This is a genomic window from Streptococcus sp. HMSC068F04, assembly GCF_001837455.1.
GTDB classification, from domain to species: Bacteria; Bacillota; Bacilli; order Lactobacillales; family Streptococcaceae; genus Streptococcus; species Streptococcus salivarius_D.
The window spans coordinates 1-57,671 of record NZ_KV832483.1 but is presented as its reverse complement, the minus strand read 5'-3'; the positions used below and the strand labels follow the sequence as shown (position 1 = coordinate 57,671).

Annotated in this window: 53 protein-coding genes and 5 pseudogenes (1 of these 58 running past the window's edge); 47 read left to right on the top strand and 11 right to left on the bottom strand. The window is 40.0% G+C overall.

From position 1 onward, the window contains the following. From topA to trmFO, 8 genes are all read left to right on the top strand, one after another. Positions 1–1,831: the 3' portion of a type I DNA topoisomerase gene (gene topA, locus HMPREF2571_RS04950; RefSeq protein ID WP_070847317.1), read on the top strand. The gene continues 314 nt to the left of window position 1, outside the view; 1,831 of the gene's 2,145 nt are visible here — the last part of the coding sequence; its start codon lies off the left edge, out of view; the stop codon is at positions 1,829–1,831. Positions 1,832–2,014: 183 nt separating this feature from the next. Beyond that, the gene (locus HMPREF2571_RS04945; RefSeq protein WP_013990514.1) at positions 2,015–2,689 is read left to right on the top strand and encodes an ABC transporter ATP-binding protein; all 675 of its coding nucleotides are present in this window, start codon (positions 2,015–2,017) and stop codon (positions 2,687–2,689) included. A gap of 4 nt (positions 2,690–2,693) precedes the next feature. Further along, positions 2,694–3,422, top strand: a complete 729-nt coding sequence (locus tag HMPREF2571_RS04940) for a lantibiotic immunity ABC transporter MutE/EpiE family permease subunit (RefSeq protein WP_041817216.1) — start codon at positions 2,694–2,696, stop codon at positions 3,420–3,422. Beyond that, entirely contained in the window at positions 3,409–4,056 is a 648-nt protein-coding gene (locus tag HMPREF2571_RS04935) for an ABC-2 family transporter permease (protein ID WP_004182439.1), read from the top strand. The genes HMPREF2571_RS04940 and HMPREF2571_RS04935 overlap by 14 nt, the downstream gene beginning before the upstream one ends. A 133-nt stretch (positions 4,057–4,189) precedes the next feature. After that, positions 4,190–5,014 (top strand): TraX family protein, encoded by an 825-nt coding sequence (locus HMPREF2571_RS04930; RefSeq protein ID WP_004182440.1) that lies wholly within the window; start codon positions 4,190–4,192, stop codon positions 5,012–5,014. 34 nt (positions 5,015–5,048) lie between these two features. Next, positions 5,049–5,708: a response regulator transcription factor gene (locus tag HMPREF2571_RS04925; protein ID WP_004182441.1), complete on the top strand. Its 660-nt coding sequence runs from the start codon at positions 5,049–5,051 to the stop codon at positions 5,706–5,708. Continuing rightward, positions 5,699–7,075: a HAMP domain-containing sensor histidine kinase gene (locus HMPREF2571_RS04920; RefSeq protein ID WP_172633787.1), complete on the top strand. Its 1,377-nt coding sequence runs from the start codon at positions 5,699–5,701 to the stop codon at positions 7,073–7,075. Before HMPREF2571_RS04925 ends, HMPREF2571_RS04920 begins: the two co-directional genes overlap by 10 nt. Before the next feature lie 118 nt (positions 7,076–7,193). Further along, positions 7,194–8,537, top strand: coding sequence for a methylenetetrahydrofolate--tRNA-(uracil(54)-C(5))-methyltransferase (FADH(2)-oxidizing) TrmFO (trmFO, locus tag HMPREF2571_RS04915; protein WP_013990517.1), 1,344 nt, complete (start codon positions 7,194–7,196; stop codon positions 8,535–8,537). Positions 8,538–8,597: 60 nt separating this feature from the next. Here the strand turns inward: trmFO and HMPREF2571_RS04910 are convergent. Then, positions 8,598–9,743, bottom strand: a pseudogene (locus tag HMPREF2571_RS04910) (cobalamin-independent methionine synthase II family protein). Positions 9,744–9,970: 227 nt separating this feature from the next. Here HMPREF2571_RS04910 and HMPREF2571_RS04905 point away from each other — a divergent pair. From HMPREF2571_RS04905 to deoD, 9 genes are all read left to right on the top strand, one after another. Then, a complete protein-coding gene (locus HMPREF2571_RS04905) occupies positions 9,971–10,324 on the top strand; it encodes a nucleoside-diphosphate kinase (RefSeq protein WP_013990520.1) in 354 nt (117 codons plus the stop codon). 1,142 nt (positions 10,325–11,466) lie between these two features. Next, the gene (locus tag HMPREF2571_RS04900; RefSeq protein ID WP_070847315.1) at positions 11,467–14,502 is read left to right on the top strand and encodes an LPXTG cell wall anchor domain-containing protein; all 3,036 of its coding nucleotides are present in this window, start codon (positions 11,467–11,469) and stop codon (positions 14,500–14,502) included. A gap of 159 nt (positions 14,503–14,661) precedes the next feature. Then, positions 14,662–15,342, top strand: coding sequence for a ribose-5-phosphate isomerase RpiA (gene rpiA / locus HMPREF2571_RS04895; protein ID WP_013990522.1), 681 nt, complete (start codon positions 14,662–14,664; stop codon positions 15,340–15,342). 120 nt (positions 15,343–15,462) lie between these two features. Then, the gene (locus HMPREF2571_RS04890; protein ID WP_070847313.1) at positions 15,463–16,674 is read left to right on the top strand and encodes a phosphopentomutase; all 1,212 of its coding nucleotides are present in this window, start codon (positions 15,463–15,465) and stop codon (positions 16,672–16,674) included. 1 nt (position 16,675) lies between these two features. Next, positions 16,676–17,221: a DUF1697 domain-containing protein gene (locus tag HMPREF2571_RS04885; protein WP_045768663.1), complete on the top strand. Its 546-nt coding sequence runs from the start codon at positions 16,676–16,678 to the stop codon at positions 17,219–17,221. 18 nt (positions 17,222–17,239) lie between these two features. Next, entirely contained in the window at positions 17,240–18,049 is an 810-nt protein-coding gene (locus tag HMPREF2571_RS04880) for a purine-nucleoside phosphorylase (protein ID WP_014633078.1), read from the top strand. Positions 18,050–18,052: 3 nt separating this feature from the next. Continuing rightward, positions 18,053–19,300, top strand: coding sequence for a chloride channel protein (locus tag HMPREF2571_RS04875; protein ID WP_070847310.1), 1,248 nt, complete (start codon positions 18,053–18,055; stop codon positions 19,298–19,300). Further along, positions 19,297–20,010 carry a type 1 glutamine amidotransferase gene (locus tag HMPREF2571_RS04870; RefSeq protein ID WP_013990524.1) on the top strand — a complete coding sequence of 238 codons (714 nt, stop codon included), beginning with the start codon at positions 19,297–19,299 and terminating at the stop codon, positions 20,008–20,010. The genes HMPREF2571_RS04875 and HMPREF2571_RS04870 overlap by 4 nt, the downstream gene beginning before the upstream one ends. 367 nt (positions 20,011–20,377) lie before the next feature. Further along, entirely contained in the window at positions 20,378–21,088 is a 711-nt protein-coding gene (gene deoD / locus HMPREF2571_RS04865; protein ID WP_002884979.1) for a purine-nucleoside phosphorylase, read from the top strand. A 74-nt stretch (positions 21,089–21,162) separates the two neighbouring features. On the opposite strand, the pseudogene HMPREF2571_RS04860 reads toward deoD, so the two are convergent. Then, positions 21,163–21,348: pseudogene (locus tag HMPREF2571_RS04860) on the bottom strand (ISL3 family transposase); the annotation flags it as partial. A gap of 225 nt (positions 21,349–21,573) precedes the next feature. On the opposite strand from HMPREF2571_RS04860, the gene HMPREF2571_RS10660 reads away from it, so the two are divergent. The 15 genes from HMPREF2571_RS10660 to HMPREF2571_RS04795 all read left to right on the top strand — a co-directional run bounded on the left by HMPREF2571_RS10660 (position 21,574) and on the right by HMPREF2571_RS04795 (position 34,640). Then, positions 21,574–21,738, top strand: a complete 165-nt coding sequence (locus tag HMPREF2571_RS10660; protein ID WP_013990527.1) for a hypothetical protein — start codon at positions 21,574–21,576, stop codon at positions 21,736–21,738. A gap of 121 nt (positions 21,739–21,859) precedes the next feature. Beyond that, positions 21,860–23,692, top strand: a complete 1,833-nt coding sequence (gene lepA / locus HMPREF2571_RS04855) for a translation elongation factor 4 (protein WP_013990528.1) — start codon at positions 21,860–21,862, stop codon at positions 23,690–23,692. Positions 23,693–23,739: 47 nt separating this feature from the next. Beyond that, positions 23,740–24,606: a hypothetical protein gene (locus tag HMPREF2571_RS10825; protein WP_013990529.1), complete on the top strand. Its 867-nt coding sequence runs from the start codon at positions 23,740–23,742 to the stop codon at positions 24,604–24,606. A gap of 33 nt (positions 24,607–24,639) precedes the next feature. Continuing rightward, on the top strand, positions 24,640–25,116 hold the full coding sequence (locus HMPREF2571_RS10820) for a hypothetical protein (RefSeq protein ID WP_013990530.1): 477 nt from the start codon (positions 24,640–24,642) through the stop codon (positions 25,114–25,116). A gap of 98 nt (positions 25,117–25,214) precedes the next feature. Beyond that, positions 25,215–25,556: a hypothetical protein gene (locus tag HMPREF2571_RS04845; protein WP_013990531.1), complete on the top strand. Its 342-nt coding sequence runs from the start codon at positions 25,215–25,217 to the stop codon at positions 25,554–25,556. Positions 25,557–25,769: 213 nt separating this feature from the next. Next, positions 25,770–27,446, top strand: coding sequence for an acetolactate synthase AlsS (gene alsS / locus HMPREF2571_RS04840; RefSeq protein WP_004182457.1), 1,677 nt, complete (start codon positions 25,770–25,772; stop codon positions 27,444–27,446). A 15-nt stretch (positions 27,447–27,461) separates the two neighbouring features. Then, a complete protein-coding gene (gene budA, locus HMPREF2571_RS04835; protein WP_002883899.1) occupies positions 27,462–28,181 on the top strand; it encodes an acetolactate decarboxylase in 720 nt (239 codons plus the stop codon). Positions 28,182–28,358: 177 nt separating this feature from the next. Beyond that, on the top strand, positions 28,359–28,790 hold the full coding sequence (locus tag HMPREF2571_RS04830; protein ID WP_013990533.1) for a pyridoxamine 5'-phosphate oxidase family protein: 432 nt from the start codon (positions 28,359–28,361) through the stop codon (positions 28,788–28,790). A gap of 4 nt (positions 28,791–28,794) precedes the next feature. Further along, the gene (locus HMPREF2571_RS04825) at positions 28,795–29,628 is read left to right on the top strand and encodes an SIR2 family NAD-dependent protein deacylase (RefSeq protein ID WP_041817217.1); all 834 of its coding nucleotides are present in this window, start codon (positions 28,795–28,797) and stop codon (positions 29,626–29,628) included. Next, positions 29,613–30,377 (top strand): protein-ADP-ribose hydrolase, encoded by a 765-nt coding sequence (locus HMPREF2571_RS04820; RefSeq protein WP_070847308.1) that lies wholly within the window; start codon positions 29,613–29,615, stop codon positions 30,375–30,377. The genes HMPREF2571_RS04825 and HMPREF2571_RS04820 overlap by 16 nt, the downstream gene beginning before the upstream one ends. Positions 30,378–30,463: 86 nt before the next feature. After that, complete coding sequence (locus HMPREF2571_RS04815; RefSeq protein WP_002884904.1) at positions 30,464–30,913, top strand: MarR family winged helix-turn-helix transcriptional regulator; 450 nt, start codon at positions 30,464–30,466, stop codon at positions 30,911–30,913. Between the two features lie 18 nt (positions 30,914–30,931). Beyond that, positions 30,932–31,786, top strand: coding sequence for an SDR family oxidoreductase (locus tag HMPREF2571_RS04810; RefSeq protein WP_070847306.1), 855 nt, complete (start codon positions 30,932–30,934; stop codon positions 31,784–31,786). Further along, positions 31,779–32,507, top strand: a complete 729-nt coding sequence (locus HMPREF2571_RS04805; protein ID WP_045771618.1) for an ABC transporter ATP-binding protein — start codon at positions 31,779–31,781, stop codon at positions 32,505–32,507. Before HMPREF2571_RS04810 ends, HMPREF2571_RS04805 begins: the two co-directional genes overlap by 8 nt. Beyond that, entirely contained in the window at positions 32,500–34,020 is a 1,521-nt protein-coding gene (locus tag HMPREF2571_RS04800; protein ID WP_045771619.1) for an ABC transporter permease/substrate-binding protein, read from the top strand. The genes HMPREF2571_RS04805 and HMPREF2571_RS04800 overlap by 8 nt, the downstream gene beginning before the upstream one ends. After that, positions 34,017–34,640 carry an endonuclease III domain-containing protein gene (locus HMPREF2571_RS04795; protein WP_045771620.1) on the top strand — a complete coding sequence of 208 codons (624 nt, stop codon included), beginning with the start codon at positions 34,017–34,019 and terminating at the stop codon, positions 34,638–34,640. The genes HMPREF2571_RS04800 and HMPREF2571_RS04795 overlap by 4 nt, the downstream gene beginning before the upstream one ends. Before the next feature lie 77 nt (positions 34,641–34,717). On the opposite strand, the pseudogene HMPREF2571_RS10270 reads toward HMPREF2571_RS04795, so the two are convergent. The 3 genes and pseudogenes from HMPREF2571_RS10270 to HMPREF2571_RS04780 all read right to left on the bottom strand — a co-directional run. Further along, a pseudogene (locus HMPREF2571_RS10270) lies at positions 34,718–34,948 on the bottom strand (IS3 family transposase); the annotation flags it as partial. 214 nt (positions 34,949–35,162) lie between these two features. After that, positions 35,163–37,826 (bottom strand): FtsX-like permease family protein, encoded by a 2,664-nt coding sequence (locus HMPREF2571_RS04785; RefSeq protein ID WP_045771621.1) that lies wholly within the window; start codon positions 37,824–37,826, stop codon positions 35,163–35,165. Between the two features lie 12 nt (positions 37,827–37,838). Beyond that, on the bottom strand, positions 37,839–38,540 hold the full coding sequence (locus HMPREF2571_RS04780) for an ABC transporter ATP-binding protein (protein WP_013990551.1): 702 nt from the start codon (positions 38,538–38,540) through the stop codon (positions 37,839–37,841). A gap of 228 nt (positions 38,541–38,768) precedes the next feature. On the opposite strand from HMPREF2571_RS04780, the gene HMPREF2571_RS04775 reads away from it, so the two are divergent. From HMPREF2571_RS04775 to HMPREF2571_RS04750, 6 genes are all read left to right on the top strand, one after another. Beyond that, positions 38,769–39,314, top strand: coding sequence for a TetR/AcrR family transcriptional regulator (locus HMPREF2571_RS04775; RefSeq protein ID WP_013990552.1), 546 nt, complete (start codon positions 38,769–38,771; stop codon positions 39,312–39,314). Positions 39,315–39,413: 99 nt separating this feature from the next. Further along, a complete protein-coding gene (locus HMPREF2571_RS04770; protein WP_004182466.1) occupies positions 39,414–40,214 on the top strand; it encodes a PhzF family phenazine biosynthesis protein in 801 nt (266 codons plus the stop codon). Positions 40,215–40,532: 318 nt separating this feature from the next. Next, positions 40,533–41,135 (top strand): membrane protein, encoded by a 603-nt coding sequence (locus HMPREF2571_RS04765; protein ID WP_002884905.1) that lies wholly within the window; start codon positions 40,533–40,535, stop codon positions 41,133–41,135. Beyond that, a complete protein-coding gene (locus HMPREF2571_RS04760) occupies positions 41,135–41,926 on the top strand; it encodes an energy-coupling factor transporter transmembrane component T (RefSeq protein ID WP_004182467.1) in 792 nt (263 codons plus the stop codon). Before HMPREF2571_RS04765 ends, HMPREF2571_RS04760 begins: the two co-directional genes overlap by 1 nt. Beyond that, entirely contained in the window at positions 41,902–42,738 is an 837-nt protein-coding gene (locus HMPREF2571_RS04755; RefSeq protein ID WP_004182468.1) for an ABC transporter ATP-binding protein, read from the top strand. Before HMPREF2571_RS04760 ends, HMPREF2571_RS04755 begins: the two co-directional genes overlap by 25 nt. Further along, entirely contained in the window at positions 42,725–43,525 is an 801-nt protein-coding gene (locus tag HMPREF2571_RS04750) for an energy-coupling factor ABC transporter ATP-binding protein (RefSeq protein WP_004182469.1), read from the top strand. Before HMPREF2571_RS04755 ends, HMPREF2571_RS04750 begins: the two co-directional genes overlap by 14 nt. A gap of 121 nt (positions 43,526–43,646) precedes the next feature. Here HMPREF2571_RS04750 and HMPREF2571_RS10815 read toward each other — a convergent pair. Then, positions 43,647–43,994, bottom strand: a pseudogene (locus HMPREF2571_RS10815) (restriction endonuclease subunit S); the annotation flags it as partial. Positions 43,995–44,131: 137 nt separating this feature from the next. Between HMPREF2571_RS10815 and HMPREF2571_RS04740 the strand changes: the two are divergent. The 3 genes from HMPREF2571_RS04740 to HMPREF2571_RS04730 are packed head-to-tail and all read left to right on the top strand — an operon-like array spanning position 44,132 to position 47,397. Next, positions 44,132–45,142 (top strand): ADP-ribosylglycohydrolase family protein, encoded by a 1,011-nt coding sequence (locus tag HMPREF2571_RS04740; protein WP_013990559.1) that lies wholly within the window; start codon positions 44,132–44,134, stop codon positions 45,140–45,142. A gap of 5 nt (positions 45,143–45,147) precedes the next feature. Next, a complete protein-coding gene (locus HMPREF2571_RS04735) occupies positions 45,148–46,506 on the top strand; it encodes a purine-cytosine permease family protein (RefSeq protein WP_013990560.1) in 1,359 nt (452 codons plus the stop codon). After that, complete coding sequence (locus HMPREF2571_RS04730) at positions 46,507–47,397, top strand: PfkB family carbohydrate kinase (protein ID WP_013990561.1); 891 nt, start codon at positions 46,507–46,509, stop codon at positions 47,395–47,397. Between the two features lie 591 nt (positions 47,398–47,988). Here the strand turns inward: HMPREF2571_RS04730 and HMPREF2571_RS04725 are convergent. The 3 genes from HMPREF2571_RS04725 to HMPREF2571_RS04715 are packed head-to-tail and all read right to left on the bottom strand — an operon-like array spanning position 47,989 to position 49,413. After that, entirely contained in the window at positions 47,989–48,336 is a 348-nt protein-coding gene (locus HMPREF2571_RS04725) for a hypothetical protein (RefSeq protein ID WP_013990562.1), read from the bottom strand. Between the two features lie 35 nt (positions 48,337–48,371). Further along, positions 48,372–48,842, bottom strand: a complete 471-nt coding sequence (locus tag HMPREF2571_RS04720; protein ID WP_070847301.1) for an HXXEE domain-containing protein — start codon at positions 48,840–48,842, stop codon at positions 48,372–48,374. Between the two features lie 31 nt (positions 48,843–48,873). After that, positions 48,874–49,413, bottom strand: a complete 540-nt coding sequence (locus HMPREF2571_RS04715) for a TetR/AcrR family transcriptional regulator (protein ID WP_256314897.1) — start codon at positions 49,411–49,413, stop codon at positions 48,874–48,876. 132 nt (positions 49,414–49,545) lie between these two features. Between HMPREF2571_RS04715 and HMPREF2571_RS04710 the strand changes: the two genes are divergently transcribed. The 3 genes and pseudogenes from HMPREF2571_RS04710 to HMPREF2571_RS04700 all read left to right on the top strand — a co-directional run bounded on the left by HMPREF2571_RS04710 (position 49,546) and on the right by HMPREF2571_RS04700 (position 52,788). Next, positions 49,546–50,448 carry a cation diffusion facilitator family transporter gene (locus HMPREF2571_RS04710; RefSeq protein WP_004182475.1) on the top strand — a complete coding sequence of 301 codons (903 nt, stop codon included), beginning with the start codon at positions 49,546–49,548 and terminating at the stop codon, positions 50,446–50,448. Between the two features lie 112 nt (positions 50,449–50,560). Beyond that, positions 50,561–51,655, top strand: a complete 1,095-nt coding sequence (hemH, locus tag HMPREF2571_RS04705; RefSeq protein WP_045001710.1) for a ferrochelatase — start codon at positions 50,561–50,563, stop codon at positions 51,653–51,655. A gap of 96 nt (positions 51,656–51,751) precedes the next feature. Continuing rightward, positions 51,752–52,788: pseudogene (locus HMPREF2571_RS04700) on the top strand (zinc-binding dehydrogenase). A gap of 171 nt (positions 52,789–52,959) precedes the next feature. On the opposite strand, the gene HMPREF2571_RS04695 reads toward HMPREF2571_RS04700, so the two are convergent. Then, positions 52,960–53,823: a LysR family transcriptional regulator gene (locus HMPREF2571_RS04695; protein WP_070847297.1), complete on the bottom strand. Its 864-nt coding sequence runs from the start codon at positions 53,821–53,823 to the stop codon at positions 52,960–52,962. A gap of 114 nt (positions 53,824–53,937) precedes the next feature. Between HMPREF2571_RS04695 and HMPREF2571_RS04690 the strand changes: the two genes are divergently transcribed. From HMPREF2571_RS04690 to HMPREF2571_RS04680, 3 genes are all read left to right on the top strand, one after another. After that, positions 53,938–54,909: an alpha/beta hydrolase gene (locus HMPREF2571_RS04690; RefSeq protein WP_070847294.1), complete on the top strand. Its 972-nt coding sequence runs from the start codon at positions 53,938–53,940 to the stop codon at positions 54,907–54,909. 84 nt (positions 54,910–54,993) lie between these two features. Beyond that, a complete protein-coding gene (locus tag HMPREF2571_RS04685) occupies positions 54,994–55,854 on the top strand; it encodes an alpha/beta hydrolase (protein ID WP_013990568.1) in 861 nt (286 codons plus the stop codon). A gap of 230 nt (positions 55,855–56,084) precedes the next feature. Beyond that, positions 56,085–56,849: a nucleoside phosphorylase gene (locus HMPREF2571_RS04680; protein ID WP_013990569.1), complete on the top strand. Its 765-nt coding sequence runs from the start codon at positions 56,085–56,087 to the stop codon at positions 56,847–56,849. 62 nt (positions 56,850–56,911) lie between these two features. Here the strand turns inward: HMPREF2571_RS04680 and HMPREF2571_RS04675 are convergent, their stop codons facing one another. Further along, positions 56,912–57,547, bottom strand: coding sequence for an HAD hydrolase-like protein (locus HMPREF2571_RS04675; RefSeq protein ID WP_013990570.1), 636 nt, complete (start codon positions 57,545–57,547; stop codon positions 56,912–56,914). Positions 57,548–57,671 lie beyond the last annotated feature (124 nt).

The following is a 57,671-nucleotide window of genomic DNA, read 5'->3' as shown; positions in this document are numbered from 1 at the left end:
CTTTCTCGCAAGTGACCCGGACCGTGAAGGGGAAGCCATTTCATGGCATTTGTCACATATTCTTGGATTAGAGCCAGATGATAAGAATCGTGTCGTTTTTAACGAAATCACTAAAGATGCAGTAAAAAATGCCTTTGTAGAGCCACGCGCCATTGACATGGACTTGGTAGATGCTCAGCAAGCTCGTCGTGTCTTGGACCGTATTGTGGGTTACTCTATTTCACCGCTTCTATGGAAGAAGGTTAAGAAAGGTCTTTCTGCAGGTCGTGTACAATCAGTAGCGCTTAAGCTTATTATTGACCGTGAAAATGAAATTAAGGCCTTTAAACCAGAAGAATACTGGACTATTGATGGTGCCTTTAAGAAGGGTGCTAAGAAGTTTCAGGCTAGCTTCTATGGCTTAGATGGTAAAAAGCTTAAGCTCAACAATAATGAGGATGTTCAAGCCGTTCTCTCTCGTATCACAAGTGATGACTTTAACGTAGATAAAGTAGAGAAAAAAGAACGCCGTCGTAATGCGCCATTGCCATATACAACTTCATCTCTCCAACAGGATGCTGCTAATAAGATTAACTTCCGAACACGTAAGACCATGATGGTTGCTCAACAGTTGTATGAAGGAATTAATTTGGGTTCAGGAGCTCAAGGTTTGATTACCTATATGCGTACGGACTCTACACGTATTAGTCCAGTGGCACAAAACCAGGCTGCTGAATTTATTACAGAACGCTTTGGTTCTAAGTATTCAAAACATGGCAGCAAGGTGAAAAATAGTTCGGGAGCACAAGACGCCCATGAGGCTATTCGTCCGTCAAATGTTTTCCAAACACCAGAAAGCATCGCTAAGTATTTGGATAAGGATCAGCTTAAGCTCTATACTCTTATCTGGAATCGTTTTGTAGCGAGTCAAATGACAGCTGCAGTATTTGATACGATGAAGGTGACCTTGCCTCAAAACGGAGTCATTTTCACTGCAAATGGTAGCCAAATCAAGTTCGATGGTTATATGGCCGTTTACAACGATTCTGATAAGAACAAAATGCTTCCTGATATGGCAGAAGGTGATACGGTTAAGAAGGTTGTGACAACGCCTGAACAACACTTCACGCAACCACCTGCCCGCTATTCTGAAGCGACTCTGATTAAGACGCTGGAAGAAAATGGAGTTGGTCGTCCGTCAACTTATGCACCGACACTTGATGTTATTCAACGTCGTTACTATGTCAAATTGGTGGCTAAACGTTTTGAACCAACAGAACTTGGTGAAATCGTTAATAGTTTAATCGTCGAATTCTTCCCTGACATCGTGGATGTTAAATTCACCGCCGAGATGGAAGGAAAACTCGATAAAGTTGAAATCGGTAAGGAACAATGGCAGAAGGTTATTGATGAGTTCTTCAAACCTTTCCAAAAAGAATTGGAAAAAGCTGAAGAAGGTATTGAAAAAATCCAAATCAAGGATGAGCCTGCCGGTTTTGATTGTGACCTCTGTGGTCATCCAATGGTCATCAAACTTGGTCGATACGGTAAGTTCTACGCATGTAGTAACTTCCCAGATTGTCACAATACTAAGGCCATAACCAAAGAAATTGGCGTTACTTGCCCAACCTGTGGTAAAGGTCAGGTCATCGAACGTAAGACAAAACGAAATCGTGTCTTTTATGGCTGTGATCGCTACCCTGACTGTGAATTTACATCTTGGGATATCCCTGTTGGACGTAACTGTCCTAAATCAGGCGATTATCTTGTCGAGAAGAAAGTTCGTGGTGGCGGTAAGCAAGTTATCTGTAGTAACGAAGAGTGTGACTACAAAGAATCGATTGTTAAATAAAAAGAAAGCTATCTCAAGTTAAGTCTTGAGATAGCTTTTTTGCATTTTATCAAAAAAACTGATACTTTCCTTAAATTTGTTTTTTATACTAAGCATGAAAAGAAAGGAGAGTAAGTGGTTTTCTGATATTAGGTAAATATAAGCTTATATTGAAAACAGAACTATTCTAAAAGAGGTGTACAAATGCAAATAACTGTTAAACAACTTTCAAAATCCTACAAAGATAAGACTATCTTAGACAACATCACATTTACAATTGAATCTGGAACGGTTTCTGGTCTATTAGGAGTAAATGGGGCTGGTAAGTCAACTCTGATGAAAATTCTTTTTGGTTTAGTCCAAAAAAGTAGTGGAGAAATTCGATTTGATGGATCATCCAAAAACAAACATTCATTAGGTGCATTAATCGAAGCACCTGCAATTTATCACAACCTTTCGGCTTTTGATAATCTAAAAACAAAAGCGTTGTTATATGATATTCCTGATTCAAAAATTTTTGAAACCTTGGAAATAATTGGTCTTTCAAATACTGGAAAGAAAAAAGCCGGTAAATTTTCATTAGGTATGAAGCAGCGACTTGGGATTGGTATGGCCATTTTAACTGATCCCCAATTTTTAATTCTAGATGAGCCTACTAATGGCCTTGATCCCGATGGTATAAATGAATTGCTAGACCTTATTCGTTCCTTGAAAGCAAAAGGGATGACAATTCTGGTTTCCAGTCATCAACTTCTAGAAATTAGTAAGGTTGCTGATCATATTCTTATTCTCGATAAAGGTAAGATTCAATATTATGGTGAAAACAAAAATGTAGATAGTCTTGAGAGACTCTTCTTTAAAATTGTTCATGGGGGTTAGTGATATGCAAAAGATATTCTATTCGGAATTGCTCAAATTACGACATTTAGGAACGACTAAATTCTTAATCATCATACCATTTTTAACTGTTCTTATAGCCTTTTTAATGGGAGGGTTACAGATTTTTGTTCCTTTCTCGGTTTATTGGTGGGAAGCTATCTTTTTATATCTTGTAAATGGTCTTTTGTTTATAGTTGATAGACGTTTAGAAGACCAGGCTGGGCATTTTCAAAATGTTGCCAATGAGGGTTTCACTTTGAAAATTACCTTGATAAAAATGGTGCTTATAGGCATGAGAACATTGCTTGCTAGTTTATTCTTACTTGCTTTTCTCAGTCTCGTTGCATTTATTTACACAGGTTTTATTCCAATAAATATTCCTAAAACAGCTATTTCCTTAATCTTAATTTGGATGACAACTTTATGGAACATTCCTTTACTTTACCTAATGTCTAAATACATGAGTCAATTCATCCTATTAGCTCTTAATACATTGGTTTGTCTTTTAATAGCACCCTTTATTGCTCAGAGTCCACTTTGGTTCGTTTTCCCCTATACTTATCACTATAAAATAGCTCAATTTTTATTAAATCTTAAACCATCGGGGGATATTATTGTAAATACGAATCATACTAGCATTCTTCAAGTGTTACTTACGATGATACTATCAATAGTAGTGACATTGTTTTTATCTTTTTCACTTCAAAGGAGGCAATTAAATGCTAAGGAGTGAGTTACTAAAATTTAAGAATACTTTCGGTCTTTATCTTATTCTCAGTTTTGCTGTCTTAGAGATCATTACAATTCCAATGTATGTGAGCTTCGTTCCTAATGGTTTTTCTCTAACTAATTTAGCCATATTATCTTTTTTATGCTATCCGCTATTGACATCATTTTTGTCAATTTTAGGGATTGAACAAGAAAAACACGCTAATCATTATCAAGAAATATCGAGTTATCCTAAGCAAAGACGTTTATGGTTGGCTAAACTTTTAATATCAGACATAGTCCTTAGCCTACCTTCTTTATTCAGTTGGCTTATCATAAACCTCCTTCTTATGAATAGTGTTAATGGATTTGTAGTAAGTCTATCAAGTTGGATGTTAATAGTCTTTCTTAATCATTTTCACTACTTTATACAAGTGAGTCTGAACAGTGTTAGTAATATTATAATCTCTATGGTTGAAATTATTTTTATTATTTTTGCTAGTAATAAAGTTTTCTTGTCTACTCATTGGCTTCCTATTGCTTTACCTTTCAATAGCCTTATCCTTAGTGATTGGAGCCAACTCAATTCCCTTCCTTTATGGATTGTTGGGGTGACTTTGTTATTTATATGTTTAATAGATTATAGAACCAAAAAATAATATAAGAAATAACATAGATAGTGTATTAGTCTTTCGTGGTTATCCTAAAATTTGGTTAGTAGTTTGTCGGAAAAGTAAACTATGTTAGTTAATTTGTTTTTTATACTAAGGATGAAAAGAAAGGAGAGTTATTATGAAACGTTTTAGTCTATCAGGTTTCCAACTCAAATATATAGCCCTAATTACTATGGTATTCGACCATATTCAATATTTTTTTGAATATACAGGAAAAATACCCATTTGGTTTACTATGATTGGGAGATTAGCGGCCCCCTTATTTCTATTTGCTGTGATTGAAGGTTTCGTCCATACACACAATCGAAAAAAATACTTCCTAAGGATTTATGCTTTAGCTATTTTGATGGGATTGATTCAGTTTGGATTTTATAATTTTTTACATCCTCTTGTAAGGCCAGATGGTTTCTTTCCACAAAATATGATGTTGTCATCATTCGTTATCTTGCTCGTTGCTCTTCAAGGTATCGCTTGGATTCAAGAAAGGAAATATCTAAAAGGAATCCCAACCTTACTTTTTCCAATATTACTCCCATTGCTAATGTTGCCTTTTTATCTGCTAAGTGTGAACAAACCTATGTTAGGTTTTCTACTTAAATTACTCAATTTTACAGTGCTACCAGTTCATACATTTATCAGCGATGGAGGAACGTGGTTACTTTTGACTGGTATCGCTATGTATCTTTGTCACAAGAATCTTAAGAAAGAAGTGCTTGCTTTTGTGAGTGTTAGTCTAGTTTGGGCACTAATAGCGATTGTTCTAAGTAGACCTTCTTTTCACGATTTAATGTTTAAATACATTGAATGGATGGAAATATTTGCAGCTCCCTTAATGCTTTGTTATAACGGTCAAAGAGGTAAAGGGTCAAAATATTTGTTCTATGTCTTTTACCCAACACATATTTATCTACTTTACGCCTTGTCAGTTATCTTCTATAGATGATATGATAAGGGTACTTTGTATGAAAGGAGAGGTTATGGCTCAGATACTTGTCGTTGATGATCAGGAAGATATTGTTCAATTTGTTGTAAAGGCTTTAGAGCTCCAAAATCATAAGGTGACGGGGCTTACAAGTGTTTTAGATTTGGATAAGAACTCGTTGCCACGGTTTGACTTGATTTTACTGGATATTATGATGCCTGATGTTGACGGTCTCCAGTTTTGTCATGACATTCGGGATCAAGTGGATTGTCCTATACTCTTTATTACAGCTAAAACACAAGAGGCAGATATTGTCCAGGGGTTGACTTATGGTGCAGATGATTATATTTGTAAGCCATTTGGGATTAAAGAACTTCAAGCGCGTGTGGCTGCTCACTTGAGACGTGAACATCGTGAGCGCCACCATAAGCTATTAATTGAAAATATTCAGTTTGATTTGTCTGCTCAGGAGCTTTATGTTGAGAATCAGTTGTTAGATTTGACTAGGTCAGAATATCGTATTTGTCAGTTTCTGGCTGAAAATAAGGGCCAAGTCTTTTCCAAAGAGCAAATCTACACGCATTTGTACGGCTATGAGGATAAAGGGAGTCCGACAGCAGTGGCTGAACATATCAAAAATATCCGTGCAAAGCTCAAAAATGTTGGGCAAAATCCTATTGAAACAGTCTGGGGGATTGGTTACAAGTGGCACTAATTAAAAAACGAGAACACTCTCTAAGAACAATCTTATTATCTTATGTCGTCAGTCTTACAGTTCTATCAGCAATCAGTAGCCTGCTTATTTTGTCTTTGTTCAGCTTGTCTTATCGTTTTGGCGTTGTGTTTCCAGCAAATCAGGTAGAAAGTGATTTGTCTGCTGTCAGGAATGAAATTGAAACTTCTAAGGTCTTTAATCCAGATGTCTTGCCTGATGGTACAAGCTATGTCTTCTTGACTAGGGATTTTAAGCTTAAGAAGTCTAACATGCCAGATAATTTGCAAGAAGAATCCTTGCTAGATTACCAATTCAAGAATGTTCATGGTGGCAAATATGGCTATTTTCAGTCATTTGAACGGTCTGATGGCATCGTCATTGTCAATTATCAACTATCACCTCGGTACCGTAATGACTGGATGAACCAGCATTTTCCCAATGCTGATCTATTGATGATTGGCTCAATGATGGTGTCTATACTACTCATATTTATTACTTTAACTTTTTACTATGCTAGTAAATTGAGTCGAGAGTTAAGCACAATATTGAAGGCAACAGAGAAAATAGCAGAGCAAGATTTGGATTTTCAAACTTCTCAGTCTACAATTAAGGAATTTAATCAAGTGTTAAGTGGTTTGGATCATATGCGAGTAGCACTTCGTGAGTCTTTGATGGAAAATTGGAAGGCAGAGCAAGATAAACAAAATCAGATTTCTGCTCTGACACATGACCTAAAGACGCCCCTAACAGTTGCTCGTGGGAATGCAGAACTCTTAGCTATGACGTCCTTGGATGAAAATCAAACGGACTTGTTAGAGCATTTTCAAAAAGGAATTGCACAGGTTGATGCTTATGTAAAAGAGTTGTCAGAACTCAACAAAACGAGTTTTAAGAAAACCTTGACGCTTGAAGAAATTCCAGTTAAGGAATTTGTTGAAGACATTTACGATCAAACCTTGTCATTAGCTCAAACGAAACAAATCAATGTGGTATTTGATAAGAAAGAAATTGAGAAAGAAACCATAGGCAATTGGGACAGGTCCTTATTAAATCGAGCTTTTATGAATATCCTTTCGAATGCGGTAGAGCATACGCCTAGTGGTAGTCAGTTGCTCTTAACTGCTAGGGTAGAAGATGATGAATTCAAGTTTATCTGCCTTGATTCTGGTCCTGGATTTTCCCTTGAATCACTTGAAAAAGCCACTCAGCTCTTTTATCAAGAGGATAAAAGTAGACAGAGCCGCAATCATAGTGGACTTGGGCTGACTATTGCTAATGATATTATTCGCTTACACCATGGTAGTCTTTCTCTTTCAAATGACAATGGCACAGGTGGTGCTAGAGTGACTATCATGTTACCCCTTTAAATACAAATTACTCCTAGTCGCCAGATGAGGAGTTTTTTGCTATACTACTAAGAGTAAAAATGAAGAAAGATTTGTGGGGGGCAGGATTTCATCTTGTTCCCGAAGAGGTATTAGTGTCATGTCTCAATCAAAAGCAGATTATATTAACGTGATTGGAGCTGGTTTGGCCGGATCCGAGGCGGCTTATCAGATTGCCAAACGTGGTATTCCAGTAAAACTTTATGAAATGCGTGGGGTCAAAGCAACACCACAGCATAAGACAACAAATTTTGCAGAATTGGTTTGCTCTAACTCTTTCCGTGGAGATAGCTTGACCAATGCTGTAGGGCTTCTTAAAGAAGAAATGCGTCGCTTGGACTCTATCATTATGCGTAATGGAGAAGCTCATCGTGTGCCAGCTGGTGGTGCCATGGCGGTGGACCGTGAAGGTTATGCAGAAGCGGTAACAGCTGAAATTGAAAATCATCCATTAATTGAAGTTATCCGTGAAGAAATCACAGAAATTCCTGATGATGCTATTACAGTTATTGCTTCAGGACCATTGACTTCTGATGCTCTAGCTGAAAAAATTCATGAACTAAACGGTGGAGATGGCTTTTATTTCTATGATGCCGCTGCACCAATCGTTGATAAAGCGACTATCGACATGAACAAGGTTTACCTTAAGTCACGCTATGACAAGGGTGAAGCAGCTTATCTAAACTGTCCAATGACTAAGGAAGAGTTCATGGCTTTCCATGAGGCCTTGACAACAGCTGAAGAAGCTCCTTTGAATTCCTTTGAAAAAGAAAAGTATTTCGAAGGGTGTATGCCTATCGAGGTCATGGCTAAACGTGGTATCAAGACAATGCTCTATGGCCCTATGAAACCGGTTGGTTTGGAGTATCCTGAGGATTACAAAGGGCCACGTGACGGTGATTTCAAGACACCTTATGCGGTTGTTCAGCTTCGTCAGGACAATGCGGCTGGTAGTCTCTATAATATCGTTGGTTTCCAAACTCACCTTAAATGGGGAGAACAGAAGCGCGTCTTCCAAATGATTCCAGGACTTGAAAATGCTGAATTTGTACGTTATGGGGTTATGCACCGTAACTCTTACATGGATTCGCCAAATTTGTTAAAACAAACCTTCCAATCAAAATCAAACCCTAATTTGTTCTTTGCAGGGCAAATGACCGGTGTTGAAGGTTATGTTGAATCAGCTGCTTCAGGTTTGGTTGCTGGAATCAATGCTGCCCGTCTCTTTAAGGGTGAAGAAGAAGTCATCTTCCCTCACACAACAGCTATCGGTAGTCTTCCATACTATGTGACTCACGCTGAAAGTAAACATTTCCAACCAATGAATGTTAACTTCGGTATTATCAAAGAGTTGGAAGGTCCACGTATTCGTGACAAGAAAGAGCGTTACGAAAAAATTGCTGAGCGTGCTCTTAAAGATTTACAACCTTTTATTCAAGCTTAGTCAACATTAAAATCCCTTACCGAATGCGGTAAGGGATTTTTCAGATCTAAAAGTATTCAATTAACCAAAGAATTTCTTAGCGATATCTTGACCTTGTTTAATTTTAGCCCATTGTTGTGGTGTTGCCAACTCATTACCTGAGTCACATGAGGCGAAACCACATTGGTGAGAAAGGAAGAGACGCTCTTTAGGAAGGATTTTACTAGCTTTTTCAAGCAAGTCAAGAACACGTTCTTCGTCATCAAGTTCAGTTGTTTTTGATGACAAAAGTCCTAGTACAACTTCAGCCTTGCTGTCTTTGAGGGCTTCGAGAGCCTTGATATCACCAGCTGTATCGCTGTCCCATTCAAGGAAGAAGCGATCATAGTGTTGCTCTGCCAAGAACTTCTTAGCAATGGCTTCGTAAGTTCCTTCGGCAGCAGAACGGCTTTCATAGTTACCACGACAGTTGTGTGTCCAAACCGTTAAACCAAGTTCGTGAGCATAGTCTACAACCTCGTTATTGATAGCTACAAACTCATCAGCCAATTCTGCCAAATCAGAATTACCTTCCGCAAAGAAACTTGCAGGGTTTGATGGGTCAAAAAGTTCCCAGAGACAGTCGTCAAATTGAACGATTTATCCACCAACTGCCTTGTATTCTTCCAAGAATTCTTTATAGGCATTAATCAAACCTTTTTTGAGGTCTTCATTAGTTTCATAGACTTGCCCAGGACCAGCCAAACGGTCAAAGATAGCAAGTTCAGTATAAGCATGAGCTGGACCCCAGATAGTTTGTTTAGTATCTTCATCACCAGCTTCAGCTTTAACCAATTTATAGATATCTAGGTAATGGTGGTTTTTACCTGAGAGTGGTTCAGTGATACGAATACCAATATCTTTACGAGTCTCATATTGTCCGCCATCGTGGTCTTTGAATGTATAACCGTGCTCAGCAATGTAGCGTTCAATACCTTTGAGACCCCAGACAAAGTCTAAGTGCCACATAGAACGGCCAAACTCACCATCGGTAAGAATGTCAATACCATTAGCCTTTTGGTCAGCCACAATTTGCTTAATATCTGCAGTTTCAGTTTCTTGATAACCAGGAAGGGCATCGTAAAAAGGATACTGGATGTCGTCACGGTGCTCGATTTCGTCCTTGTATTTACGGAGATCCGCAGGACGAAGGAGAGAACCAACTAATTGAAATTTAGATTTTGTCATAAGATTCACCTCAAAATAAGATTTTATATCTATAAAACTTTTTATTTATTTCAATTGAAAATAGTTATTTTCTTTCTGTGGGTATAGTTTAAGACTATATAAGGTTTTGGCCTGCAAAATGATACTTCCTATGGTAAAATGAAAAGAAAATAATGAAGGTTGGGAACATGCAAAAAACATTTTTTATTATTAAACCAGATGCTGTAAAACGACACTTGATGGGATAAGTGATTGATCGTATTGAACGTCGTGGCTTCATTATTGAACGAATGGAAATGTTGACACTTGACGAAGAACGTCTTAAAGAACATTATGCTCAATTGGTTGATAAACCTTTTTTCCCTAGCATTGCAGAATTCATGATGAGTGGTCCATCTGTTATTGGTATTATTTCTGGTTCAGGTGTTATCAAGTCATGGCGTGATATGATGGGAGCAACTAATCCGGGCAATGCTGCTCCTGGAACAATCCGTGGAGACTTTGCAACCGCACCAGATGGTGATATGATTCTAAATATCGTTCATGGCTCTGATTCAGAAGAATCTGCGGCTCGAGAAATCAAGATTTGGTTTGGTGAGTAGGATGGATTTAAAGCTGGTTTATTGAATTAAAACACTTTAACTAAAAGGAGTTGTAGAATGAGCAACAGCGATAACTTTTGCTGTCGTAGTTGATGTGTCTAAATAAACGTGAGCAACTGTCTTTTTGACACTAACGATTCTACTCGATATTTTTACGAAAATTCGTAGGTGATATCGTTGTTAAATTTAACTTCTTGGCTGTTTATGGTGGTACTTAATTTGTTCTTCGTAGGTTTGTGGTACAATGCAAACTTTGGTATATGACTTGAACGATTCAGGTACTATAGTAAATATCAAGGTACCGGTTACTGTTAAGACTTCAATATTGTTTGATATTCTACATTAAGTAGGAAAAAACGCTAATAATAACGATGATTTGTTAGTGATAAATGTTAGCAGTTCTTTAAGAAGTTCCATTACTAAGTTTTTGGCCTAAGATATAAAAACTCATGACTTTCTAAAATCTTTGGTTTTAGGATTTTTTTATTTCTTGAAAATCACTAGTCATGCTAGTGATTTCAAAAAACTTCTAGTAATGTGTCAAAAAATGTCACAATGGAATTGAAAGTCTTTCATCTAAATATAGATATCAAATTATTTATGAAAAGTACTGAGCAATTATTAGTCAACTCTTTCATTTATTTTGCAACAAAAAGAGTGTAGAATACATGAGGTTGGGTCTTGTGCATGTTAATCAATATCTCCACAACTAAGCATTTTATCAGTTAGGGGGAGCTTAAAAGTGTAAGAGTAACCTACTGGTATAGTTACCCGTAGGGATGAGTAGCTTTAAGTGATAATTATAAATAGTCTAAGCTCTGAACTACACTCCAAGAGTTAGATTTTTCTGTCTAACTTTTGGAGGTCAGTACAATTATAGTTGATTTTTTTCATAATCTTTCCAATAAAAATATTAAAGCGAATCAATCTATCTATTATAAAATTAAACCTTCTATTTGTAATGTCAACACTATTCACAATAGGATTTTGTCTATCAAATACTTTGATATTAAAAAGTATTTGAATTTAAGAATCTAATAGAGTTTAAAGGAATGGGTGTTTTTATGAGATATCTCAAATTGACATGGTTCTTTCTTTTGTTAGAATATGAGCATAACTAAATATAGAAGGACGTAATTTAAATGGGGAAAAAGGAATTACAACGTTATTCACTCAGGAAGTCTAGCCTTGGTGCGGCTTCTGTTCTTTTGGGGACTGCAGTTCTTGCAGTAGGAGGTTCAAATGCAAGCGCTGATGAAGTTGCAACAACTACAGATTCAGCAACACCAGCAGTTGAAGCAACAGATGCTGTTGAAGAAAGCACTTCTGCCGTAGCAGATTCAACTGAAAAGAAAGTTGTTAACGTTACTGAAGAAGGCAACACAACTGTCACAACGAGTGAAGTAACAAATACAAGCTTAGAAGCTGCAAAAACAGCTGCAACTAACGAAGGGGTTGAGGTTAAGGAAGAACCTGCTCAAACCAAAGAAACTGTTGAAGCAGCTGCTGCAGATAATAAAGCACAAGCAGAGAAAATCAATACAGTCGTTTCTGATTATAAAGCGGCTAAAGAACAATACAAGTCAGATAAAGCTGACTATGATAAAGCAAAAGCAAACTATGATGCAAAATTAGCTGAGAAAGCACTTGCTGATAAAACAAATGCTGAAGCTCAGGCTAAATATGATACTGAAAAAACAGCTTATGATAAAGCTTCAGAGCAATACCAAATTGCTAAGCAAGCTTATGACTCAGCTCTTTCAGAGTACAAGACTAAGAAAGTTACTTATGATGCTAAGGTAGCAGAAAAAGAAGCCGCTGATAAAGAAAATGCGCTTTCTGCAGCTAAATACCAAGCAGAATTGGCAACATATAACCAAGCAAAAGCTGATTATGAAGCAGCTCTTGCTCAGTACAATAGCGATAAAGCCAAATACAATGCTGAAAAAGCTAACTATGATAATAAAGTAGCTGAAAAAGTTGTTACGGAAAAACGTAACGCTGAAGCTGAAGCTAAATATCAAACTGAGCTAGCAGCATACAATGAAGCAAAAGCTAAATATGATGTAGAAAAAGCAGCATATGACAAGAATCTTGAACTTTATAACGCTAAGAAAACAGCTTATGAAGCAGATCTTGAAACAAAACAAGCTATTGAAAAATACAATGCAGATGCTAAAGCTAAGTACGAAGCAGCCTTGGTTGTCTACAATGAGCAAAAAGCTAAATATGACCAAGAGTACCTTGAGTATCAAAACAAATTAGCTGTCTACCAAACAGCACTTAAACAATACCAAGATGCTAAAACAGCTTACGATAAATACATGAATGATCCTGTATATCGTAACCTTAAAGATGCTGAAGTTGTTCAAGAATTGACTTTCCAACGTGAAAACGATGCGACACACAAAGTTGAAGGTGTAAGCAACTACTTGACAAAAGAAGCACAAGAGCGTCTTAACACAAGTAATGTTTTCCAATATGACTCTAACAAGTTACAAGCATCTGACATTGTTTCAAATAGCCCTTGGACAAACACTGAAGACGAGTGGATTCAAGTTAAAGAAGGTGACAAATTTGTTGTTACTTATGATGGTTTGAACCAATCAAGCATGCTTGTTGAGAATGAAGCATCAGCAATCAAACGTGTTGTATACCGTTACGAAATCGTTAGCCTTCCATCAAACGACGGAAAAGGTATCGCGAAAATCAGTAAGGATCCAACAGTAACTATGACAGTTGGAGCGTCGACTGATCAAGATAAACCGGTTAAAGTAGCTGTAGATGTTGAGTTTTACGATAAAGATGGTAAAATGTTCAACCTTAGTGAGCGTAATGCTATCGTAGCACTTAACTCACTTAACCACTGGAACGGTGCAGCTTATGTTGAAACATCTGAGCGCCCACGTCCACTTACAGTAGAAGCGAAAGACGTTAATGGTAATACTGTTCGCGGTACTTACAATCCTTACGCAGATGGTTCTACTTTGGCAATCCAAAACGGTGAAGTTGTTACAAAATCTGGTTACGCAGATTTTGGTGGAGCTACTGTTAACGTTTCAGATGAGAACCCACTTAAGGTAGTGGTTCCTATCTCTGACTGGAATGGTTCAGAATGGGTTGTCTCACGTGAAATTCCAACTGATGTAACAACTCTTAATGCTTCAGGTAGTGGTAATGGCCACGCTCTTGGTAACCAAGATTATACGTTTGGTGATAAAGATGATGTTATTGGTTCATACAGTGTTTCTGCTGAAACTGGTTTGATTACATTCACACCTAAGAAAAAATACCAATCAACACGCCACCAAGAATATGTAAATATTGGTGATAACCAATTCATCGCTATTCCAAAATCATCAGTTACTTATGATGCTGCTACTAAAGAAGTAACATCAGTCAATGATAACCAATACATTGACCACGGTGCAGTCTTTAATGGTGAGACAACATCAGAATTGACAGGTTGGGATAACGCTGATTCACCTTACCTCTACTATGGAGGTGCAGGTATCAAGATGACTAATGGTCACTTGGTATTTACTGCTGAAGGTGCAAATGCTGATGGTGCACCAACAGTTTATTGGTTCGCAATCAACTCTAACCTTGGTTTGCCTAAGAATCCAGGTGAAAAACCTGAAGAACCTAAGGCACCAACACCACCAACAGCACCGGTTAAACCAGTGGTTAAAACAGTTGGTATCAATCCACAAGAACCAACACCACCAACACCTCCAAAAGAGCCAGTGGCACCAACGCCACCAACACCAAAAGTGGTTGAAGTTCCAGAAAAACCGGTTGCACCAACACCACCAACAGGTCCAACGGCACCAACGCCACCAACACCAAAAGTAGTTGAAGTTCCTGCTAAACCAGTAGAACCTAAAACTCCTGAAAAACCAAGTGTTGTATGGCACAAGAACTATGTCGTTGAGAGAGAGTCTCACGTGGTACCACCAACTCCACCGACTACTCCACAAACACCACCAACACCTGTTACTCCTCCAACTCCAGTGACACCACCAACTACACCAACTCCAGATACTGAAGTTCCTGTAGTGCCTCAAGCTGAGTTGCCACAAACTGGTGAGCACACTAGCAATGCTGGATTGATTGGACTTCTTTCAATGATTTTTGCAGCCTTTGTAGGATTCTTCAAACGTCGTAAAGAAGATTAAGTGGTGCTATTAAATTAGTTCCCCATCAAAACTAGATTCTATTTAGGATCTAGTTTTTATTTTTGCTCGGTTTTCCTCCCTCATTTCATTTCTATTTACTGGTGAAACATGTTATAATTGTCTTGAACGACTATTATAGAAAGATGCAAGGAGACGAGCATGGAAGAACTTAAGAAAACCGCTGGTGTAACCGCTGCCAAATATGTTGAAGATGGAATGGTTGTTGGACTCGGTACAGGGTCAACAGCTTACTTCTTCGTAGAGGAAATTGGCCGTCGTATTAAGGAAGAAGGTCTTAGTGTTGTTGGTGTAACGACATCAAGTCAAACCACTAAACAAGCTGAGGGCTTAGGCATTCCTTTGAAGGCAGTGGATGACATTGACAGTATTGATGTTACTGTTGATGGAGCCGACGAAGTAGACCCTCAACTCAACGGGATTAAAGGTGGCGGTGGTGCCCTTTTGATGGAAAAAATTGTCGCTACACCTACAAAAGAATATATCTGGGTGGTTGATGAGTCTAAAATGGTTGATCAATTAGGTGCTTTCAAATTACCAGTTGAAGTGGTTCAATATGGTGCTGATCGTCTGTATCGTGTCTTTGAGTCGAAGGGTTATAAGCCATCATTCCGACTTACGGAGCAAGGTGACCGCTTTGTTACAGATATGAAGAACTATATCATCGATCTTGATTTAGGTAAGATTGAAAATCCAGTGGCTCTTGGTGAAGAACTAAAAGCTATGACAGGGGTTGTTGATCATGGATTGTTCAATGGCATGGTTAACAAAGTCATCGTTGCAGGAAAAGACGGTGTTAAGGTCGTTGAAGTTAAGGCCTAGTCCGATTTTTATTCCCCTCACTTTTAATGAGGAAAACTAATTAATTATTTTCAAACTATTAAATAATATAGAAAGGCAAGAGGTAATTTCGAAAAGATTTTAGCTCTTTGTGGTGTTATTATGTCCAAATTTAACCGAATGCATTTAGTCGTTCTTGATTCAGTAGGAATTGGTGCTGCTCCAGATGCCAATGACTTTGTCAATGCAGGTGTGCCAGACGGTGCTTCAGATACCCTTGGTCACATCTCTAAATCTGTAGGATTGAATGTGCCAAATATGGCTAAGCTTGGTCTAGGAAATATTCCTCGTGAAACACCTTTGAAAACAGTACCAGCAGAAAGCAACCCAACTGGTTATGCAACAAAATTGCAGGAAGTGTCTCTTGGTAAAGATACGATGACTGGCCACTGGGAAATCATGGGTCTCAATATTACTGAACCTTTTGATACTTTCTGGAACGGATTCCCAGAAGAAATTCTCACTAAAATTGAAGAATTCTCAGGCCGTAAAGTCATTCGTGAAGCTAATAAACCATACTCAGGTACAGCTGTTATTGAAGACTTTGGACCTCGTCAAATGGAAACTGGTGAATTGATTATTTACACTTCAGCTGACCCAGTTCTTCAAATTGCTGCACACGAAGACGTTATTCCTTTGGATGAATTGTATCGTATTTGTGAATATGCACGTTCAATTACTCTTGAGCGTCCAGCTCTTCTAGGGCGTATCATCGCTCGTCCTTACGTTGGTGAGCCTGGAAACTTCACTCGTACATCTAACCGTCGTGATTTGGCTGTTTCACCATTTGCACCAACTGTTTTGGATAAATTGAATGAAGCTGGTATCGATACTTATGCCGTTGGTAAAATCAATGATATTTTCAACGGAGCTGGTATCAACCACGATATGGGACACAACAAATCAAATAATCACGGTATTGATAATTTGATTAAAGCTATGACTTCTGAAGACTTCAAACATGGCTTCTCATTCACAAACTTGGTAGACTTCGATGCCCTTTATGGACACCGTCGTGATCCACATGGATACCGTGATTGCTTGCACGAATTTGACCAACGTTTGCCTGAAATCATTGCTGCTATGCGTGAAGATGATCTCTTGATGATTACTGCAGACCACGGAAATGATCCAACTTATGCAGGTACAGACCATACTCGTGAATATATTCCTTTCTTGGCTTATAGCCCATCATTCAAAGGAAATGGACTTATTCCAGTAGGTCATTTCTCTGACATCTCAGCAACTGTCGCTGAAAACTTTGGTGTAGATAAAGCCATGATTGGTGAAAGCTTCTTGGATAAACTTGTCTAAAATGAAGCGCTATGCATTTTTGGTTCGTGGGATAAACGTTGGTGGTCGTCACAAGGTAGTCATGAAAGAATTTTGTCGTGAGTTAGAAGAACTCGGTATGTCACATGTTTCTTCCTATATAAATAGTGGAAATCTTTTCTTTGATTCTACCTTGATGAAAGAGGAACTCCTCTTAGTTTTAGAGGGATTTCTAAATAAGGCTTATCCATTTATTAAGGTGTTTTCTCTCTTTACTCTGGAAGATTACCAAAATGAAGTGGCCTCATTACCCAAGTGGTGGGAAGATGATTTCTATAGAAAAGACGTCCTCTTATTTACTGAAAGACTTGATAAGAACGAAATGAAGAAGATTATTAACTCGATAGAGTTGAAAGATGAAATACTTTATTTTGGTCAGCTTGGGGTCTACTGGGGAAAGTATGATAAATCAACTTATAGTCAAACGGCTTATCATAAGAAGTTATTGAAATCACCTTTTTATCCTTATATAACCATTCGAAATGCAAGTACTTTTTCAAAAATTGGTCACTTTTTAAGAATGAAATAAAATTAAGGGAGAAATAACATGTCGCTACTTGAAAAAATTAGAGTTACTCAAGCATTTTTGGAAAGCAAAGGAATTGAAAAACCTGAGTTCGGTTTAATCTTGGGTTCTGGACTTGGTGAGTTGGCTGAAGAAGTTGAAGACGCAGTTGTCATTGACTATGCGGATATTCCAAACTGGGGACAATCAACGGTTGTCGGACATGCTGGAAAACTTGTTTACGGAACTTTGTCTGGACGTAAGGTTTTGGCTCTTCAAGGGCGTTTCCATTTTTATGAAGGAAATCCGCTTGAAGTCGTTACTTTCCCTGTACGTGTTATGAAAGCTCTTGGATGTGAAGGAGTTGTTGTAACCAATGCGGCAGGTGGTATCGGCTATGGTCCTGGTATTTTGATGGCTATCACTGACCACATTAACATGACTGGTCAAAACCCATTGATTGGTGAAAACTTGGATGATTTTGGTCCACGTTTCCCTGATATGTCTAAAGCTTACACACCTGAATACCGTGAAACCGCTCATCAAGTGGCTGATAAACTTGGTATCAAATTGGATGATGGTGTTTATATCGGTGTGACTGGTCCAACTTATGAAACTCCAGCTGAAATCCGTGCTTATAAGACACTTGGTGCAGATGCTGTTGGGATGTCAACCGTTCCTGAGGTTATTGTTGCAGCTCACTCTGGCTTAAAAGTTCTTGGAGTTTCATGTATTACCAACTTTGCGGCTGGTTTCCAAGAAGAATTGAACCACGAAGAAGTGGTTGAAGTGACTGAGCGTGTCAAAGGAGATTTCAAAGGATTGCTAAAAGCGATTCTTGCTGAACTCTAAAATATGATTGCTCAGGGAATAAAACCTATAACGTCATTACCCAAGTTTATTAGGTTAAGTTTAGCTGTTTTTGGAACTGGTATTACTTCAGGTTTGGTAGGCATTCTTTGCCATTACCTTTTGGAGTTTATACAAATTCTTGTATTTGGTAATGATAAATCGAATTTATTGTCACAGTTTAACTCTGTAAGTCCCTTTCGACGATTTGCAGTATTGCTTGTAGTAGGTGTTTTCGCTAGTTTATTTTGGTATTTCCTTCAGAGACGAGTGTCCCTACTTTCTATTAGTAAGGCTAAGCAACTCGTTGGTAAGAAGAGTCCAAATTTTCTTGGCCAAAGTCTACATGCTTTGATGCAGGTTGCAATCGTTGGAGCTGGTTCCTCAATTGGTAAAGAAGGAGCGCCTCGAGAATTAGGCGCTCTATTTGGTGGTAGTCTCTCCAAAGCCTTGCATTTGGATGTTGTTGATAGACAATTGTTAATTGCTTGCGGGGCAGGCGCTGGCTTAGCTGCGGTTTACCAAGTCCCCTTTGCCAGTACACTGTTTGTTCTGGAAACCTTAGGTGTTGCTTGGAAATCAAAAAACATTGTTATCATTCTTGTGACAACTTACTTGTCAGCTTATTGTGCTCGCCCAATCGTTGGTAAGGAGGCAATGTATCAAGTCGGTAAAGTTAGCTCAGATCCTGCTAGTCTGATTCAGGTTATTGTTCTTGTATTAGTGATAACTCCGCTGGCGATGATGTTTAGCTTCTTAGCTAAAAAGGCTAGCAAAAGTCGTATTACTGATAAACGCATTCTGTGGACCATGCCACTATCTTATATAGTACTAGGTGGGATTGCAGCTTTATACCCTTTAATCATGGGAAATGGTCAGGTGCTAGCACAATGGTTATTTTCAGGTGGGGTTTCAGCATACCTACCTCTTATCCTTGTCGTCAAAGGACTTGTGGTATGTTTGCTTTTATGGGCAGGCTCTTATGGAGGAACCCTAACCCCTTCCTTTACTTTAGGTGCTGGATTGGGTTTCTTATTGACAAGTTGTCTTGAGATTTTTGGCTTATCACTCAATCCTACTCTAGGAATGTTACTCGGTGCAACCGTATTTTTAGGAATAACTTTAGATGCTCCTCTAACTGGGATAGCCTTAGTTCTAGGTTTTACTGGTCAAGGAGGGCTGGTAGCAGTACCACTAATCTTAGCGAGTCTACTATCGAGGATATTAAAAAATAGATGGAAGAAAAAACAATGAATATTCATTTTATCTTACACGAAACGTTTGAAGTCCCAGGAGCCTATTTAAAATGGGCACAAGACCGTGGGCATAATATCACATCAACCAAGGTATATGAGGAAGAGCTTCTTCCTGAAACCGTTGAAGGTATTGATTTTCTAATTGTTATGGGTGGCCCTCAGTCACCTGATGAGGATCGTCAGGCCTTCCCTTATTATGACCCAGAGGCTGAGATTGCATTTATGCAAAAGGCAATTGCTGCTGATATCTATATTGTAGGGGTTTGCCTAGGTGCTCAACTTTTATCTGTTGCCTATGGTGGTAAGTACGAGCATAGTCCAGAACGTGAGATTGGTGTTTTCCCTGTAACATTAACTGAGGCAGGTTTAGCGGATGAGCATGTCAAAGGTTTTGGCAAAACCCTAAACACTGGCCACTGGCATGGTGATATGCCTGGATTGACTGATAATGCAGTTGTTCTTGCTACTAGTCAAGGTTGTCCACGCCAAATTGTTCGCTTCAGTCCTAAACATTATGCCTTTCAGGCACACTTAGAGTTTGATCCTGAAGCTATTGATTTACTTATAGCTGCTGACGGTGAAGAGCATTTACGTAAGCAAAATAAAGAGTTACCTTTTGTTCAAACACCTGAACAATTGCGTGCCAACAATTATTCTGAAATGAACAAAAAGTTATACGATTTCCTTGATTCATTGACTCAAGCTTAATCCACTTTTAAAGTTGTTATTTATCTACTATATAACTATATAATAGTAGATAAATATTTAAAAATAAAAATTAAGAAAGATAGAGCGTGTGTTCTGATTTGAACACGAGCGGAAAGCTCGGAAAGCGGAGAACTGTGTAAAAAAGATAAACTGTCTAGCATTTACAATGCGTCGCCAGTTTCCTATTTTTACTTTGTTCTCTGTCGCCTGTCCTGTATATAAAAAATGAAAGGAAGGGTAGTTCGGGTTTGAAACTGAACCCGGGCTAGAGGCTGTGTAAAAAAGATAAATCCTCCTAGATGCGAAGCATCTTTGTCGGATTTCCTATTTTTACTTTGCCTCTTTAATGCCCTTGGTATCTTATATTATGTCTATTCATATTGCTGCTAAGCAAGGAGAGATTGCTGATAAAATTCTTCTTCCAGGGGATCCATTGCGTGCGAAATTCATTGCTGAGAATTTCCTTGAGGATGCTGTATGTTTCAATGAAGTTCGTAACATGTTTGGTTACACAGGAACATACAAAGGTGAACGTGTCTCAGTAATGGGAACAGGAATGGGGATGCCATCTATCTCTATCTATGCGCGTGAGCTTATCGTTGACTATGGTGTTAAAAAATTGATTCGTGTGGGTACTGCTGGTTCATTGAACGAGGATGTTCACGTTCGTGAGTTAGTTCTAGCACAGGCAGCAGCGACAAACTCTAACATTATCCGTAATGATTGGCCACAATACGATTTCCCACAGATTGCAAGTTTCGATCTCTTGGATAAGGCTTACCACATTGCCAAAGACCTTGGTATGACAACACATGTTGGTAATGTTTTGTCATCTGATGTCTTCTATTCAAATTATTTCGAAAAAAATATTGAGCTTGGTAAGTGGGGAGTGAAGGCTGTTGAAATGGAAGCAGCAGCACTTTACTACCTTGCAGCCCAACACCAAGTAGATGCTCTTGCCATCATGACTATTTCTGATAGTTTGGTTAATCCAGATGAAGACACAACTGCTGAAGAACGTCAAAATACTTTCACTGACATGATGAAAGTTGGTCTTGAAACACTAATTGCAGACTAGTGAATTAGTGACAAAAGTCCTTTTTTACCATTTGTCAAGTCCGTCTAGGTTTTAAGACAAGACCAGTAGCTATGAGGAATTTTAGAAGCTCTTTGAAAGCCGTATTTAATCATTGTTCCTTGGCGGTAAGGGCATAATGGTGCAGGGAAATCGAGTTTTGCTTGAACCTCGATATGAGTATCAGTTTCAAAAACAAGTGAAATATTGATATTTTGGTCTTTAATTCCGATTAATTCTGTGGTATTCTTAATAAGTCTCATAAGTTCCTCCTAATGATGGTTTGGTCGCTTTTCATTATAGTTCTTATGGGACTTATTGTCTGCATTTCAAAAAGCTCTATAATCTCTACAGTGGGTTTTACCCACTACAGAAATTATAGAGCCTTAATAAAAGGGAGAGCGAGAGGCCCTCTTTTTTTGCTTGATAAAACATAATATTTCTGATAATATAATCGTAATTGATTATGATTTAAGAGGAGTCTTCCTATGTCAGATATTTTATACTATATTGTTGAGCATCCATTTTATTGCCTTATTCTATTAGGAGTTGTTGTACTAGCCTGTGGGTTGGGGCCATTTTCAAGTAGTTCAACAGAAAACAAGCGCTCAGCAATTATTAATAAGCACTACAACGATACTTTTAAGAAATAAGAAGGGCTAAATGCAGTCAGAAAGCAGATATTAGAGATAGGCAAAAGCCTGTCTTTTTTGTATAATAGAAGGTAACGATTAGTTTATAGATAATCATAAGTAAGAACTAGGAAAGATAAAAATGCCAAATATTGAAGAATTAAAACAAAGACAGGAGAAGATTCGTAACTTCTCTATTATTGCCCATATTGACCATGGTAAATCAACTCTTGCCGACCGTATCTTGGAAAAGACTGAAACAGTGTCAAGTCGTGAGATGCAGGCGCAACTCCTTGATAGTATGGACCTTGAGCGTGAACGTGGAATCACTATTAAACTAAATGCCATTGAGCTTAACTATACAGCTAAAGATGGTGAAACATACATTTTCCACCTTATCGACACACCGGGACACGTGGACTTTACTTATGAGGTCTCACGTTCTCTTGCTGCCTGTGAGGGTGCCATCTTGGTGGTGGATGCAGCTCAAGGGATTGAAGCTCAAACTCTTGCCAATGTTTACTTGGCCCTTGATAATGACTTGGAAATCTTACCAGTTATCAATAAAATTGACCTTCCAGCTGCAGATCCTGAACGTGTGCGTACAGAGGTTGAAGATGTCATCGGACTAGATGCTTCTGAAGCTGTGCTTGCATCAGCTAAGGCCGGTATTGGTATCGAAGAGATTCTCGAACAAATCGTTGAGAAAGTGCCTGCACCTCAAGGTGATGTTGAAGTCCCTCTCCAAGCCCTTATCTTTGACTCTGTTTACGATGCCTACCGTGGGGTTATCCTCCAAGTGCGTGTGGTTAACGGAATGGTTAAACCAGGCGATAAGATTCAAATGATGTCTAATGGCAAGACCTTTGATGTTACTGAGGTTGGTATTTTCACACCTAAAGCTGTTGGTCGTGATTACCTTGCGACAGGAGATGTTGGTTATATCGCAGCCTCAATTAAGACCGTTGCGGATACCCGTGTCGGTGATACCGTAACCCTTGCGGATAATCCAGCTGCTGAGCCACTCCATGGCTATAAGCAAATGAACCCAATGGTGTTTGCAGGTCTTTACCCAATTGAGTCAAATAAATATAACGACTTGCGTGAAGCCCTTGAAAAGCTCCAGTTGAACGATGCCAGTCTTCAATTTGAGCCTGAAACGTCTCAAGCCCTTGGTTTTGGTTTCCGTTGTGGTTTCTTGGGTCTTCTTCACATGGATGTTATCCAAGAACGTTTGGAACGTGAGTTTAACATCGACCTCATCATGACAGCGCCATCGGTAGTTTACCATGTTAATACTACTGACGGTGAGATGCTTGAAGTGTCTAACCCTTCAGAGTTCCCAGATCCTACACGTATTGATGCTATTGAAGAACCTTATGTTAAAGCTCAAATCATGGTTCCTCAAGAATATGTTGGTGCGGTTATGGAGTTGGCACAACGTAAACGTGGTGATTTTGAAACCATGGAATACATTGATGATAATCGTGTGAATGTTATCTATCAGATTCCACTTGCCGAAATCGTCTTTGATTTCTTTGATAAATTGAAATCATCTACACGTGGTTATGCAAGCTTTGACTATGAATTGTCAGAATACCGCCGTTCACAATTGGTGAAAATGGATATTCTCCTTAATGGTGACAAGGTCGATGCCCTTAGCTTCATCGTTCACAAGGAATTTGCCTACGAGCGTGGAAAACTTATCGTTGATAAGCTTAAGAAAATCATTCCACGTCAACAATTCGAAGTGCCTATCCAAGCGGCTATTGGTCAAAAAATCGTTGCCCGTACAGATATCAAAGCCCTTCGTAAAAACGTCTTGGCTAAGTGTTACGGTGGTGACGTTTCACGTAAACGTAAACTCCTCGAAAAACAAAAAGCCGGTAAGAAACGTATGAAAGCCATCGGTTCGGTTGAAGTCCCACAAGAAGCCTTCTTGTCAGTGCTTTCAATGGACGAAGATGAGAAATAAGAGTAATAGTCAGAATGTGATGTTCTGGCTATTTTTGTAAAAAAGTTATGATAAAGAAGATTTTAAAATTTCCCGTCTCGAAGCGTGGAAGGATTTATACTGCGACTTTACTGACACTTTTCTTTTTAGGAAATGCTTATGTCAAACATAAATTTCATGAAAAAGCTGTAGAAGAATTACAGACTGCTCTAAAAGCGGATAAGGTAACTGACAATGAGATTTTTGGTAGCCGCCATCAGTATGTTGCCATTAGTCAGGAAGAACCTACTTACTATAATTCTGAAGATAACGTAGCGACTGAGTTGATTGGTAGAAACCATTTTGTTCGCTATTACGATACCATGAGTAGTCTGCATCAAGCGCATATGGTAGTTTATGATGTTAGCAAAGATTTTAAAAAGAAAATTATTAATCTGACTCCATATTTGAAGAAAGTCAAGGATTTTAAGGAAATCAAAGAATTGACTGTGTTTTTAAGAACGATTGATGGTTATGATTATGTTTTTTTGACGAATTCTCGAAGCGATAAGCAATTCGCTTACAATTTGGATACGAACCAATTTTTAACTAGTAATTTACCAGATTATTCTTATAGTAAGGATGAATTGCTTTATTTTGGTGATAAGAGTTCTGCTCGTAATCAGATGAATGATAGCAATATGTGGGGTTATTTAAAGAGAGAAGGAAACTTAGATGAGCTTTTAAGGAAGTCACCAGCCCCAAAGGACAGCTATTTATCTGCTCAGCTAAACCTTATCATAGAAATTGATAATGTAGACATTTCCAAAGAGGAGAGTCAGATTAATCTATTTAATGAAAATCTTGAAGTTAAGCATATTTACGAAGAGGCTGTTAATCCAACAACAAAGAGTGATGCGTTAAAGAAATTTAAACTATTGACCCGTCAAGGCTAGGAGGGAGATTTTCCAGCTGGTCCAACTGAGCCAGTGAAAAGGAAAGGACCTGATAAACCAAGTGGACCAAAGAAAGTCCCAGAATTAAATGTTTTTCCTGATTCTATTTTTCCTGTTAAAACCTTAAGTTTCAGTGAGATTCTTAACAAAAAGGCTCAACAAGACTATCAGAAAGACTATCGAGCTTACGAAAAAGCACGTCAAAAAGTTCAAAAGGATTACGATAGGGAATATAATGCCTATAAAAAGCAATTAGCTCAATATGAGTCTTATAGAGATAGAGAGTACGAAAGACAATCACAAATCTATTTTTCTCCTGAAGAGCAAACAAATGATATTTTACATTGGTTAGGAACAAATGGTGAAAATGCGATTGTGGTTTCTGTGGAGGACAGTGCTGGTATTAAGAAAGACATTCATTCATTTGCTGATATAAAGGATTGGGTGGATAAACATGATTATGATTCCACTATTAAGTCAGACTTTAGAGACTACAAAGGGGGCGACTAAGTATTCTTGAATGTTTATGTGGCTTCTACAAACCCTACACAAGCATTTTTCTCGGCTTTAGGCTATAATAGACAAAAAGGAATGTTGGGAGGGCCACTATGGATATCACGAGTTTTATTCCTAGTCAGCGACAGGCTATTCTGGAACGTTTTCAGCAAGTGGAGGCCTTGGGATTAGGCGCAGTTCGTATTGAGTTGAAGGTTGCGAATCCTGTTGGCATCATCTATGAGTGCTACATTATGGCAGGGGAAAATTATTTTTCTGATCAAGCAGTGGTATCCTTCCGTATTCTTTACGAAAAGGATCTGGAACGCATTTCTTTGGATGTGGTAGATATCCCTGGTCGCTCAAGTTTGTCTAATTATCTCCAGTTATTAGAGATTTTTGAAGGCCTGCAAAATTATCTCAATCGAGAGTTTGCTAAGGTCAAAAATACATAAACATCTGATAGCAATCAGGTGTTTCTTTTTGTGCTAGAAGTTCAAAAATTCACAATCTTTTTTTCACAAGATTGTCTGAAAACTGTGCTATAATGATAACAGAATTGTGAAGTGATGAAAGTTTGTGAAAAAACGAGCAGACTTTGACACTTTGTGACTTATACTTGAAAGGAAAGTTGGCTCTATCATTTTAGGGCCAGAAGGACTGTGTTCATGTCAGAAGAAAAGCAATTGTATGGTGCGGATTTAGTGGTTGATAGTTTGATCAACCATGATGTTGATTATGTCTTTGGGATTCCAGGCGCAAAAATCGATAGAGTTTTTGATACTTTGGAAGATAAGGGACCTGAATTGATAGTTGCCCGTCATGAGCAAAATGCTGCTTTTATGGCTCAAGGTGTTGGACGTATTACAGGAAAACCTGGTGTAGTATTGGTAACATCTGGTCCAGGTGTCTCTAATTTGGCTACTGGTTTGGTAACAGCGACAGATGAAGGAGACCCTGTTCTTGCTATTGGTGGTCAGGTTAAGCGTGCAGATCTCTTGAAACGTGCCCACCAATCAATGAATAATGTTGCTATGCTTGAACCAATTACCAAGTATGCTGCTGAAGTACATGATGCTAACACCCTTTCTGAAACGGTAGCAAATGCCTATCGTCACGCTAAGTCAGGGAAACCAGGTGCAAGCTTTATTTCAATTCCTCAAGACGTGACCGATGCTCCGGTCAGTGTTAAGGCTATTAAGCCTATGACAGATCCAAAACTTGGTTCAGCATCTGTTTCTGATATTAACTATCTCGCACAAGCCATTAAAAATGCAGTGTTGCCAGTCTTTCTTTTGGGGAATGGTGCCTCATCAGAAGCCGTAACTTACTCTATTCGCCAGATTTTGAAACATGTTAAATTACCAGTTGTTGAAACTTTCCAAGGTGCTGGTATCGTGTCACGTGATCTTGAAGAAGATACTTTCTTTGGTCGTGTGGGGCTTTTCCGTAACCAACCGGGGGACATGTTGCTTAAGAAGTCTGACTTGATTATTGCCATTGGGTATGACCCAATCGAGTATGAAGCACGTAACTGGAATGCTGAGATTTCAGCCCGTATCATTGTAATTGATGTTGAACCTGCTGAGGTGGATACTTACTTCCAGCCAGAACGTGAATTGATTGGTAATGTTGAAGCAACTTTAGATTTGCTCTTGCCAGCTATTCAAGGTTATAAATTACCTGAAGGATCAGTTGAATACCTTAAAGGGTTGAAGAATAACGTTGTTGAGGATGTTAAGTTTGATCGCCGACCTGAAGAAGGAAAGGTACATCCGCTAGATTTGATTGAAGTTTTGCAAGACCAAACCAAAGATGACATGACAGTCACCGTTGACGTTGGTAGTCACTATATTTGGATGGCTCGCTATTTCAAATCTTATGAACCACGTCATTTGCTTTTCTCAAATGGGATGCAAACTTTAGGAGTTGCTCTTCCTTGGGCCATCTCTGCAGCTTTGGTTCGTCCTAAGACAAAAGTCATTTCTGTTTCTGGTGACGGTGGTTTCCTCTTCTCAGCGCAAGAATTGGAAACGGCAGTTCGTTTGAAATTGCCAATTGTTCATATTATCTGGAACGATGGCCATTACAATATGGTGGAATTCCAGGAAGAAATGAAGTACGGTCGTTCATCTGGGGTTGACTTTGGTCCTGTAGATTTTGTAAAATATGCTGAGAGCTTTGGAGCGAAAGGTTATCGTGCAACAAGTAAAGAAGAGTTTGCTAGCTTGCTTCAAGAAGCCTTGGCTCAAGCTGTAGATGGACCAGTCCTTATTGATGTTCCAATCGACTATAAAGATAATATTAAACTCGGCGAAACTATTTTGCCAGATGAATTTTACTAAAAAGAGGGTGTAGACATGTCTGAAGCCATAAAATTATTTCAATATAATACTTTGGGAGCCTTGATGGCTGGGCTTTATGGAGGTACTTTAACAGTTGGAGAATTGTTGGAGCATGGAGACTTGGGTCTCGGAACATTAGATTCTATCGATGGTGAGTTGATTGTTCTTGACGGTAAAGCCTATCAAGCCAAAGGATCTGAGGGTAAGGTCGAAGTGGTAGAAGTTTCTCCTGATGAAAAAGTACCTTATGCAGCAGTCGTACCTCACCAAGCTGAAGTTATCTTCCGTCAACGTTATGAAATGACTGATAAAGAACTTGAGGATCGTATTGAATCTTATTATGATGGGGTCAATCTTTTCCGTTCTATCAAAATCAAAGGTCATTTTAAGCATATGCACGTGCGCATGATTCCAAAATCAAATGCCGATATTAAGTTTGCGGATGTTGCCACACGCCAACCTGAGTACGAGGTAGATAATATTTCAGGTACTATCGTTGGTATTTGGACGCCAGAAATGTTCCACGGTGTGAGTGTTGCTGGGTATCACCTCCATTTTATTTCAGATGACTTGACATTTGGTGGTCACGTTATGGACTTTGTTATTGAAAATGGTATTATTGAAGTTGGACCAGTTGACCAACTCGACCAACGTTTCCCAGTTCAAGACCGTCAGTATCTTTTTGCTAAATTCAATGTCGATGAGATGCGTGAAGATATTACTAAGGCTGAATAAAATTTTTTAAGACATCAAAAATCATAGAAAGAACTTTCCTAGATAATTAGGGAAGTTTTTTTGTTTTTTAAGGTACTTCTATATCGAAGCAGCTGACAGATGTAACTATAATGATTACAATAATATCAGAAAGTTCGATATCGAACTAAAATCCAAAGAAAGATATGGTGTTTTATAATGGATTATTTGAAAGTGCTAGTCGAAGAGATTCATTCAGTTGTAGTGGCAACGGTTGATGAAACGGGACATCCGCATACAGCTGTTATGGACATGATGTGGGAGGACGGGAAAACAGTTTATTTTTTGACTGCCGATTTTAAATCCCTCTACAAACGGCTTAAGGAAGATGGACGTGTAGCAGTGACAGGGATGACTCAAGGTGCCGGAACTATGGATCGTAAATCTATTTCCCTAACCGGTCAGGTGGAATGGATTGGAAAAGAGCATTTAGAAGAGTTGTTAAAAGCCAATCCATACATGTATGAGATTTATCCGACGGAGGAGGGACGTAGTCACCTACAAGTCTTTCGTTTTAAAAATGCAGTAGGCAATTTTTATGATTTGACGCAATTGCCTCCCTATCAAGCAAGATTTGAAATTGAGGGATGATAAGATGACAAAGATTCAAGATGCAAAGAAAATTATTGAAGAAGCAGATAAAATTGTGATTGGAGCGGGAGCTGGCTTATCTGCAGCGGCTGGCTTAACCTACTCAGGCTCACGTTTTGAGGTTTTCTTTAAAGATTATATTGCTCGTTATGGCATGCAGGATATGTATTCTGCAGCATTTTATCCTTTTGAGACCGCTGAGGAGCGCTGGGGTTATTGGGCCAAGCATATCTATCATAATCGTTACCAGCCAGAGGGACTTTCGCTTTATAGAGATCTTTTCGACTTGGTTAAGAACAAGGATTATTTTGTGATTACGACCAATGTAGATGGGCAGTTTATGAAGACAGGATTTGCTCAGGAGCGTTTCTTTGAAGTGCAGGGCAACTACGGAGAATGGCAGTGTTCCGTTCCTTGTCGTCAGAAAGTTTTTGATAATGAAGGAGCTGTCATGGAGATGCTAAAAGAAATCAAGGACTTGAAAATTCCAACTGACTTGATACCGTATTGTCCTCATTGTGGGGCTCCAATGACCATGCATTTACGTGTAGACCAGGCTTTTGTCCAAGATGAGACTTGGGAGGCATCTTATGAATCTTATCTAGGATTTTTAGAAGGGATTGAAGATCAAAAGGTTGTCTTCTTAGAATTGGGTGTCGGATACAATACGCCGACCATTATTCGCTATCCTTTTGAGAAAATGACAGCAGTATTTCCAAAGGCTCATTTGATTCGCCTCAATCGTGATGATCTTGAAGGTTTTGCTGCTACAAAGGAAAAGACAATTTCTATAAACGATGATATGAGGGAGGTACTCCAACAATGGCTAACAGACTAGAATATTTGATTGATGTTTTAAAAAGCGAGCAAGGATTGACAGAACTAGAGATTCCTGAAAAGGTAGAGGAGCAAGAAGTGTTATATCGGGCTCTTCAAAATGTCCGCTATCCAGCACCGGTGACAGCCGACTTTCTCTACCAACAAGACCGTTATTTACAAGAAAAACTATTAGAAAAAGGAGTTGTAGACTTAAAAGACTTGACTCCGATTCGGCCCAATCTCTACCTGTGGCAAGGCGATATCACTCGTCTGGCGGTCGATGCCATTGTCAATGCGGCCAACAGTAAGCTTTTAAGCTGTTTTGTACCTAATCATTCTTGTATTGACAATGCCATTCACACAGCTACGGGGGTTGAACTACGTTTAGCCTGTCAGGAGCACATGCAGGAGCAAGGAGAGGATGAAGCTACGGGTCAGGCAAAGATGACCAAGGCCTTTAACCTACCTTCCCGCTATGTCCTTCACACAGTTGGGCCTATTATCTATGACGAAGTGACAGATTTGGAAAGACAACAGTTGGCCTCTTCGTACGAAGAGTGTTTGAACTTAGCTTATGAAAAAGGTCTGAGAAGCTTGGCCTTTTGTTGTATCTCAACAGGAGAATTTCGTTTTCCAAATGAAGAGGCAGCTAAGATTGCGATAGAGACGGTTCTACAGTTCCAGAAAGAACACCCTGATATGGTAGTTATATTCAATGTTTTTAAAGATATTGATTATACGATTTATCAAGCATTATTAAAAAAATAATGTTTCTATATAGAAGTAGTTGACGGATGTAACAGACAGTGATACAATAACTTTAATATTTCGATATCGAACAAAAAGGAGACATAATGGACAAGATGTTAGGGGGCTACCAAGCTCTACAGATTCGATTGTTAAACGGGCGTATTTTTCAAAAACTCTTGAGCAAAGAACCAGAAGCTCAATATAGAAGTGAACAAGGAAAAATTTTAACAGTGCTTTGGCAAAAAGAAGATGGTCGAGCAACTGCGACAGATATCGCCCTTGCTTCAGGACTAGCCAACAATACCTTGACTAGCATGATTAAGAAATTAGTTGACCAGGGCTTGGTTACGATTGAACAGAGTGACCAGGACAAGCGCAAGAAGTTTGTCGTTTTGACCGAACTTGGTTGGGCGCAAAAAGAAATTGGAGACCGTGTCAGCAAAGAACTAGGAGAGATTTTCTACCAAGGCTTTTCAAATCAAGAAATCCGAGAATTTGAAGCCTATCAAGAGCGTATTATCACAAATCTAAAAGCTAAAGAAAATGATATGTAGGGAAAGGAAGTAACAGTTATGATTGGAATAACAGGTGTAACAGGGAAATTAGGCTCTTATGTGGCTGATCTTGTCGATCAGCAAGGAATTTCTTCTATCCATCTGGCAAGAAGCCCAGAGCGTGCAAAAGTCTACGCGTCAGCGGAAATTCGTAAGATGGTGTATGACAATACTCCAGAGGTGGTTGAGGCCTTAAAGGGAATCGATGTCTTATTGATGGTCTCTGCTCGGGAAAATCCAGAGCGTGTTGAGGAACACAAGATTTTTTTAGATGCCGCAAAGCTTGCTGGAGTGCAGCATATTGTCTATACCTCCTTTTACGGAGCAGATGAAAAAGCAACCTTTACCTTGTCTCGAGATCATGCCCAGACGGAAGCCTATATCAAGAAGTTAGGATTCACCTATACATTTTTGAGAGATAATTTTTACTTGGACTTCTTTATTGATATTGCTCTTGAAAATGGAGAAATTCGTGGTCCGGCTGGCAGGGGCCTTGTGTCAGCTGTTGCCCGTAAGGACACATCTACGGTTGCCGCAGAAATTCTTTTAAATCCTAAGGAGTGGGAAAATCAAACCTTGAATTTGACAGGGCCAGAGGATCTTTCTATGCAAGATATCGTAGCGCTTCTCTCAAAGGAGACCGGTAAGGCCATCGCGTATGTAGATGAATCAGTAGAAGAAGCCTATGAGTCACGAAAAAAATGGCCAGCACAAACTTGGGAGTACGATGCCTGGGTCAGCACCTATACAGCTATCAAAGTTGGGGAACAAGCTGGGGTTTCAACAGATATCGAAAAAGTCCTAGGGCATCCAGCAAGTAGCTTATTGGATATTCTTAGAGACAGAAAACTTATTGAGGAAAAATATGATTGAATACAAACATGTAGCCTTGCGCTACACGGAAAAGGACATTTTAAAAGATGTCAATCTCCGCATTGAAAATGGAGAATTCATGGTGCTAGTGGGTCCTTCAGGATCTGGTAAGACCACCATGATCAAGATGATTAACCGTCTTTTGGAGCCGACAGATGGCAATATCTATATGGATGGAAAACGCATTAAGGACTATGATGAACGGGAGTTACGTCTCAGTACTGGCTATGTCCTTCAGGCTATTGCCCTATTTCCTAACTTGACCGTTGCCGAAAATATTGCTCTCATTCCTGAGATGAAGGGCTGGAGCAAGGAGCAAATCGCTTCTAAAACAGAGGAACTCTTGAACAAGGTTGGCCTGCCTGCTGCAGAGTATGCAAATCGCATGCCTAGTGAATTATCGGGTGGAGAGCAACAGCGGATTGGCATTGTGCGAGCTATCATTGGGGAACCAAAGATTCTATTGATGGACGAACCTTTTTCAGCCTTGGATGCCATCTCTCGCAAGCAGTTGCAAGAATTGACCAAGGCCTTACATAAAGAATTCGGCATGACGACCATCTTCGTAACACATGATACGGATGAGGCCTTAAAATTAGGGGATCGAATTGCAGTTTTGCAGGATGGAGAAATTCGTCAGGTCGCAGAACCTGAAACAATTTTAGAAGCGCCTGCGACAGACTTTGTAGCAAACTTGTTTGGAGGTAGCCTTCATGTCTAATTTGATTTCAACATTTCAAGAACGTTTTGGGGACTGGTTAACGGCCCTCGGACAGCACTTACAATTGTCTCTTTTGACCTTAATTATTGCAATTTTCCTCTCAATTCCTTTGGCCATTTATCTTAGCACGCGCGAACGTGCGAGTAACTGGGTCTTGCAACTCGCTGGTGTCTTTCAAACCATCCCTTCCATGGCCCTTCTGGGACTCTTTATCCCTATTATGGGAATTGGAACGCTTCCAGCTTTAACAGCTCTAGTCATTTATGCGATATTCCCAATTTTGCAAAATACTATTACAGGATTGCGTGGGCTTGACCCTAGTTTGGAAGAAGCTGGGATCGCCTTTGGGATGACCAAGTGGGAGCGACTCAAGAAGTTTGAAATTCCACTGGCTATGCCTGTGGTAATGTCAGGGGTAAGGACTTCTGCGGTAATGATTATAGGGACTGCGACCTTGGCAGCCTTGATTGGGGCTGGAGGACTTGGTTCCTTTATCCTTCTAGGTATTGATCGAAGAAATTATAGCTTGATTCTGATTGGGGCCATTTCCTCAGCACTTCTTGCTATTTTATTCAATATTGTTCTAAAATGGATGGAAAAGGCCAAGTTACGCACGATTTTTGCAGCTTTCGCTATTATGGTCCTTGGTTTGGGAGCAAGCTACGCACCAAGCATGATGCCTCAGAAAGAGAAAGAAAATCTAGTCATAGCTGGTAAATTGGGACCTGAGCCAGAAATTCTCATGAATATGTACAAGCTTCTCATTGAGGAAAATAGTGACATGACGGTGACGGTTAAGCCTAACTTTGGGAAGACAGATTTCCTTTATCAAGCGCTTAAAAAGGGTGATATCGATATCTATCCAGAATTTACAGGGACCATTACAAGCTCTCTCTTGCAGCCAGCTCCTAAAGTCAGCAACGACTCCAAAGAAGTTTTCGAGGTTGCGAGTGATGGGATAAAGAAACAAGATAATCTAGCTTTGCTCAAACCCATGGCTTATCAAAACACCTATGCGATTGCTGTTCCGAAAAGTATTGCTAAAGAGTATAATCTGAAGACGATTTCTGATCTCAAGAAAGTTCAGGACAAGCTTAAAGCTGGTTTCACGTTGGAATTTAACGACCGTGAAGACGGAAACAAAGGGCTTCAATCAGTTTATGGACTAAATCTTAATGTAGCTACCATGGAGCCGGCACTTCGCTATGAGGCAATCCAACAAGGCAATATCCAAATAACAGATGCTTATTCAACAGACCCAGAAATTGCTCAATATGATTTAGTTGTTCTAGAGGATGACCAACACCTCTTCCCACCTTACCAAGGAGCACCCCTCATGAAAGAAGCTCTTCTTAAGAAACATCCAGAATTGGAAGGCATTCTGAACAAGTTGGCCGGCAAAATCACAGAGAGCCAAATGAGTCAGATGAACTACCAAGTGGGAGTAGAAGGAAAACCTGCTGCTAAAGTCGCACGTGAGTTTTTGGTAAAACAAGGACTATTGAAGAAATGATTAAGCAAAAAGAAATACAAGAAACTCTTTTGCGACTCTGCAAGCACTATGGAGAACAAAATTGGTGGCAATCGGATAACAAGATTGAAGATTTGGTATCGACCATTCTGATCCAGCGAACAACAGAGAAGAATGCTAAGTTGGCTTTAGCTGGTCTAATGGATGTCATGACAGTAGAAGGTATTCTGGCTTTACCGCTAGAAGAGTTACAGGAACGTATTCGGCCTGCCGGATTTTTTAAGCAAAAGTCTCAAACGATTAGGGGACTTCTGATCTGGTTAAGAGAAGTTGGTGGTTTTGAGGTTCTTGCCAGGATTGAAACAGAAGATTTACGAAAGCAACTGTTGGGGTTAAAAGGGATTGGACCAGAGACTGCAGATGCACTTTTACTTTATCTTTTTGATCGTCTAGTTTTTATTTCGGATGAATATGCGAGAAGACTTTTTCGACGCTTAGGATTTGGAAACTTTGATACCTATAATGAAATGCATGCTGTTTATGGTAACGTATTGGAAGGCCTCACTCTCAAACAATGCCAAGAGATTCATGCTGTCATTGATGAACATGGGAAAGCTTTTCGCAAAAGTAAAGGTCAGTTAGATGAAAGTTGGTTACGATAAAAAAGAGTCTGGGACAGTAGTCCTTTGACTCCACAAAAGAAACGGATTTTGTACTAACCTAAAGTTAGACAATTTATTTAAGCAAAGGATTTAGTTCTGTATTGCACAGGACTAAGTCCTTTTAGTTTTATCTTAATGTGTTTGTTGTTGTAATAATTAATATAGTCTACAATAGCTTGTTCCAAATGCTCAATTGACTTAAACGTCTTCTCATAACCATAAAACATCTCAGTCTTCAGAATGCCAAAGAAGGATTCCATCATGCCGTTATCTGGACTATTGTATTTACATGATATAGATAACTGGAGTATAAGAGTCATCCAAAAGTATGTGCCTCCTTGTTCAATATTAAAAGATTGGTGAAATGAATAGTGAATATCTCTTTTTATTTTACTCAAAATCTGATTTTTGGATGGAAATACCAGATGATAAAGTAAATCATTTAAAAAATTAAAAAAAACAAACGCCCAAAATGACATTTGTCTTCGTTATGACATTCTATTTATTAGCTTAGATTGTATGTTACTCAACAGATTTTAGGGCTTCGAGCATATTGACTTTCTTAAGGTGTTGGTTCACAAAGATACCAAGACCTGTCAGAATGACAATGACGACAAGTGTTGGGATGGCATAGATGAGCCAGCTCAGACCTGGATTGAACATGATATTTTCAGGAGGGATAACCTCTACCATGTATTGATGCAATCCCAAACCAAGTCCGAATCCAACCAAGATACCAATGATAGAGAGATAAATGGTTTCTCGATAGATGTAGAGTGTCACTTCTTTGTCAAAGAAGCCTAGAACCTTAATGGTTGATAACTCACGGATACGTTCTGCCACATTGATATTTGTCAAATTAAAGAGAACAACTAAAGCAAGAAGAACAGAAATCCCAATCAATACTGCCATAACACGGCTAAGGGAGTTGACGATGGTCTTGATTTGTGCCTTTAGAGTAGTATTTTGAACAACCCCTTTGACACCATCAAGCTCCATAAATTGACTGGCTGTTTGCTCAACGTTTTTGTCTGAGTGATTCTTCAGTGTCAGAATAGTAGCATTTTGGCTCGCCTCTTTACCAAAAGCATTTCTGTAAGTAGTTTCATTCATAAAGATGAAGTGACCCATATACATTTCAGAAATACCAGCAACTTTGAGCTTGATATCCTTGTCTTGACTATTTTGAACGGTTAACTCATCTCCTACAGAAACGCCAGCTAAGTCTGCCAATTTCTCAGAAATAATAATCCCTTTGTCGGTCAATTCGAGTTTTTGACCAGTTTCACGATTATTGAGCTTGATGTAATGTTGTAGAGTTTCTTGACCCTTGTCTTTAACCACAAGGGTTGTGATATCTTGACGATCGTTATTATTTCCTGCCTCTTTCGAAAGCATTTCGTAATGAATAGAAAGATATTCCTTGACCTTGCTATCGTTAATTAATTTTTGGATGTTTTCCTTTTCCTGCCCATCCAGATAATCCTTGTTTGCGACAATCATATCATAGCGAATGATGTTAGGGAATTGGCGTGTGTTAAGGTCTCCAATAGAAGAACGAATACCGAGTCCAGCAAAGAGAAGTGCGATAGAACCGCAGACACCAAAAATTGTCATGAACATCCGTTGCTTGTAGCGGAAAATATTACGGGCAGTGACTTTTTGTGTAAAGCTCATCCGGTTCCAAAGTGGGGTGATGCGCTCCAGAAGAATCTTAGAACCAGATGTTGGAGGTTTTGGAAGAAGAAGTTGGGCTGGCTTTTCTCCTAATTCGCGCTTGGCTACCATGAAAGCAGGAAGAACTGTGGACAAAAGACCAAGCACAATAGCTAGAAGAGTCTTAAACGGATAAAAGTGTAACTCAATCGGTGCGAGGAGGATTCGCTCTTTATAACTATTGTATATGATAGTTGGAAGGAGAATGTGACCTGCAGCAACCCCAATAGCAGTACCAATCATACTTGTCACAAATCCATAAATAATAAATTTACGGATGATGTCCTTGTTTTGGTAACCGAGAGCTTTGAATGTCCCTGCCTTAATCCGTTCTTCTTCGACGAAGCGTCCCATTGTTACAAAGGTAACCAAGGCAGCAATAAAGTAGAGGATAACAGGGAAGATATTACTGAGGTTCTGAAAAACAGAAGCGTTGGTCTCATATGAAACGTACCCTTCTGACCAAGGAGCTTCACGACGTGTGTAGACATCGTAGCTTGGTTCAGTAATGCTATCGAGTTTTTCTTGAGCTTCCTTTATTTGCCCCTTCTTTTCAGCGATTTCATCTTGTGCTTGTGTCAATTGTCCCTGGACAAGAGGATTCTTATCCTGACCGCTCGCTTTTGCTTGTTCTAGTTTCTTGTTAAGCTCCGTTTCTGCTGTCTGAAGTTGACTTGTTTGTTGGTCAATCTCAGCCTGTGGATCAGCTTTTAATTCTTTCAAACGATTAGCAGGTTGATTTTTTACTAATTTTTCGAGTTCATCCTCGTGTTTGGAAACCTTGTCAGTGTAATCCTGGGTATAGGGGTTAGCAGTACTGACGTCTTTGTAAGCTAAGCGAGCAATCATGTAGACGTCGGAATCAAAACTAGATTCAGGAACTACCGCATAACCTTTGAGTTCCCCACTACCAGCTGTAGATGAACCGAGATCAACACTTGATAAGATTTCAGATGAATGAACAAAGCCAGTGATGGTAAAGGTGTGTTCTTTTAAGACATCCTTACCATTGTCACCCTCTTTTTCAGAAAACGAGATCTTGTCACCAATCTTATATTTGTCTTGATAGACTGAAGAAAGAGCAATTTCACCTTGCTTACTTGGAAGTTTTCCTTTTACAATCTCATAAGTTGAGATATCTTTTGGTTTTGAAAATAGTCGAAAGGCATCAGTGGAATCTTTCAGAACGACATCTTTAAAGTAACCGTACTCAATGTTTGCCTCTGATGAGACTTGATTTAAGAGGTCTTGATCCGACTGGTTAAGTCCATAGCTACCAGTAACTGTGAGGTCAGCTGTTTGGTGTTTAGTGAAATAGCTTGTTCCCGTGTGTTGCATATCGGGGGTTGTCACCTTTAGACCCACAAGAGCGAAAGAACCCAAGGCCATGAGTGAAGCAATAGAAACCACCCGTCCTTTAGAACTAGAGAAAGACTTTCTGAGATCTTTCCAATAAGTTTTACGATTCATGAGCAATCCTTTCTAGTACTCGAGAGTATCGATATCTTGAGGATTTGAATTGAGTTCGATACTTTGAACACGAGCATCGTGCATACGAATGACACGATCTGCAATCGGTGCAAGGGCACCGTTGTGAGTGACAATAATCACTGTAGCACCTTCCTTACGAGTCTTGTCTTGGAGAATCTTTAAGACCTGTTTTCCGGTATTGTAATCTAAGGCACCTGTCGGTTCATCACAGAGGAAAATCTTAGGATTTTTTGCTACGGCGCGAGCGATAGCTACCCGTTGTTGCTCCCCACCAGATAATTGTGCAGGAAAGTTGTTGATGCGTTTCCCAAGACCAACGTCAACTAGGGTTTGTTCAGCATCTTTAGCATCTGATACGATTTCAGAGGCCAATTCTACATTTTCTTTAGCTGTTAAATTAGATACTAAGTTATAGAATTGAAAAACAAAACCAACATCGTCTCTACGATAAGCCGTTAATTCTTTAGCGTTATAATTGGAGATGTCTTTCCCATCGATGATGACCTTTCCTTCATCATTGGTATCCATACCACCAAGAATATTGAGAACAGTTGATTTTCCTGCCCCAGAAGAACCGAGTATAATCACTAACTCCCCTTTTTCAATCTCGAATGTGATATCATTGTTTGCGATGATTTCTACATCACCTGTTTTATAACGTTTGTAACTATGTTTCATTTCAATATAAGCCATGTGTATTTGTCTCCTTTAAAAGTTATCAGTGCTAAAACAACAACCTGTTGAATGATTACGGAAGTTATTTTATGATTTTTTTAATACGAATGCTACAACACAAATCAACAATGTGTTGAAATAAGGATATGGAAGTTGTATTAATCAATGAAAATACTTGATGATAGTTGACAATTTCAAAAATCAAGATATACTTTAATCAACAATTTGTAGAAACAAGGGGTTCGTATGCAGCAGAGACAAACGACAACTAAGTCAGATATAAAAGAAGCCTTCATTCAGCTGTTAGCTACAAGAAGCTTAGAGGACATTACGATTAGTCAGTTAACCAAAAAAGCGGGTGTTAACCGCTCGACATTTTATCTGCACTACCTTGATAAACAGGATTTTTTAGAGCAGTTAAAGGAAGAAACCTTGACGACTGTTCGCATGATCTTAAGGAAAGAAACCTTTCATCCCAAAGAAGCGTTGGAATCCATCTTGTCTCATTTTCAAGAGAACAGTGCTTTTTTTGTTGAAATTGCAAAAAATCCAAGCTTTCGTTTTGCAGATAACATTCGTTCTTTTATTTTGGGTATGATTGAGTCAACGCCACGTTCTCGACCAGTCATTGTGGCAGCTTATCAAATGCCAGAGCGCTATGCTATTACCATGTATGTTTCTGGTTTGACAGGCCTTATCGTCGACTGGATTATCAATGGGACTCAAGAAAGCCCCCAACAATTGACCAAAATTATACTGGATTCTCCAGGAATGGAGTGGTTTAAGGGATAAGGTGGAGATGGACAAGAAATAATTTAATTTGATTTTTTACTAAATTTTCTACATTCACTTGTAGTTTTAAAACAAGGTTAACAATTTAAGGAGCTGTCTATGTCAATGAATCAATATACCATCCCACAATTTATCGTCGATGCTTTTACAGATACCGTTTTTAAAGGCAACCCAGCTGCTGTTTGTCTTTTGGATGAATGGTTGTCAGATAATACCTTACAGAATATTGCCAAAGAGAATAATCTTTCTGAGACAGCTTTTACGGTTAAAAATGATAATCACTACGAATTACGTTGGTTTACTCCCGGTGGAGAAATCGATTTGTGCGGCCATGCAACCTTGGCAACGGCTTTTGTTCTTTTTAGATTTTTTGAAAAGGATGCTGAAAGTCTAACTTTTGCAACACAGAGTGGGGAACTTTTAGTTACCAAAAAAGGTGAGTACTATGAGCTGAATTTTCCAGCATATTCCATGCAACAGGTTGCGGTCACAAGTGAGATGGAAGAAGCAATCGGGGTCCGTCCACTTGAAGCATGGCTTGGAAGAGATCTAGTTTGTATCTTGCCACATGAAAATGATGCCATCAATGCAAGTCCAGATTTTGATAAAGTAAAAGCTTTAGATGGGCTCCTCCTGAATATCACTGCAAAAGGAAGCGAGTATGATACTGTGACTCGAAGTTTTGCCCCAAAATTATCAGTCAAGGAAGATCCAGTCTGTGGCTCAGGACACTGTCATGTCATTCCTTTGTGGGCTAATAAGTTGGCACAAGCTGAATTTAGGGCTTACCAAGCCTCTGAAAGGAGTGGACTGCTCTTTTGTCGTCTAGCAGGAGATAGGATTTACCTTGCAGGTAAAGCTGCCCTTTATAGTCGTGGTGAAATTTATGTCATGGACTAAATTTCTGTCGATTACGAAAACGTAGAAGTATTAGTGACAGTAATGAAAACAAAATCTCAGTCGAAAGATGTCTAGCTCAGCTAGGCATTTTAAATTTCACAACATTTTTTAAAGAATTTTCAGAAAAGACTTGACAATTTTGAAAATAAGCGTATTATAAGACTATGAACTTTTAAAAATAGTAATTTTACTATATTAACTCATGTCGACTACGGATGGTATGGTAAAGTGACTATATGGTTCTAATAACTATTCTATAGAGCGTTGCGTCCGAAAGTCATTCCTGACACGGCTCTTTAAAAACAAAAGGAGAAGATTATGAAAACAGAACCGATTCATCGTACTAGTATGTGGAAATTTAAGTTAAGTGCTGCCACCATGACTTTGATTCCCGCTGCCGTGGGGATTAACTATGTTGCCAAAGCCTTGGCGGAGGGGTTAAAGTTACCCGTTTGGCTGGGGTCTTTGGGAACCTTTCTTGCCAGCATGTTGGCTGGGCCGGTTGCCGGTGCCATCAGTGGTTTCATCAACAACGTGATCTATGGGCTGACCTTATCGCCAATTTCAACCGTGTATGCGATTACCAGCATCGGAATTGGGATTGCTGTCGGAGTTTTGCACGCCAATGGGTGGTTCTCGTCAGCGCGACGAGTATTTGTTTCTGCTATTATTATTGCCTTCGTTTCAGCTGTCATTTCAACGCCACTCAACGTCATCTTTTGGGGTGGTCAGACCGGTATCGCTTGGGGTGACTCATTGTTTGCGGTAATGGTCGCCAATCATGCACCGGTGTGGCTGGCCTCATTTACCGATGAGTTTGTCTTGGATATTTTGGATAAAGTCTGCGTGGCCTACCTGGCATTCTTCATCTATCGTCAGCTGCCGAAGCGGATGGTGCACTTCTTTAGCGGTGATAAATGATGACTGATCAAACATTGATTTCTGGAGCGCCACGGGTCAAGCTCAAGTGGTACCAGGTGATCGATCCGATTACTAAGCTCTTGTTCATCTTGGACATGACGTTGTTGAGCTTTGCCAGTATGAATTTATTGCTTCAGGCCGGATTAATTCTTGTCGCAACACTGCTATTGTTATTTTCCAAATTGAGTTCTACCATCTTTAAGGCGCTGGGATTCAGCCTGTTTCTGATTTGCACCATGCTGATCATCCAGGGGTTATTTTACAGTCGGAATCAAACTGTGCTGTTTTCTGTGCTTGGGGTGTCGTTCTACAAAGAAGGCCTGATTTACGCCACCACTCTGGGTTGTCGAGTATTGGTGATTATTTTGACCAGTGGCTTTTTTATGGTGACCACGAGTATTTCAGAAAACGCGGCCTATTTGGAACTGTCCGGATTGTCTTATAAAACCGTCTACGTTCTGATGTCGGTGTGTTATATTTTACCGGAAATGATGCGAAATATGCGGAAAATCCAGCAGGCTCAAAAAGTTCGCGGAACCAATCCGCAAAAAACGTTGATTCAGAAATTAAAGTCAGTCCTGCCGGTTCTAATTCCATTGGTGATTAAGACCTTGGATCAATCGATGACGCGGTCGATTTCTCTCCAACTGAGAGGTTTTGATAATCTCAACCGGACTGTCAGAACCTCCCAGCGCGTGTATCGCCTGTCGCGGACGCTGCACATTGGTCTGACTGGATTGGCAATTTTATTGATTGGGTGGAAGATATGGACGAAGATAAACGGATTGTAATTGAAAATTTGACTACCCGTTATCCGGGTACTGAGCAACCACAACTGCGTCAGATTAACGCGGAGGTTCATACCGGCCAGGTGGTTGGGATTATCGGGAATAGCCACTCCGGCAAATCGACTTTGTGCCATGTGCTAGCAGGGGTCATTCCCAAAATTGTGTCTGCTGAGATTGAGGGCGACTGGCACATGTTTGGCCAGCGAGTGTCCGACAATTGGCCCGTTTATAATGCCATGAATGGAGTTGTACTGCAAAATCCAGCTGGCCAACTAAGCGGGTTGGCAGACACGGTTGCCGATGAAATCGCCTTTGACTTGATTAATCAGGGAATGGCTGAAGGACTGATTCAAAAACGGGTTGAAGAAGTTGCCACGCAAATGGGGCTGATTGAACAGTTGAATTTGCGTCCCGAGAGCCTTTCCGGTGGTCAGAGCCAGCGGTTGGCAATTGCCACGGCAATTGCGGCTAACCCGGCTGTTTTGATTATGGATGATCCGACCAGTCAGATGGATCCCCTTGGCCGCCGACAATTTTTCCAATGGCTGGCCCAAGTCAAAGCGACGACTGTCTTCATTGTCACCAGTGAAATTGACGATTTGTGCGAAGTCGCCGACGTTGTGTGGGTGCTGCACGAGGGTCAAATGGTAGCCCAGGGTAGGCCGGGTGAGGTGTTTAATCATTTGTCAGATGACTGGCAGATTCCAGCCCCGACAATCCAGCAACTTGCTCAAAAAATGGATTGGCACTTGGCTGATGGCCGGTATCCGGTGAATGATGCTGATCTGAAGGAGGTTCGTTATGCCCATAATTGAACTGAACAACCTGACGTTCACTTATCCGGAACGGTCCTTTAGCTTGGATGTTGAAGACAAACACTTCGCCGATCCAATGGTGGCGATTGTCGGCCAAAATGGTGCCGGCAAATCAACGCTCTTCAAATTGTTGACGGGCTTGCTGACACCACAAACCGGTGTGATTAAGATCGATGGAGAAAATTTTAATGATCTTAAACCAGTCGAAAAGTTACTGAAGGTTGGGATTACTTTTCAGAATCCTGACGATCAGCTTTTCAACCCGACCGTTCAACGAGAGGTGGAGTGGAGTGTCGCGCAGGTCATGGATGACCACGACACGATTACGAGGCGGGCTTTAGCGGCTCTAAAAAGAGTTGGCTTGGATGATAAAACAGCTGAAAGTCCATATGACCTGTCATTGTCGGAACGCAAGCTGTTGAGCGTTGCCACAGTTTTGGCAGTGGATCCGGCGATTTATTTATTTGATGAGCCGATGATGTCGCTTGATTGGGAAAGCCGGCGCAAGTTGACCGAAATTTTCCATCAGTTGGCTGATTCGGGCCACCAAGTTGTGACCATCACCCATGACATGGATTGGGTCGCCGCCGAGTTTGAGTCGGTGTATGTTATGGAACACGGGAAGTTTGGCTTCGCTGGCAGTCCACGGGAATTGTTCAGCGATCACGAACTTGTCCAGCGAGTGGGATTACTACCACCGCGGATTATGGACATAGCGGAGTCGCTGGGTGATTCACAGACATATTTATCGGTTAATGATTATTGCCAGAAAAATCGAGATGTATAGAAAAAGTCACCTCTGCGGGTTTTCCAGGTTGAAGGATTAACTTCAGCTTCTGGCAAGAACTCACATGGGTGACTTTTGTGTTTAATAACGTTTCATGATCATCGGGTGCTTCCTCAGATCACTTTAGCTCATTAGTTCTTGAAAAAATAAAATAACTATCAAATTTATTTTGATCAGGAGCAATTGATTGAAACACTTGATTAGTTGTATCTTCTTTGGCTAATATAGCGGTGTTTCCGATACCAGCACGAGAAGTAAATAAGACGGTTCCTACTGGTAAAATTCGAGCTTAACTCTTCTTTAGACCTAGTTCAGTAATAGTCTTTTTACTTTTACTAACATAACTTTGTTCTCCAATTTCAGCTGGTGCATACCAATCAATATCACCGTCCCAGTATTCAGGGTTCGATGTACTTTGTGTTCCACCACCAACAATATTAGATAATTCTCCTAACTTACGCTCTTCCCAAGCGTATCTACTTAAGGATAAAAAGTTTAACAAAAAGCCCCAATCACAAGACATTCCGTAACAGATAAGTTATATTATCAATATAAGTAGAAAGTACTTTTTTTTAAAATACAAAATTCAGAAAGAGAGGTGCAAACATGCGCAGCAAAGACAAAATCCTCGGCGTCCTATACGGCCAAGCCATCGGTGATGCAATAGGAATGCCATCGGAATTATGGCCAGTCGAGAATATTCGAGATCAATTTGGTGGAAAAATTACTACTTTTCTTGATGGCCCTGACAATAACGATATCGCCAAAAACTTTAAAAAAGGCCAATACACCGATGACACCAATCAGGCACTAGCTATATTGGACGGACTAATCGAAAACAACTGGCAACCCAATTCAGAGATCTTGGTGAAGCATATTATGGCATGGGCAGAATCAGTCGGTGCTTGGGAGAACAACATCCTTGGACCAAGTAGTAAGGCTGCATTGTCGGCCATCAAAGCCGGCCAAGACCCTCGCCCGATTACGGATCAGGCACTGACTAACGGTGCAGGAATGAGAATCTCACCAATTGGTGCTTTATTTGAGCCCAATCAACTTTCAAAACTTGTCCAAATGGTCTTTGATATTACAAAGATCACACATTCCAGCGATGTTTCAATCAGTGGAGCGTCAATGATTGCTGGAGCCGTTACGGCATCTATGGCCGATCAGAATTGGGACGACATAATCGATTTTGCCTTAAGAGCCAATGATGCTGGTTTCAAATTAGGTGCCCCCACATGGGCAGCCAAGACACATGATCGTTTGCAGTTAGGAATTGAGATTGCTCATAAATATAAGGATGATGACGGCAAATTTAGTCAGCATATTTACGACTTGATCGGCACAGGAACAATGATTTCTGAAAGCATCCCCGCTGCGGTTTCAATCGCTTATTATTGTCGCGATGTTCAAAAATGCGCCTTAATGTGCGCCAACCTTGGTGGTGATACTGACACCATTGGTGCGATGGCAACCGCAATTTGTGGCGCCAAGAATGGTCAATCTTCCATTCCTGTGGAGTGGGTTAACTTAATCGATCAGCAAAATCCCGAGCATGACTTCAATGAGTACGCGGATAAAATTTTACAGTTCCACATTAACCAAAAGGGGTGATATTCATGGATGACAATATTATCAAGATTCCAGATTCGGAGAAAACGTTGACTGCTGGCAAACTCTTTTACAACTGGTTCGCAGCCAATATCGGTATCATGGGCTTTGTGTTTGGTGCCATGATCGTCAGTTATCATTTATCATTTTTTCAAGCTATTATTGCGTCACTTGTTGGTGCGCTGTCCTTCGCGGTCCCTGGTTGGGTCGCAATGATTGGTCAAAAAGAAGGGGTCACAACTTTTAAATTGAGTCGGGCGGCCTATGGCACGCATGGCAATAAAATTCCTAATGCGATTGCCTGGTTTAACATGGTTGGCTGGCTTGCCGTTAATGTCATTACGGGAACATTGTTGTTGGTATCACTATTCAGTATTATCAATGTTGAAAAGTCTTCAGTTACCACAGCGGTCGCCCTGGTGATTTTTGGTGGGCTAGTTGTTCTATCCGGTTTGTTAAAAGAAGATACCCTCGCTAAAATACAAACCTGGTTGAGTTGGATATTTGGAATTTTAACTGTGCTGATTCTCGTGTTGTTCCTCTTAAAAGCCAAATGGCAGGAAGCTTTTAGTCTACCATCGGGAAGTTGGATTACTGGGGTCCTTCCTGCTGTGAGCATCGTTGCTGCCGGATCTGGTATTTCATGGTCGATGGCTGCTGCCGACTGGGGAGCCTATGTGACCAAAAAGACAAAGCCGTCTGCTACTTTTTGGAACACTACAATGGGCGGAGCCGTTCCTTTGTTTGTCTTAATGGCCGGAGGAGTAATGCTCAGTACGATTGAACCCTCATTGGCAACTACTGGTGATCCGTTTGGCGTCATGTATTCTGCTTTACCAACTTGGATCGGGCCAATTTATTTCTTAGTTGCAGCTGGCGGACTCATTCCGCAATGTATTATTTCTTTTCGATCTGCACGCATTAATTTGGCGACAATTGGAATTAACGTCACTCAACGAACCTCATTAATGATTCATGGGGCCATCGTTTTGGCAATTCCGATTTATGTATTGTTTATTTCTGGAAACTTTCTCAGTAATTTTGAGCTCTTCTTAAATTTCCTGGGCATTTGTCTAGCAAGTTGGGTGGCAATTTTCTTATGTGATAGTGTTATGTTCAGATCACAAAGTTATGATGTCGCTCTGCTTGAAAATGATTCAAAGACACATTTCAATTGGCGGGGAATTATTTCTTGGATCTTGGCTACAACTACTGGATTCTTGTTCACAAACAACGCAATTTGGAATGGGCCATTTGCTCATGGTATCTTTAGGAATAATAGTTTAGGAGTCTTTGTCTCCGCAATTATCGCGATTATTTGCATGTTGTTGTGGAAGGTTGCCGTTCCAAATAAGAAGGGGGCATAAATGAGTAAAACATTAGTGATTGGAGCGGCCTTTGTTGATGTGTTAATGGACGTTCCAAAGCTACCAACGACTGGTGAAGATATTAGTGGTCATCTACGGGCAAATATCGTAGGTGGATCAGCCTTTAATGTATATGGCGCGATTAAATATGCGGGGCAAGATGCTGATTTATTTGTGCCAGTTGGGGAAGGCCAATACGCGGACTTGGTATCGGAGGATATGGCTAAGATGGGTATTCGACCTCTTCTAAAAGTTAATGGTGCAGATAATGGCTGGGATATTTCATTTGTGGAGCCGGATGGTGAGAGGAGCTTTTTGACTGTTAACGGCATTGAACAGCTCTGGCAGCCTGATTGGTTCGAGAATATCGACATTTCTAATTATGATTCTTTTTATATTAGTGGTTATGAAATGGAAGATGATAAGGTTGCGGGAGTCATCCTGGATGCGTTGGATAAACGAAATTCTGATTCTCAGGTGTTATTTGATGCTTCACCAAGAATTGAGTATATTTCTCAAAAGACCCTTCAGAGATTGTATGACAATCACGTTATGATTCACTGCAATGAAGACGAAACTAGATATCTGTTTCCGGGAGTAAGCAGCTTGGAGATGAAGTGTCAGGAAATCTTTGTTAAAACTCACGCACCAATTGTTCTGACCTTAGGTGAAGAAGGGGCTTATCTTTATGCAGGGAAGCATCATTTTGAGATGGTCCGTTCGGCCAAAGTCAAGGTTGTTAATACGCTTGGAGCTGGTGATACGTTCTGCGGTGGTTTTCTGGCTGGTCTAAGTCAGAATATGAGCTTGCCAGAGGCCGTTCAGCAGGGCAATGAGCTGGCGGCTCTTGTTGTTGGTCAAGATAGTGGGACCTTGTTGAATAAGCAATAGAATAATAGATTCTGTTGCGAAGTTTGAAAATCAAACGCGCCCTCTCTGAACTCCAAATATCTTAGGCTGTTATTCCCATTAATACCTTGATTTCAGTGGCTCTTTTCTACCATTTGTCAAGTCTATCAAGGCTTTAAGTAAAAAAAGAGATAAGGGCTCTTTCGAACCATTGGTGTCTTATCTGGGAAACAAGTTGACTGGCCTTTTATCTGTAGTCAATTCCCCATATCTGCAGAAGTTTTTCACCTAAGACATACTTTAGCTAAGGTCAATAGGACTGAGTGGCTGAACTATTTTGATCACTTATTTGAATGGATAGGGAATGGTCAGCTAGTCCTACCAGAACCATCAGCTATATTTTCGATTGAAGACTATAAAAAAGCCTTGACAGCTCAAGAAGAACCAGGCCGTCAAGGAAAGATACTTTTTAAATTCTGACCCCCAAGGAGATTCTAATGACAAAAATCGATGGTTTTGCCCACGACTATTAGTGAGCATGGTAGTGCTTGGGGTTTAGTATACAATGCAAAAAGACCTAGATTGGAACTCTAGGCCTTTTTGTATTGTATTTATAGAAGTGAGCATCACATGTTATTGGAATAGGTATAGCCAAACATATAGCAAAAAAGTAATAATCAAGTCAATCACAAAACGAATTTGGTGGTGTGATTTGTTGAATTTTTGGTTATTTAGACCATTCAGGAGAGCGCCCCCGCAAATTGTCGAGCTAGCAAATAGCCATATATAAAATGCTAAGGTACGATTAACCATAACAAGGAGAAGGGCCGAGATACAAGTAATGGCACCAACAATAATAAATACGATTCCTAAGCTTTTTTTGCCTTTTAGAATAGCTGATAGTGCAGCAACAAGATGAAGCAGGACAAAAGCAAGGGCTAAGAATACTGTGATGATGCTAAAGATGAGATAAAGTGACATGGACGTTTCCTTTCTATGATATGATTGCCTGAGTGCTATTTTTTATGATTGATTTTATTAAGAATCATAAATGATACTACAAGATTTAAAACGATAACCAATAAGGTAAAAAGAGAGTATCCAAAGAGTTGGATGGGAATGTTAGGGTTGAGATAGTATAGAGAAAACCAACTCGTTAGAATGCCCGTTAATAATCCAGGCACATAATTTCGAAGGACAATTGTCTGAATCAGATGTCCGAAAACATGGTAGATATAAGCAATTACAATGGTTGTGTAAATAGTATAGTTGTTAAACCAGTAACTAAGAAAAAGTGATAAAAGTAGGATAAGAAATTGCTCCAAGACAATAGAGTTGAAAGCAAGAGGCGTGTAATAAGAAAGGATTCGATTATCTGGAAACTGTGCTGATAATTTTTTGACAAAGGATGGCATCCATATAATTTCTTCCAGTTCGTGAAGCATGAATAAGGCTGGAAAGAGAAAATAAAATTGAATAACGGACATTAAATGTCGTCCTTTCTAGATGAAATGCGATTCATTTAGAGTTAGCATTAAGTATCTCCAAATAAAACCGGATCACCTCTTGTTGGCTATAGGATTTGCCTTTTTTTAACCACCAGCTTAGGGTTTCGATGAAGTGGCTAACGACCAAGTGCTTGAGATAGGAGTGGGGAATTTTGGGGTGCGATTGAATGAGTTCCTCAGCTACCATTGGGTAGACGTCATGTTCCAGCTCCTTTCTTAGTTGCCGTATAAAATAATCGTTTTTAGAGAGCAAGAGACTGGTCACATGATCTTGATTTTTCTTGAAATGCTGAAAGATATGGGCCAGGTAGTCTTGTGGTGAGAGGTGTTCAGCACGCTCAAAGAGATGGTGAAAGAGCTTTTGACAGAGTTCATCTAGCAATAATTCCTTACTCTCGTAATGGCTGTAAAAGGTCGAGCGCCCCACATCGGCTAAGTCAATGATTTCTTGAACCGTTATGGTTTCATAGCCTTTTTGGTTGAGTAACTGTAAAAAAGCACTATAGATAGCTTTTCGAGTCTTAGTAATACGACGATCCTGAGCAGTCATATGGACAATTTGAACAAACTGTTCAGTAACGTACACACTAAACGGTTTGCCCCTATCCTTTCTGTTGTGAATGTTAGATAATGATAATGAACATGATGTTCATGAATCTATTATACCAGAGGATTTAGGATTATGAAGACAAAACATGCGGTCTGGGTAGCTTTTTTCTTGAATTTGAGTTATGCCATTGTTGAGTTTATTGCAGGAGGAATTTTTGGGTCCAGTGCGGTCCTTGCGGATTCGGTCCATGACTTGGGTGATGCGATTGCTATTGGGATCTCCGCCTTTTTGGAGAGTATTTCCAATCGTGAAGAAGACAGCCACTATACCTTGGGCTACAAGCGCTTTAGCCTTTTAGGGGCCATGGTAACGGCTGTGATTCTCATGACAGGCTCCGTTTTAGTTATTTTGGAAAATATAACGAAACTCTTTCATCCACAACCTGTCAACGATGAGGGCATTCTCTGGCTTGGAATCATTGCAGTCAGCATCAATGTGCTAGCGAGCCTCGTCATTCGCAAAGGGCAAACCAAGAATGAATCTATTCTCAGCCTGCATTTTCTAGAAGATACCTTGGGTTGGTTGGCTGTCATCCTAATGGCCATTGTTCTTCGATTTACCGACTGGTATATCCTGGATCCGCTCTTATCTCTTGCCATTTCCATCTTTATTCTGTCCAAAGCCATTCCACGTTTTTGGAGCACGCTCAGGATTTTCCTGGATGCCGTGCCAGAAGGAGTAGATATCCAGCAAGTGAAGAGTGATTTGGAGCAGTTGGACCATGTGGCTAGTATCAATCAGCTTAATCTCTGGACCATGGATGGTTTGGAAAAGAACGCCATTGTCCATGTTTGTCTAGAGCATGTCAACCACATGGAAGTCTGTAAAGAGTCTATCCGCACCTTGCTTAAAGACTGTGGCTTTCAAAACGTTACCATTGAGGTTGATGAAGACCTAGCGACCCACCGTGCCCACAAGCGCAATATAGAGGAGTGGGAAGTGGGTCAAAATCATAGACATGGTCACCATCATTAAGAAACGTTATTTAAACTCTTAGAGTTTGTCTCTAGGGTTTTTTTTGATACTTAGTTAACTAAAGTAAGCCTTTTCATGATAAAATAGAACAAACGTGGAACAAGGAGTAATTATGAGTAAAAGAGCTGTATTGATGATGACTTTTGGGTCCCCAGAAGAGATTACCTATGAAGGAGTAGCAGAATTTTTCACAAATATACGACGTGGAGTTCGTCCCGAACCACATGAAATTCAGACCTTATATGACCATTACCTACGAATCGGTGGAACGCCGCTCCAAAGGATAACAAAGAAAGAAGTTGACTTGGTTGCTTCCGCTCTTGGAGAACAAGTGTCGGTCTACTTTGCAAATAAATTTTCCCGACCTTTCATCATAGATGCGATTAAAGAGATGGAGAATGACGGAATTGAAGAGTGTTTGTGTTTGATCCTAGAGCCCCATTATTCATACTATTCTGTTATGGGCTATGAAAAATTTTTAGAAAGTAATCAAATTAAGTTCCAAATTATCAAGGATTGGTACCGGGAACCTTCTCTACTTCACTATTGGGCTGATGAGATCCAAAAGATTTTAGATCAGATTGGAGACGATAGCTATAAGGTGATTTTTTCAGCTCACAGTGTCCCAGTTTTGGCACTGGATTTTGGTGACCCCTATATCGACCAGATTTATGACAATAGTCGCTTGATTGCGGAGATTTTAGGGCTTGAAGAGGAGCAGTACACCAATACTTGGCAGAGTGAGAGTGATATTGGTATTCCTTGGATTAAGCCGGATGTCTTAGAATACCTTCGTAATGAGAAGGAGCATCCTGACCACTATATTTTTGTTCCGATTGCCTTTATTAGTGAGCATATTGAGGTTCTTTTTGACAATGATGTGGAATGTAAGGAGCTTTGCCAAGAGCTAGGTGTAGCCTATCACAGACCTCCTATGCCAAATAGCGATCCTCGTTTAATCAAGGCACTTCTTTCGACAATTCAGTCTCATATAGACGGTGACTATAGTGACTATCAACCTCAGCTGGAGACCTTTGATGAGTTAGAAGCTCCATCAAGTACGAGTCAGATTTTGGAAGAAGAGAATGATATCCAAATGCCAGATTTTGTGAAGAAGTTAATTGCCAAGAAAGGCCGCGAAAATGTCAAAATGCCCTATTTGATTAAGAAAATGCTAGAAAAGAAGTATGGGAAAAAATATGATTAGTTGCTATTGTTTGAAAGTGATTTGGATGGCTTGATTTGAGCCAGAGCTTAATTAAAAGTGTATACTAACAGTAACTAAAGAAATAGAGGTAGATATATGAAATCAGCAATTTATACTAAAGCTGATCAGGTTGGTCTGGCAGAAATTGACCGTCCGCAAATTGAGGCGCCAGATGATGCCATTATTCGTGTTGTCCGTACTTGCGTTTGTGGTTCCGACCTCTGGAGTTACCGTAATCCAGACATTGAAGAGGGGCACAGAAATAGTGGTCATGAGGCTATCGGAATCGTCGAAGAATCGGTGAGTCCATTACAACGGTTAAGCCAGGAGACTTTGTCATCGCGCCTTTCACACACGGTTGTGGAGAGTGTGATGCCTGTCGTGCCGGTTATGATGGGACTTGTGACCGCCATATCGGCAACAACTGGTCTGGTGGCGTCCAGGCTGAGTATATCCGTTTCCATTTTGCTAATTGGGCACTTGTGAAAATTCCAGGTCAACCTTCAGATTACAGCGAAGGCATGCTTAAGTCACTTTTGACTCTTGCTGATGTTATGCCGACCGGTTACCATGCGGCGCGTGTGGCTAATGTGCAAAAGGGTGACAAGGTTGTCGTTATCGGGGATGGGGCTGTTGGTCAATGTGCGGTTATCGCAGCTAAAATGCGTGGTGCATCGCAAATCGTCCTCATGAGTCGCCACGAAGACCGTCAACAGATGGCCTTGGAGTCAGGTGCGTCAGCTGTTGTGGCTGAGCGTGGTGAAGAAGGCATTGCCAAGGTCCGTGAAATCCTTGGAGGCGGAGCAGATGCAGCTCTCGAATGTGTCGGTACAGAAGCAGCCGTCGACCAAGCTCTCGGAGTCCTCCATAATGGAGGACGCATGGGATTTGTCGGCGTTCCTCATTACAATAACCGTGCCCTTGGTTCAACCTTTGCCCAAAATATTTCTGTGGCGGGTGGAGCAGCCTCAGTTACTACTTATGATAAACAAGTTTTGTTAAAAGCTGTTCTTGACGGTGATATCAATCCGGGTCGTGTCTTTACTTCAAGCTATAAACTGGAAGATATCGACCAAGCTTATAAGGCTATGGATGAACGTAAGACTATTAAGGCTATGATTGTACTTGACTAGGTCAGTTCTAGTTCTATCAAAGGTTTGGAGATGCAATAGTTGGTTGTATTTCTAAGCCTTTTTATGCTGTAAAGAAGACAATAGAATTTCTAAAACAAAAGATAAAAAAGCCTCTCGTAGGGATTACGAGGGCTGGGATAAGGTTTGATGCTTGCTTCGATAGAGGTGAGATTAATTTTCCATTTCATAAAGTTGCGCTTCAATTTCTTCTAGAAAGGCTTTCTCTGTAGCGGTTTGATCGTGTCTGTCTTTCCAGATAAGATAGAAACCTTCGTCACCTTGGTTAGTACAGGGGAGAAAAACCAGTTCAGGATGATCCACAATTCCGTCAAGACACAGAGCGATGCCAAGACCTGCTTGAACCAGACGACTTGCGGTATAGAGAAGATTATAAGTAGCAACTACCTTATAGTCATAGTTGGCAAAGGCTGATTTGTCAATGTCGGATTGATTAGAGACAATGAGCGGATAGCTCACAATTTCCTCTACTGTGACTTGTTCGAGATTTGTCAAGGGATGATTCTTAGGGACCAAAACACCCCACTGGTCTTTTCTAGGAAGTTGAATCATCTTGTATTTCGCTGGGACAGTATGTGTGAATATAAGTGCGAAATCAAGAGTTCCTTTGTCCAGCTTCTCATAAAGACTATCGGCGTTATCGTCGTAAAAGTTGAGACGTATTTGAGGGTAGATTTCTAGCAAACTGCGACAGGCATCCGCTACAAGATCGAAACTAGCTGTTTCAGCTGTACCTATATGAAGGTCTCCTCCAATCTCACCTTTTCGGGTCAGATTTTCCTCTGTTTTACTGACTAATTGTAAAATTTCTTGTGCCCGATTATAAAGATACTGACCATCTTCTGTTAGTGTCATCTCACGATTGGCTCGATGAAACAATGAAACACCTAATTCTTCTTCCAACTCTTTGAGCTGTCGAGATAGGGTTGGCTGGGTAATGAGCAAGCGTTCAGCAGCGCGAGTGATATTTTTCTCCTGAGCGATGGTGACAAAGTAATGTAAAATCCGAATATCCATAGCTCTAGTATAACACAGCATGCCTTTTAGGCATAGTAGTTATAGAAAATAGATATTGGGGTATATTACTCAGAAGAGCTATAATAGACTTATCAATAAAGAAAAGAGAAAAAAATGACTGAAACAATGAATTTCACACAAGAATGGGATAAGACTTTTAAACTCAGCGAAGAAGTCGAATATAAAAAGGTTACCTTTACCAATCACTTTGGCATCACTCTAGTAGCAGATCTTTATCAACCAAAAGGGGTGACTGGAAAACTACCAGCTCTCGCAGTGTCTGGTCCCTTTGGAGCGGTGAAGGAACAATCTTCTGGCCTTTATGCTCAGGAAATGGCGAAACGTAGCTATCTAGCGATTGCTTTTGATCCTTCTTATACGGGTGAATCAGGTGGTTTCCCACGTTATATCAACTCACCGGATGTGAATACAGAAGACTACCAAGCGGCTGTCGACTACCTAGCGACTCATGACCAGGTGGATGCTGAGCGTATTGGGATTATCGGTATCTGTGGTTGGGGCGGTATTGCCCTGAATGCAGCTGCCATTGATCCTCGTATCAAGGTGACTGTCGTATCAACCATGTATGACATGTCTCGTATTGCAGGAAATGGCTACTTTGATAATCAGGATAATGAAGAAGCTCGTTACCAAGCACGACTGGCACTCGCCAATCAACGGACCTTGGATGCCCGAACAGGTCAAATGCAACTAGCAGGTGGGGTGCCTGATGTTTTGCCAGAAGATGCTCCATACTTTGTGAAAGATTATTTTGATTATTACAAACAACCTCGTGGTTACCATGCGCGCAGTCTCAATTCTAACGATGGTTGGGCTGTTCAGAGCAATACAAGCTTTGCAAATACCCGTTTCCTCTATTACACAGATGAAATTCGAAATGCTGTACTCGTAATTCAAGGTGACAAAGCGCATTCCTATTACATGGGAAAAGATGCTTTTGAAAAACTCACAGGCGATAATAAAAAAATGATTCCGATTGAAGGGGCTAGTCACACAGACCTTTACGACCAGTTGGATGTGATTCCATTTGAAGAGATGGATCGCTTCATCAGGGAAAATATGTAAGATGAATGAGTTCGTAAACAGCTTTGCTAATTAAAGAGTTTAGGATCATCTAACTCCTACAAAAAGCCAATCAGAAAGGTATTTATGAAGAAAAAAACGTTACTTTTCAGTCTTTTAGCAATGCTTGCCCTTATTTGTGCAGGCAGTTGGTATTATATTCACCAAAACCTAGCGCAGGCCGTAAAAGTAGAAGCAAGAAAAACATATATCCAATCAAGCAGTCCGACCATCTTTTTTCATGGTTGGGGTTCGAGCAGTCGTGCAGAAAGACATATGGCTAATGCGGCTAAAAAAGCTGGCGTTACTCAGACTATTATCGAAGCTAAGGTAGCTGAGGATGGGACAGTCACTCTAAAAGGAACCATTCCTAAAGATGCTGTCAATCCGATTGTCCTAGTCAATTTTGACAATAATCGAGGAGCTAGCACTCAGGATCAGGGCAACTATGCCTACGCTGTTGTCAAAGCTCTCCAAGATACTTATGGAATTAAGGAGATGAATATGGTTGCTCACTCATACGGGAATGTGACCATCGTCTACTATATGCTCCAACATGGCAGTGATACGAGTCTACCTAAATTGGTCAAACAAGTGGATATTGCTGGTCACTTTAACGGAATCATCGGTATAGATGAACCGGAAAATATCACCCTAGATGACGAAGGAAAACCATCTAGCATGAGAGAGTCCTATCAAGAGCTCTTGTCTCTTGGAAATCACTACCCTCAAGGTCAGGTTGAAATTCTTAATATCTATGGCAATACAGGTAAAGGGAGTGATGAGCGCGTGACCAATTTGTCTAGTCAATCTTTGGGCTACCTGCTTAAAGCTCAAGTCAAATCCTACCAAGAAAAGGAAATCACAGTCCCTAACGGTCAACATAGTAAACTCCATGAAACAGCCTTGGTTGATAAGCCTTTGATTGCTTTCTTGTGGGGGAAGTGAATTGATAAGAATACAAAAATTTCTAGTAGAGGCTGTCTACTAGAAATTTTTTAATACAATGATTGGGTTGGCAGAGAAGTAAAAGAACGAATCCAATTTCATCTGACATTTCATGTAAAGAATGTTAAGATAAAGATAGCGGAATGAAAACGCTTACAATAAGTAATATTATACATATATTCAGAAAATAGATTTTGATATAATAATTCTTAAAACTTAGGAGGCAAAAGATGATAAACAAACATGAAATTCCTATTTTAGAATTTGACGACAATCCTCAGGCAGTGATTATGCCGACCCATGATGATTTAGGTTTGGACCTGCCGCCTAGGTGTGTTTACGGCTTTTTAGAGGAAGAAGTAGAACGCTATGCGATATCAGTTGGCGCTGAAAAAGTTGGCGAATTTGTCTCCGCCACCAAAACCGATCCTGTCTATGTGATGACTTACAACGGGAAGAAGATTTGCTTGGCTCAAGCCCCAGTTGGCTCAGCTGCAGCTGCACAATTTATGGATTGGCTAATTGGTTATGGCGTCGAGCAAATCATATCAACTGGAACTTGTGGCGTCTTGGTAGACATGCCAGAGAATGTTTTTTTGATTCCGACAAGAGCTTTGCGAGATGAAGGTGCAAGTTACCACTATGTTGCGCCATCACGCTATATAGACATGAATGAACAAGCTCTTGATGCTATTGAAAAAACGTTAAAGCAAAAGAAAATCCCTTATAAAGAGGTCATGACCTGGTCGACAGATGGCTTTTATAGGGAGACACCAGACAAGATTTCCTATCGTATTGAAGAGGGTTGTAGCGTTGTAGAGATGGAATGTGCAGCACTAGCAGCAGTTGCTCAACTTCGTGGAGCTATTTGGGGCTTACTTCTCTTTACGGCAGATTCCCTTGCGGATATTGACAATTACGATCAACGAGATTGGGGCTCAGAGGCTTTTGATAAGGCTTTGGAGCTTTGTCTAGATATCATTGTTCAGATGTAATTTTGATTCAATAGAAAAAAGAGCATGACTATATAATCGTGCCCTTTTCGTCTGTTAAATTATTATTTCAAAATATCGCAAAGTTCTTGGGTGGTATCAGCTATAAAATCAGGATTTTCTGCCAAAAGAGTTTCGTTTTTCCCAAATCCCCAGGTCACCGCTATTGTTTTGATGCCAACCGTTTTTCCACCAATCAAGTCAAACTTGGTATCACCAACAATGACGGACTGGTCTTTAGGTGCCTGATTTTCAGTGATGGCACGCAGCAAGACATCAGCCTTATGAAAGGCAGTAGGAGTGGATCCATAAATGCCATCAAAATATTCAGTAATTCCAAGGTGTTTGCACATCTCCAGAGCAATAGGTTCATTTTTTGAAGTTGTGATAAAGATTTTTTTGCTAGGATCTTGACTAAGTTGTTGAAGGATTTCTTTTATGCCATCATAGAGGTGAGCCTCCAATTGTCCTTTAGTCTCATAATAGTCACGATAAATTTTGACAGCTTGGGCTGCACCTTCTTCACTAACCTCTTCTTTAAAGGTTACTTCGAGAGGTGGTCCCATAAAGGTGCGAATTTTCTGATCACTAGGAACAGGAAGACCTAGTCTTTCAAAGGTTTGAACAAAACCATTGTGGATTCCCTCAGAACTATCAACTAGAGTACCATCAAGGTCGAAAAAAAAGTGTGTGAGTGTCATAGAATTCTCCAATATAGTGTCGTTGGTTTATTATAACATGATAGGTGGGAAATAATCAGATTAAAATAGCTAGGCGTATAAAATATAATCCTACCAAATCATAACCACCCGTCTAACGGGTGGT

Coding starts and splice junctions, on each gene's coding strand:
- HMPREF2571_RS04675 (WP_013990570.1), bottom strand. CDS start 57,547: ATGACACTCACACACTTTTTTTTCGACCTTGATGGTACTCTAGTTGAT.
- HMPREF2571_RS04820 (WP_070847308.1), top strand. CDS start 29,613: ATGGCTAACAGACTAGAATATTTGATTGATGTTTTAAAAAGCGAGCAA.
- HMPREF2571_RS04785 (WP_045771621.1), bottom strand. CDS start 37,826: ATGAATCGTAAAACTTATTGGAAAGATCTCAGAAAGTCTTTCTCTAGT.
- HMPREF2571_RS04925 (WP_004182441.1), top strand. CDS start 5,049: ATGGCTCAGATACTTGTCGTTGATGATCAGGAAGATATTGTTCAATTT.
- HMPREF2571_RS04875 (WP_070847310.1), top strand. CDS start 18,053: ATGATTGCTCAGGGAATAAAACCTATAACGTCATTACCCAAGTTTATT.
- HMPREF2571_RS04780 (WP_013990551.1), bottom strand. CDS start 38,540: ATGGCTTATATTGAAATGAAACATAGTTACAAACGTTATAAAACAGGT.
- HMPREF2571_RS04720 (WP_070847301.1), bottom strand. CDS start 48,842: ATGTCCGTTATTCAATTTTATTTTCTCTTTCCAGCCTTATTCATGCTT.
- HMPREF2571_RS04930 (WP_004182440.1), top strand. CDS start 4,190: ATGAAACGTTTTAGTCTATCAGGTTTCCAACTCAAATATATAGCCCTA.
- HMPREF2571_RS04715 (WP_256314897.1), bottom strand. CDS start 49,413: ATGACTGCTCAGGATCGTCGTATTACTAAGACTCGAAAAGCTATCTAT.
- HMPREF2571_RS04805 (WP_045771618.1), top strand. CDS start 31,779: ATGATTGAATACAAACATGTAGCCTTGCGCTACACGGAAAAGGACATT.
- HMPREF2571_RS04760 (WP_004182467.1), top strand. CDS start 41,135: ATGACTGATCAAACATTGATTTCTGGAGCGCCACGGGTCAAGCTCAAG.
- HMPREF2571_RS04830 (WP_013990533.1), top strand. CDS start 28,359: ATGGATTATTTGAAAGTGCTAGTCGAAGAGATTCATTCAGTTGTAGTG.
- HMPREF2571_RS04845 (WP_013990531.1), top strand. CDS start 25,215: ATGGATATCACGAGTTTTATTCCTAGTCAGCGACAGGCTATTCTGGAA.
- HMPREF2571_RS04690 (WP_070847294.1), top strand. CDS start 53,938: ATGACTGAAACAATGAATTTCACACAAGAATGGGATAAGACTTTTAAA.
- HMPREF2571_RS04770 (WP_004182466.1), top strand. CDS start 39,414: ATGTCAATGAATCAATATACCATCCCACAATTTATCGTCGATGCTTTT.
- HMPREF2571_RS04890 (WP_070847313.1), top strand. CDS start 15,463: ATGTCCAAATTTAACCGAATGCATTTAGTCGTTCTTGATTCAGTAGGA.
- HMPREF2571_RS04810 (WP_070847306.1), top strand. CDS start 30,932: ATGATTGGAATAACAGGTGTAACAGGGAAATTAGGCTCTTATGTGGCT.
- lepA (WP_013990528.1), top strand. CDS start 21,860: ATGCCAAATATTGAAGAATTAAAACAAAGACAGGAGAAGATTCGTAAC.
- HMPREF2571_RS10825 (WP_013990529.1), top strand. CDS start 23,740: ATGATAAAGAAGATTTTAAAATTTCCCGTCTCGAAGCGTGGAAGGATT.
- HMPREF2571_RS04935 (WP_004182439.1), top strand. CDS start 3,409: ATGCTAAGGAGTGAGTTACTAAAATTTAAGAATACTTTCGGTCTTTAT.
- HMPREF2571_RS04940 (WP_041817216.1), top strand. CDS start 2,694: ATGCAAAAGATATTCTATTCGGAATTGCTCAAATTACGACATTTAGGA.
- HMPREF2571_RS04750 (WP_004182469.1), top strand. CDS start 42,725: ATGCCCATAATTGAACTGAACAACCTGACGTTCACTTATCCGGAACGG.
- budA (WP_002883899.1), top strand. CDS start 27,462: ATGTCTGAAGCCATAAAATTATTTCAATATAATACTTTGGGAGCCTTG.
- HMPREF2571_RS04765 (WP_002884905.1), top strand. CDS start 40,533: ATGAAAACAGAACCGATTCATCGTACTAGTATGTGGAAATTTAAGTTA.
- HMPREF2571_RS04825 (WP_041817217.1), top strand. CDS start 28,795: ATGACAAAGATTCAAGATGCAAAGAAAATTATTGAAGAAGCAGATAAA.
- HMPREF2571_RS04870 (WP_013990524.1), top strand. CDS start 19,297: ATGAATATTCATTTTATCTTACACGAAACGTTTGAAGTCCCAGGAGCC.
- trmFO (WP_013990517.1), top strand. CDS start 7,194: ATGTCTCAATCAAAAGCAGATTATATTAACGTGATTGGAGCTGGTTTG.
- HMPREF2571_RS04695 (WP_070847297.1), bottom strand. CDS start 53,823: ATGGATATTCGGATTTTACATTACTTTGTCACCATCGCTCAGGAGAAA.
- HMPREF2571_RS10660 (WP_013990527.1), top strand. CDS start 21,574: ATGTCAGATATTTTATACTATATTGTTGAGCATCCATTTTATTGCCTT.
- HMPREF2571_RS04710 (WP_004182475.1), top strand. CDS start 49,546: ATGAAGACAAAACATGCGGTCTGGGTAGCTTTTTTCTTGAATTTGAGT.
- deoD (WP_002884979.1), top strand. CDS start 20,378: ATGTCTATTCATATTGCTGCTAAGCAAGGAGAGATTGCTGATAAAATT.
- HMPREF2571_RS04755 (WP_004182468.1), top strand. CDS start 41,902: ATGGACGAAGATAAACGGATTGTAATTGAAAATTTGACTACCCGTTAT.
- HMPREF2571_RS04740 (WP_013990559.1), top strand. CDS start 44,132: ATGCGCAGCAAAGACAAAATCCTCGGCGTCCTATACGGCCAAGCCATC.
- HMPREF2571_RS04680 (WP_013990569.1), top strand. CDS start 56,085: ATGATAAACAAACATGAAATTCCTATTTTAGAATTTGACGACAATCCT.
- HMPREF2571_RS04815 (WP_002884904.1), top strand. CDS start 30,464: ATGGACAAGATGTTAGGGGGCTACCAAGCTCTACAGATTCGATTGTTA.
- HMPREF2571_RS04800 (WP_045771619.1), top strand. CDS start 32,500: ATGTCTAATTTGATTTCAACATTTCAAGAACGTTTTGGGGACTGGTTA.
- HMPREF2571_RS04795 (WP_045771620.1), top strand. CDS start 34,017: ATGATTAAGCAAAAAGAAATACAAGAAACTCTTTTGCGACTCTGCAAG.
- hemH (WP_045001710.1), top strand. CDS start 50,561: ATGAGTAAAAGAGCTGTATTGATGATGACTTTTGGGTCCCCAGAAGAG.
- HMPREF2571_RS04735 (WP_013990560.1), top strand. CDS start 45,148: ATGGATGACAATATTATCAAGATTCCAGATTCGGAGAAAACGTTGACT.
- HMPREF2571_RS04885 (WP_045768663.1), top strand. CDS start 16,676: ATGAAGCGCTATGCATTTTTGGTTCGTGGGATAAACGTTGGTGGTCGT.
- HMPREF2571_RS04900 (WP_070847315.1), top strand. CDS start 11,467: ATGGGGAAAAAGGAATTACAACGTTATTCACTCAGGAAGTCTAGCCTT.
- HMPREF2571_RS04775 (WP_013990552.1), top strand. CDS start 38,769: ATGCAGCAGAGACAAACGACAACTAAGTCAGATATAAAAGAAGCCTTC.
- HMPREF2571_RS04725 (WP_013990562.1), bottom strand. CDS start 48,336: ATGTCACTTTATCTCATCTTTAGCATCATCACAGTATTCTTAGCCCTT.
- alsS (WP_004182457.1), top strand. CDS start 25,770: ATGTCAGAAGAAAAGCAATTGTATGGTGCGGATTTAGTGGTTGATAGT.
- rpiA (WP_013990522.1), top strand. CDS start 14,662: ATGGAAGAACTTAAGAAAACCGCTGGTGTAACCGCTGCCAAATATGTT.
- HMPREF2571_RS04685 (WP_013990568.1), top strand. CDS start 54,994: ATGAAGAAAAAAACGTTACTTTTCAGTCTTTTAGCAATGCTTGCCCTT.
- HMPREF2571_RS04945 (WP_013990514.1), top strand. CDS start 2,015: ATGCAAATAACTGTTAAACAACTTTCAAAATCCTACAAAGATAAGACT.
- HMPREF2571_RS04880 (WP_014633078.1), top strand. CDS start 17,240: ATGTCGCTACTTGAAAAAATTAGAGTTACTCAAGCATTTTTGGAAAGC.
- HMPREF2571_RS04730 (WP_013990561.1), top strand. CDS start 46,507: ATGAGTAAAACATTAGTGATTGGAGCGGCCTTTGTTGATGTGTTAATG.